Consider the following 57,671-nt stretch of genomic DNA (forward strand, 5'->3'; position numbering starts at 1 on the left):
ATGCACAGTTTGAAACTGGTACAGATGTCAGAAACCTTATTACCTATGCCGTTTCTATCGCGTTATTGATTGTTGCAGGTTTTGGAGTGTACAACATTTTAAGTATGCTTATTTACGAGAAAATGAATGACATTGCCATTTTAAAAGCGGTCGGTTTTTCGGGTAATGATGTGCAGTATATTTTTATGAGTCAAGCCCTAATTATTGGAGTGGTTGGTGGACTTTTAGGACTGTTAATTGGTTTAATTTTTACTAATATAATTAGCACCATTCCGTTTAAAACGGACGCATTAGCAAAAGTAGAGACGTATCCCATAGATTTTAGTATTTGGTATTATGTTATAGGTTTTTCGTTTGCAATTATCTCAACTTTTTTTGCGGGCTATTTGCCTGCTCTTAAAGCCAAAAAAATAGACCCAGTAAGAATAATAAGAGGACAATAATGGAGACCGTTTTAGAAGCAAAAAATATAAACAAATATTTTAAAAAGCCAGTGCCTTTTCATGTGCTGAAGGATATTAGTTTTAAAATTAATAAAGGTGAGTTTGTCTCCATAATGGGCAAATCTGGTTGTGGGAAATCTACACTATTGTACATTTTGTCTACAATGGACACAGAATATGAGGGTGAGTTGTATTTGAATAACGATTTAATCAGTGGGGATAGCAGACAAAAGCTAACCGTTATTAGAAATAAACATATTGGTTTTGTATTTCAGTTTCATTATTTGCTTTCTGAATTTACCGTATTGGAAAATGTCATGCTGCCGGCTAAAAAGTTAGGCGAAAAAAGCGTTAAAGTTATTGAAAAAGAGGCGCTTGAAAAATTAAGAATATTAAATATTGAACATTTAGCACACAAGCGCGCATCTCAAGTTTCGGGAGGCGAAAAACAACGTGTCGCTATTGCTAGAGCACTTATAAATAATCCTTCAATAATTATGGGGGACGAGCCTACAGGGAATTTAGATAGTCATAATGCAGACAATGTGTTTAATATCTTTAAAAAGTTAAGTGTAGAAGAAAATCTATCGTTGTTAATCGTCACTCATGATGAAGATTTTGCAAAACGTACCGACCGGATTATTACCATGGAAGATGGTAAAATAATTAACGAATAAATAAACGTTTTAAACTGATATTAATCAGTTAAACCTATTGAATTTATGAGTAAATTTAGTGTTACTAATAAAACCAGGTATGAAAACAAAGCAAGAGTTACTTACAGAGATTACACAATTAACAACCAATATAGAAACCAATTACCCAGAACTATATACCTTTTTGTTAGAAGAACCCGTAACCATTCCTTCAGAGGAGCATCCACATATTGATCTTGCAGCTTTGCAAGATTATTTGGAGACTTTAAAACAAGAATTAAAACACCACATAGAAAATAAAAAATTAAAATAAATGGCAGTTGTAGATTATTATAAAACGTTGGGTATCTCCAAAACAGCGTCAGAAAAAGATATAAAAAAAGCCTACAGAAAATTGGCGCGTAAGCATCATCCGGATTTAAACCCTAATGATAAAGAAGCAGAAAAGAAGTTTAAGGAGATTAATGAGGCGAATGAAGTATTGAGTAATCCTGAAAATCGTAAAAAATACGATCAGTATGGAGAGCATTGGCAAAACTCTGAAGCTTATGAGCAATCAAAACGTCAACAGCAGCAGCAACAACGCGCGTATCAAGGTCAATCTGGTCAAGCAGGTGGCTATAGTCAACATGATTTTGAAGATATCTTCGGTAACATGTTTGGCGGTCAGGCGTCTGGAGGGCAACGTACCTCAAGATTTAGAGGTCAAGATTTTAATGCCGAGCTTCAGTTGGATTTAAAAGAGGTGTACGAAGATCATAAACGTACACTAACTGTAAATAATAAAAACATCAGAATTACCATTCCTGCAGGAGTAGAAAATGGACAAACCATTAAGATTAAAGGGTATGGTGGCAAAGGAACAAATAATGGTCCTAATGGTGATTTATTAATTCAGTTTTCAATTACTAATAACACAAAATTCAAAAGAGATAAAGACAACCTGTATGCGACTGTAGATTTAGATTTATACACAGCACTATTGGGAGGCGATTTAATGGTGGATACTTTTACAGGAAAGGTGAAATTAACGATTAAACCAGAAACTCAAAACGGAACGAAAGTTAAGTTGAAAGGCAAAGGGTTTCCTAAGTATAAAAAAGCAGGGCAATTTGGAGATTTGTATATCACTTACCAGATAAAAACGCCGACAAAACTGACGGATAAAGAGAAAGAATTATTTACAGAACTTCAAAAACTAAGATAATTATGGAAGTAACAGATTTAATTTCTATAACCACTTTTTGCACGCATTATAATGTGCCCACTACGTTTATTAACGATTTACAAGATTATGAACTAATAGAAGTTGTCATTTCTGAGCAAGAGGAATATATCAAAATAACGCAAATTAATGAAGTTGAAAAAATGATGCGTTTGCATTATGATTTAAACATCAATTTAGAAGGTTTAGACGCTGTCTATAATTTATTAAAGCGAGTCGAAAACTTACAAAGCGAAATAACATCACTTAATAATAAATTAAGGCTTTACGAAGATTTATAGGTCATATAATATTAAATAATGGACACCATACAACAATTCTTTCAAGACTATCCGCTTGTAAAAAGTATTTTAAAATATAGTGTAATAGTGTTGTGTGTATTGTTATGTGTGCAATTTATTAGACGTTTTTTAAAACGAAACATCGCCAATACTTCGGTAAGATATAAGTCACAAAAAGGAGTAGAATTACTAGGCTATTTTGTACTTGGCGTTATCACTATTTTATACTTTACAGGCAGTATAAAAGACTTTACGGTAACTTTGGGTTTGCTGTCTGCAGGTTTAGCATTTACATTACAAGAGTTAATTTTAAGTATTGCAGGTTCTGTGTATATTTTTATCGTAAAAGTGTATGAGCCTGGCGATCGTATAGAGATTAACGGTATTAAAGGCGATGTTATTGATGTGGATAGTATTTACACGACTATGATGGAAATTGGACAATGGGTGGAAAGCGATAATTATACAGGCCGGATTGTAAAACTAAGTAACGCCTTTGTGTTTAAAGGACCGGTATATAACTACTCTAAAGATTTTCCTTTTATTTGGGACGAGTTTAATTTGCCAATCCGTTATGGTTCTGATATCGAATTGGCTAAAAGCATCATTATTGGCGCGGCAACAGCAACACTTGCCGAATACACAAAAGCGTCAAAAGAAAAATGGACAGAAGTCGTGTCTAAATATTATGTGGAAGATGCTATGGTAGAACCGACGTTAGCAACAACGTTAACAGACAATTGGATTCAATTTAATTTGCGGTATATCGTTGATTATAAAAAAAGGAGAGTGACCAAACATCTTTTAAACGATATGATTAGAAAAGCTATTGAAGCGACCAATGGTAAAGTTATTTTAGCTTCTGCAACGGTGGAACTTATTAAAATACCTGAAATAGAGATTAAAAAATAACAGTTTAAAACTTTTAAAAGATACAAAAGTCGCATGCGTAGCCATTCCATTTTCAAAATATTACTGTTATGTTTCGCTATTTTAGTTATTGATGCTTTAGCCTTTTATTGGTTACAATCTATAACGATGTTGCTCTCGTCTACAGTTTTACGAACCGTTATAAATGTCGTGTTTTGGCTGTTTACAATTGGTTTAATTGCTGCCATTATACTATTAAAAATAAGATTGGATCATGTTGCTATAAAGAAGAAGCAACGCCTTATTTCTTCGTTATATGGGCTTACAGTCTCATCTTTTATTCCTAAAATAATTTTTGTGATTGTTATTTCTATACTGTATTATTCAAACTATATCATCTCAGAAAAACAATCGCTTATTATCATTCCTTTAATAGGTTTGATTGCTGGATTTTTGCCTTTTTTTGTTATTGCTTATGCTATTTTTAAATCGGCATATCATTTTAAAGTACATCATGTTACCGTAACGTCAAAACACTTACCCAAAGCATTTAACGGTACTAAAATTATACAGATTTCCGATTTACACATCGGTAGCTTTAATTACCGGTACCATCTTTTAGATAAGGCAGTCAAAAAAATAAACCATGAGACACCTGATTTTATATGCTTTACAGGCGATTTGGTTAATAATTATGCTTGGGAACTAGAGGGTTGGGAAAATACCTTAGGACAACTAAAAGCAACACAAGGTAAATATGCTATTTTAGGAAATCATGATTATGGAGATTACAGCATGTGGCCTACCAAACAGGAAAAAGCAGCTAATTTTGACACTATAAAACAGTTTTTTAAGACCATTAATTTTAAGCTTTTATTAAACGAAGCAGATATAATTGAACGTGATAATTCTAAAATGGCCATTATTGGAATAGAAAACTGGGGGAAACCACCATTTAAGCAATACGGCGATTTACAAAAAGCGTTAACCGATGTAGACGCTGTTCCTTTTAAGTTGTTGCTTTCTCATGATCCTACGCATTGGACAGAAGAAGTGATTCTTAAAACAGATATTGCCTTGACGCTAGCTGGGCATACGCATGGGATGCAAGCCGGAATTAAAATCAGAAAAAAAGAATGGAGCCCGATTAAATATAAATACAAACATTGGGCAGGGTTATACCAAATTAACGCACAATACCTTTATGTTAACCGTGGTTTAGGTTGGTTGGGTTTTCCTGGCAGAATTGGGATGCGACCTGAAATTACTGTAATAGAATTAAAAACAACAGTTTAAGTGTTTACTGACCTATGTCATTGATTTCTTCAAATGGTATTAATACTTTTATTAGAATATTAATGCTAAAATTTTTATACAATGAAAAAAGTAATGATTGGTTTATTTGTTTTTGGTTTAACCATCCAAATGTATGGACAAGATCCTACGCCTATTGAATTAGATGAGGTTGTATTAGTAAATAATTATAAATATTTGAGTAGTACAGATGCTGCCGATATGCCTATTGAAGCAGATCAACTTCAAATAAGTGCGGCTAATTTTGATGTTAAAACATTGGATATTTATGCGGACGAGTATGAGTTTTATGATGTGTATTTTATTATACCACAAGGAAAAATATTGGCGACTTATGATAGCGACGGTAAAATTTTAAGAACCGCTGAAAAATATAAAGATGTAGATTTACCTGCGCCTATATTATTTTCTATTATAAAAAGGTTTCCAAAATGGGGAATAGAAAAAGATGTTTATTTAGTTAATTACACGGAAGATAAAATTGCTAAGAAAAAATATAAAATCACTTTAACTAATGGAGATAAGCGCATTAAAGTTAAATTGGATGGAGATGGTAATTTTTTATAAATTTTTGTATTTTTTTCAATGTAATGATTAACTTATGACAAAGTCCAAAATAGTATTATTTTTTGCTTCTGGAATCCTTATAGTATTCTTAGTATTTGTAGTATGGTATAATTATAAGTATGGCATGAGCCAAATTGATGCGTTTGAAATTAATGTACCATGTTATGAGCAAAAAATAGTAATAGCGACACAGGGGAGTCCTTTTAAAAACGCTATTACTAAAAAAATAGTGAATCATTATAGGTCGGATTCTATTTATATGAAAATAATTAATGTCGAGGACTTGCAAACAATAGATCCAGAAAATTATAATGCAGTAATAATTATACATACTTGGGAAAATTTGAAACCACCCATGACTGTTGTTGATTTTTTTAATAAAATTGGTAAGGAACAAAACAATGTAATTGTGCTTACTACATCTGGTCAAGGCTATTATAAAATGCAAGAAGTGGATGCCATTACGGGTGAGTCCAGATTAGACAACGTAAATGTTTATACGAGACAAATTATAGAAAAAGTTAATTCATTATTAAGTAAATAAATTAAATATGTTTAAAAATTTAGAAGCTAAAGAAATCGATTATATTTTAGAAAACAATTATATAGGTCAGATCGGTTATATTTATAACAGCAGACCGTTTGTTGTGCCTATTACTTATTTTTATGATAAAGAAAATAGCGCTATTATTTGTTATTCTGGAGATGGTCATAAAATGAATGCGATGCGTAAAAACCCAAGTGTCTCTTTATTGGTATCGGATGTAGATTCTGTTACTGATTGGAAATCTGTGTTAGTACATGGTGTTTTCGAGCAGCATTTTGGGAGTGACGCTAAATCGTATTTGCATAAATTCTCATTGGGTATAAAAGACATTATATTAGAGAAGGAGCATAGCAAAGCTAATTTTATCAGCGACTTTTCTAGTAAGATTTATAAAGATAATGTGCCTGCTGTATTTATTATTAAAATTGAAGAATTAACAGGTAAAAAACGTTTGGATTTTAGAGCGTAACTATTAAAAATCAAAATCTAAAGTATAAAACACAAAAAAAAGAGCTAATAATTAGCTCTTTTTTTTTTCCTTATCTTTTATAAATAGTCAGAGTTTTACCCTAAAGCTGGTATTATTAAAAGCGGTATAGACGGGTAGGCGACAATGTTTTTAATAATAGGCTCATTAATTAAGTTCTCAATAAAACTATGTTGATAGTTTATTAAGGTTAGGATATCAATGTTTTGTTCTTTTATAAATTTAGAAATCTCTTCTGTCTTTTTATCATCATTTGGCATCCAATGGAAGCTGTGTGGATAGTCTCCTAGATTAACTTGTAACATAGATAAATTATAGTTTTGTGCATCTGTAAGTGTTTTTTCTTTACAGATATGAACCACTTTGATTTTAGAATCGTATAATTTAGAGATGTCTTTTAATGGTTGTAATTCGTCACCAAAAAAGCGATTATAATCCGTAGCAAATGCAATCTCTTTAGGAGCTACAAAATCAAACGCATCTGGAACAACTAGTATTGGGCAAAGCTTCATTTGTTTAATCAAATTAATGGTATTGCTACCAAAAAGGATCTCTTTAGATTTAGAAGCTCCTTTGGTGCCCATAAAAACCATATCTATCTGGTGTTTTTTGACAGCAGCGTTTACAGCATCTTGAAGTTTATCGGTACTAAAAATAATTTCGAAGGTATGCTTAGATAATTCATCAATAGCATCCGCTTGATCTTTTAGTTCAAATAATTGTTTTTCAGCATCCGCTTTTAAAGTATCAATATAGTTGGAAGTAATATACGTTCTGGTACTTGATTTTACAGACCAAGCATGCAGTAAATAAAAAGTGCAGGATTGATTTTTATATAATTTTAGTGTGTACAATAAGGCACTCCAAGCGTTATCTGAGAAGTCTGTAGGGATTAAAATAGATTGTTTCATAAAGGTTTTTTATTTAAAAGTAGATGGTATGACTAAAAAAGGAATGGTTAAATGGAAGCCTATTTGATTAATATTAGATTTAAAAAATAAGTTTTCAAAAAACGAGTGCTTATTGTTAATCATTACCAATAAATTTATAGGTGTTTTTAATTGGAATGTGGTAATTGCTTCAGGTACATTTTGGTTGTGGACCTCATGAAACAAATGGGCTGTTTTTGTAAAGTAGTGTTCTAGTGTGTCTCGATTTTTCTTTTGCACTTCTGTCAATTCCTCTTGATATCTAACATTCAAAATATTGATTCTAGACTGATACGACGTCGCAATATCTATGATGGGCTGTAATTGTTTGTCCTGAAAATCTATTTGATAATCTGATGGAAACAGTAGCTCACGAGGGGTTTCAAATTCAAAACCGCTAGGTACAGCGATAATTGGGCATTTGGCATGTTTTAATACATGAATAGTATTAGAGCCGAATAAGACTTCTTGTAATCCAGTCGCGCCTTTTGTACCCATAACAATGAGGTCCATAACGTTGGCCTTGTAAAGGGATTTGATTTCGTCTGTTAACGTATTAAATGAGGATATCTGAGCAAACGTATGGATCGGGTTGTTAAACTCTTGTTCTATTTTTTCTACTAGGGTTTCTAATTTATCTTTGGAAGCCTTGGCGGTCGTTTCAATTAACTCCATCTCAAAAACACTATCATTAATGTCTTGGTATTGATAGATAAGCGGTGTATAGGTATTTAGTAAGGTGAAAACACAAGTGTCGTTTTTATATAATTGAAGTGCATATTTTATAGCATTCCAAGAATTATCTGAAAAGTCTGTAGGTAATAATATTTTTGTCATAGTTTAGGTTTAATTATTTAATATCTTAAATTTTACTTAACTAATAATGGGATAACAAGCTTTAAAGTATTCTTGTTTTAGAGTGGATTAAAATAGTGTGTTTTCTAAAAAAGAATATGGTGTATTTATAATAACAAAAATCTAATGTGGACCTGATGAAATTTATTAAATTTATGGGTAAACCAGTCGAAATCATTATTTTGTTATCTTTATAGTGTTTAAATGTATGACGATTCTATATTCTAAACTATGACATATATCAGAATAATAAACAAAAACGAATTTTTTAGTATATGTAAAAAGCCAGATTTTTTCTGGCTTTTTATTGATTAATAGCATGTAATTTAAGATGTTGAATTCCCTAAAATTCATCTAAATTACTTTGTAAATGTACTTAGCTTTAAGAAGGTAAACAATGATTTAGGTCATTATTGTATTTTTTTTTAATACTATTTAATGTGTGTAATAAGTTGTTTTGCAAATGATTATAGTTTTTGATGGTTTAGAATGACATAGAGAGGGCTGTTTTATGATTAGCAAATTTCATAAAGTGATTTTCTAATAACCTAGCTTGTTTTTTATTGCAGGAACTTCCCATTTAATCATCTCTTTTAAAAACTCATCCACTTTTTCTATAATTAGTTTTTCGGTAATTTCTTTTGGACTTAGTATGCCTAAATCGATGGTACTGTTTTCAATCGGCATGTTTTCGACAATAGGAAATAAAATAAAGACAAAAACATCACCATTATACGATTGTGAAAAGACTAGGGCTGCTCCTGGAATAAATTGATAAGCAGGAATTTTATTTGTACTATTAATTAACTCAGTCGGAAACGACTCAAACGTAATATTTACGGCTTCATTATTATTAATCCAACGTAATTGTTGCATGTTCCAACCGATACTGTATTGGTTAACAATGCTTGATAGTGTATTTACAAGTAAATCTTTAGTTGTTGTCTTCCAGAGCATTTTTTTAGCAACAACTATTTCAATAGATTTTTTATAATCTAATACGCGCTCTTCTAAGTGTTCTATTGTCATAATAACTCCTATTTAATTTTCTTTTTCTAATTGTTTTGCTGCTTTTTTCTCTTGGCGTTCTAGCTTATTAAAATAACCTCGGGTTAAAAAATTATGTTTTAAAGCCTCCATATTTTGATTAAACTTGTCCGTCCCTTCATTTATATTTTTAATGGACGCTTTTAGGCTTTCTACCGCTTCCTTATCGTCCGTTATATATTTAAAAGCACCATTGCTATCTTTAAAACTGGTAATTGTTTCGTTTAGATTATCAATAACCGTTTTAATATCGGCGCTAGACTGGTGTAAGTTAGTAATCATGTCTTTTACTTTGTCGCCTTGTTCGGGATCAGTAAGTAAGACACCAGCAGCACTATTTTTAAGATCAACAGCGCCAATAATGCTATTAATTTTAGTCATGGTTTTATTAGCCTCTAGACTGGTTAATTTTAGATATTGGATGGTTTGTTTAAGATTGTTAGCGGTTATTGTGTCATTAATTAGCATGCCTAAAGTGCCTTTACCTTTGGTAATCGCATCCGTAATGTTTAATAGTTTAGAGGTTAATAATGCGGCATTTTCATTGGTGGTATTTAAGGTGTTAAGCATCTCATCAGTACCAATTTTTGAATACGATTTAATATGATCACCAGAAGTTATAACTGCAGCGTTACCGGCACCAGGAATAATATTTACAATCATATTCCCTACCAAACCATCAGAGCCAATGGTGGCAATGGCATCTTGTTTTAAATGCGTGATCATTTTTTGATCAATAGCCATGGAGACTTGTATGGTGGAGTCATTAAACATTTCGATTGCCTTTACAGTACCGACATTAATTCCGGAATAGCGCACGTTATTACCTAGCATTAGTCCATTTACATTTTTAAAATCTGAGTGTATGGTAAATGTCGTTTCGAATAAGTTTTTACGTTCCCCTATAAAATAGATCGCGACGATAAAAATGAGAGCGCCTAATATAACAAAGACTCCTAATCTTAATTTTTGATTATTTGTATGTTTCATATCTTATATGTGTTGTCAGTTAGCGGTAACTTTTGGGGTGACTTATAATTATGCTCTGGTTGGTGTTGTAACCTATTATCCCATTCAGTATCTGTTAACCGGTATTACGTTACTTAAAAAAAGCTTTGACTTGCTGGTCTGTGGCTGCCGATAAGTCTTTAAACGTCCCTTCGGCATAATTAACACCATCAACAAGTAAAATAATCCGTTCTGAGACGACGCGGGCACAGTCCACATCATGTGTGATTATTAAAGATGACGTTTGGTATTCCTGTTGTACGTGTCGCATAAGCTCGATAATTTCTTTGGAGGTTATGGGATCTAAACCACTAGTGGGCTCGTCGTACAAAATTATTTTTGGTTTTAATATTAAGGTTCTTGCTAAGGCGATACGTCTTTGCATCCCACCAGAAAGTTCCGAAGGCATAAGGTCTATAGCTTTTAATAAGCCCACACTTTCCAAGGCTGCTTTTACTAATTGGTCAATAGTTGCTGAGGTTTCCAATTTGGATTTATGACGACGTAAAGGGAATTCTAAATTCTCTCTAACGGTCATGGAATCGTATAAGGCGCTCCCTTGAAATAGAAACCCAATTTGGGTATGTAGCGTATCTAAATCGTTTTGGTCTAACGTGTTAATTTCTTGTCCTCTAATTTTTATGGTACCAGAATCGGCTTGTAATAAGCCAACTAAACATTTAATCATGACCGATTTCCCGGAACCCGATTTTCCCATAATCACCAGGTTTTCGCCTTCATAGAGTTTTAAATTAAAACCGTTTAAAACGTGGTTATCACCAAAGCTTTTTCTTAAATCGGTAATTTCTAGCACTACAGGTCTTTCGGTTGTGCTGGTTGAGGGAGGTGTTATGTTATGTGGTGTGTCCATAGTTTTAAAGATGAAAAAATAGATCAGTAATAAAAACGGCAATAAAATCAATAATAAATAATAACATGGACGAAAATACGACTGCCGAATTAGCTGCTGCACCAACACCCACAGTGCCCTTTTTACAATTATAGCCTTTAAAACACCCTACTAACGCAATCGCAAAACCAAAGAAAAACGTTTTAACCGTCGCTGGAATCAAATCACTAAATGCTAAGGCATTAAAGACTTTATTAAAATAGAGTAGTAAGGACACTTCGCCTTTAAGGTTTTCAATAATAAAAGACCCAAAAAGCGCTATAGCATCACCTAAAAGCACTAAAAGAGGTAACATTAGCGTGGCGGCCAAAATTCTAGTGACCACTAAAAACTTAAACGGATTAGTGCCCGACACTTCCATAGCATCAATCTGTTCGGTAACGCGCATAGATCCTAATTCTGCACCAATACCAGACGCAATTCTACCAGCAAACGTTAGCGCAATAATAACAGGTCCAATTTCTCTAATAATAGCCAAACTGACCATGGAAGGCATCCAGGATTCGGCACCAAACTCCTCTAAAGTCGGTCTGGTTTGTATGGTTATGACTAGCCCAATAATAAAACCAGTAACGGCTACTAGTAAAATGGAGCGGTTACCAATACTGTAACATTGTTTAAGTAATTCCTTACCTTCAAAAGGTCTTGTAAACACCGCTTTAAAAAAGCGTTTAGTAAACAAGGTCAACTCGCCAATATCAATAAAAAAAGAAGAGACGCCTTTTGGAAGATTCATTATACAAAAATTTTGTATCGAAGGTAAATTAAAAGGTGTCGTCTAAAAATGATATAAGTCATATTGGACCATAAACTATTCATAAAAAAAAGGACTTATTATCATCCTTATATAGGGCCTTTTTTCACCTTAAAACAGCAGAAAATCAATCAAAAACAACACAACAAAACTAGGTTTTAGATGTGTTTTATGCTCTGTTTATCAAGTATAGCTTAAAAAAGGCAACAATACACCTATACAAAAACCATACAGGGCCTATTTTTAATAAATGGCACAACTTTTTAATAGTATATTGATGTATTAACTAAAAATTAAATTACATGAAAAAAGGCATTTTTTTACTTTTAATAGCTGCAGTTTCGGCATTAGGAGGGTTACTATTTGGATATGACACAGGGGTTATAAACGGAGCACAATTTTACTTAACAGAGCATTTTAATTTAAGTTCAGCCTTAAAAGGTTGGGTAGTTGGAAGTGCCCTTTTAGGTTGTTTTGTTGGTGCTGTTGTTGCAGGACCTTTAAGTATTAAAATAGGAAGAAAATGGTCTTTAATAATATCAGCGATACTATTTACATTATCCGCTTACGGTTCGGGTTTACCAGAGTTGTTTCCGCAGTCGGTAAGCATGTTGGTCTTTTTCAGAATTTTAGGAGGATTAGGTATCGGAGTCGCGTCCATGAACGCCCCCATGTATATTGCCGAAATCGCACCTTCAAACATCCGTGGGCGTATGGTAACCTATTACCAATTAGCCATAGTTATCGGGTTTTTTATCGTGTTTTTAGCCACCTATTATATTGGTAATAACCTAACACAAACGGAGAATATCGCTTTTGGATGGCGTCGTATGTTCTGGTCAGAATTAATACCAAGTGGTTTGTTTTTAGTCCTATTATTTTTTGTACCAAAAAGCCCACGTTGGTTGGCCTTAAAAGGAAAAGACGACGAAGCCTTAGTGGTACTAGAAAAAATTAACGAAGCCGATATCGCCTCAAAAGAGTTACTACAAATCAAAAAATCGTTAAATCAAGAGGATGCAGGCGTAAAAGTCAGTTATTTCTCAAAAGCCATATTAGTAATCATCGCCATAGGTACCGTATTATCTATGCTACAACAATTTACAGGGATCAATGCTGTGATGTATTATGGCGCCGATATATTCGAGAAAGCCTTAGGATTTGGTAAAGAAGACGTCCTGGCGCAACAAATACTATTAGCCTTTGTTAATTTAGTATTTACGTTTGTAGCCATGTTTACAGTCGATAAATTTGGACGTAAACCATTATTATACATTGGGTCAATCGGGATGATTGTTGGGTTTTTATTACTAGGGGTAACACTGCAACAAGAAAGCGTTGGGATGCTATCGTTAATAGGCGTGCTAATCTTTATCGCCTCGTTTGCACTATCTATGGGACCAGTCGTTTGGGTCTTATTATCAGAGATGTTTCCAAACAAAATCCGTAGTGTAGCCATGTCCGTAGCAGTTGCAGCACAATGGGCCGCAAACTATGTGGTCTCACAATCCTTTCCAATGGTTATGGGCAGCGAGACTAATAATAGCGCCCCATGGAACGGGTCATTGCCCTACTTTATATTCATCGCCTTTATACTAATAATCGTCTACGTGACTTATAAATTTATACCAGAAACAAAAGGAAAAACACTAGAAGAAATCGAACAATTTTGGGATTAATTCTATTTTGGGCGTTACCCACGTTTGCTTTTGGTAGCAAACGTGCGTCAGGCTGTCCATTATATCTTTTTTACTAGTTGGTTTGGCGTTGCTCATGCTTCACAACACCACCAACTTACGTAAAAAAGGATGCCATTTCCATCCTTAACGCGGGGCAAACACTAGTCTTAGCAGTTAGGTTTGGTTTAAAAAGCAACTATGGGTACAGGTAATCTTAAAAAACAAGTACTTTTTAAAACAAGAAAAGCCACTAAAACCATAAATAAAATAACACAATCTACAAGCCTTACGGGAAACCGTAAGGTTTTCTTTTTTTAACACGGTATGTTTGACACTTAAAGTCGGAATAAGCCGAAAACAGACTTAAAACAGGAGTACGTTATTAAACTAATTATTTACAAATGAAAAGATCGCTTTTAATTGTATTACTACTTATCATGGTATTACCAAAACAAACTTACGGACAAAATAAAGGAGAAGCAATTGCAGGTGTTGCCGGTGGACTTCTAGCCATTGGAGCAGGTATCGCTGCAGTCGAGCAAATGAAAGAAAAAGCAGAATTGACAGCTACGCAATGGGTTTTAACAAATAGACCAGAACTAACAAGTTTTTCGCTACAAACGTTGGATTTTAATGGTAAAAAATTAAAAGATATGTCAGCTGTATCTGTAATATCGTTTAAAATTCAAGAATTTACACCAGCAGATAAGCCAGAATTAGATGGTAAAAAACAAGTGCTTTTTGGATTTACTAGTAGTGGTTGGATAAGTGAATATGGTATTGATTTTGAAAAAGTTACTTGGTATTTAATTGATGATGCAGAATGGTTAAGCATGATGGTGGCTTACGTCAAAGTATCTTCTGGAGAAAATAATATTGATAACTTGGAAACGACTTTAAAAGCAGGTAAAGTCGTTAATAAAGGCGTGAAAGTTAAAAGTAAATTGGTAATACCATTTTTTAAACTAACTGGAGACATGTATGTGGTAACGGATTACTCTTCAGAAATGAAATTATTATATAACGAACGCTCTTTAGGAATATTTTTAAAAGCAACTGGTGATCTCGTACAAATAGGAAGAGGAGATATTATAAAAATACACGACTTCTTTTTTGACGAAGATTAGTATAAAAAAGTATTGATTTTACACATAATCTATAAGCCTTACGGAAAACCGTAAGGTTTTCTTTTTTTAAGGGGTTAAGTTTACAATTACTAATATTAATAACTAACACATTTAACCATGAAAAAGCTCTTATTCGCCCTAATATTTACGTTAAGCAACTTAATTGCTAGCGCGCAATCCTGCGAAGACATGATGGATTTAGTAACCAAAGATAATTATGGAAGCACTTATAGCAGTCCAACAAGCGATGCAATATCTAAAGTCACATTTTATAGTAAACAAATAGACTATCAAACCTACTATTTTGCAGTAGTCTGTTTTAAAAAGGAGTATGCTTATGGCTGTACAGAATATCTTTATCAAGTAGGTTCAAGCACAAAGCTTAATTATTCGTTACACTATTTAGACAGTGCGGGTAAAGCCTTTTGGAAATACATCAAACCGTACAACAAAAATTTGCAATGTGCACCGGATTAGTGTAATCTGTTTTAAATCAAATAGTTGTTATTTATGTAAAAAAAACAGGTTGTGTTTATTGCAAAGGTCTTATATTTAAGCTCTCCCTCTAAGTATTGATTGATTACAAAGTTTTTTTAAAATTATTGTGCTTAAAAAACACCATTTTAAACACACAACATATTATATAATAGATACATGGCTAAAACCAAAAACACCTTTGAGCAAGATTTGTTTAAAGCAGCAGATAAATTGCGTAAAAATATTGACGCAGCAGAGTACAAGCACGTCGTACTTGGGCTTATCTTTTTAAAATACATTTCAGAATCTTTTGATGAGTTGTACCAAAAACTACTAAAAGACGACTATTCTGACGAAGAAGACAGAGACGAGTACATTGCAGAAAACACCTTTTTTGTCCCTAAACTAGCACGTTGGTCGCACATCCAAGCAGAAGCTAAATTGCCAATTATTGGGCAAACTATTGACGAAGCAATGGAAGCGGTAGAAAAAGAAAACAAAGAACTAAAAAACGTATTACCTCAAGTTTATGGTAAAGCCAATTTAGATAAAACTGCTTTAGGTGAGCTTATAGATTTAATATCTAATACCGAGTTACAAGCCGAAAACGAAAACTCTAAAGACTTATTTGGTCGTGTGTACGAGTACTTTTTAGGCGAGTTTGCCAATGCGGAAGGTAAAAAAGGAGGGCAATTCTACACACCAAAAGCCATTGTAAAATTAATGGTCGAAATGATAGAACCTTACAAAGGACGTATTTACGATCCTGCTTCGGGTTCTGGTGGTATGTTTATCATGTCAGAAAAATTTGTAACAGCACATTCTGGTAACATTAAAGACATTACGGTGTACGGTCAAGAAAGCAACCAAACCACATGGAAACTGTCCAGGATGAACCTTGCCATACGTAACATAAACTCCAAATTTGTGTCTTGGAACACAGAAGGCTCTTTTTTAAAAGACGCACACCCAGATTTAAAAGCCGATTTTGTAATAGCCAATCCGCCTTTTAACCAAAAAGAATGGGGAATAGACATTTTACAAGACGATGCACGTTGGCAATATGGACCGCCTCCAAATGGAAATGCCAATTTTGGTTGGATGCAACACATGCTTTACCATTTATCACCACGTGGCGTAATGGCAACCGTTTTAGCCAATGGCTCTTTAAGTTCTAATACCTCTGGCGAAGGCGACATACGTAAAGCTTTAGTAGAAGCTGGCTTGGTAGAATGTATTGTAGCCTTACCAAAACAACTGTTTTTTAATACAGGTATACCTGCATGTATTTGGTATTTACGCAGAGGACGAACAAAAACAAACGAAGTTTTATTTATTGATGCCTCAGAAATGGGCTATCTAAAAGACCGCGTACATCGTGATTTTTCAGATAGTGATGACGACACCAAAAAAGGAAACTACCACGAAGACGGTTTAGGAGATATTCAAAAAATAACAAAAACCTATCACGATTGGCGTAAACAAACCCAAAGTGAAACTGTCATTGCTAGCGAAACGTCATTGCGAGGCACGAAGCAATCTGCCTATAATAATATAAAAGGCTACTGCAAATCCGCAACCCTAGACGATATACGTAAACACAAGCACGTACTTACACCAGGACGTTACGTGGGCATACCAGACGAAGAAGACGATGGTATCCCATTCTCAGACAAAATGGAAGCCTTAACCACAACCTTAAAAGCGCAAATGCAAGAAGAGGAAACGTTAAACCAAGAGATTAAAACACAACTAGCTAATATTGGGTTTAAGTTATGAGTAGTGTAGATGATAAATTACCTGATGGTTGGAATATAACTACTTTAGGTGAAGTATGTGATAATGTGTCTAGAAGGTTTGATTTTGAAAAAAAATCGAATGTGGTATTTGTAAATACAGGAGATGTTTTAGATGGTAAGTTTTTACATTCAGATTATGTGTCTAAATCAGGTCTTCCTGGTCAAGCAAAAAAAGCTATTAAAAAAGGGGATATACTATTTAGTGAAATTAGACCTAAAAACAAAAGATTTGCAAGAGTGGATTTTGATGCTGAAGACTATGTCGTTTCTACAAAATTCATGGTTATTGAACATAATGAGCTAATTGATTTAAATTTTTTATTTACTTTATTAACAAGTGATAAACAAGTAAATGAGTTTAATCAAATAGCAGAATCTAGATCAGGAACATTTCCTCAAATTACTTTTGATGCAATTTCTTATTTAACGATAACATTACCTCCAATTATAGAACAAAAAGTTATTACTAAAGTAGTAAATACATTTAATGATAAAATAGAAAACCTATGTGCACAAAACAGCACCTTAGAGCAAACCGCACAAACTATTTTTAAAGAATGGTTTGGTAAATACCAAATTGATGATGTGATGCCTGATGGGTGGCGTGTTGGGAAGTTGGGAGAGGAATTTGATATTTCTATAGGAAGAACACCACCTAGAAAAGAATCAGAATGGTTTTCAAATACACCAACTGGTAAAAAGTGGATTTCTATTAAAGATATTGGGAATTGTGGTATTTATATTGATAATACATCTGAATATTTAACTGATAAAGCTATTGATAAATTCAATATTCCTGTCATTCCAGAAAATACTACTATTTTGAGTTTTAAAATGACTGTTGGTAAACTAACAATAACCACAGAAGAAATGCTTTCAAATGAAGCAATAGCGCATTTAAAGTTAAAAGAAGGATCTTACTTAACCTCAGAATATATATATCTGTATTTGCAAAATTTAGATTTCAATGCATTAGGTAGTACTTCCTCAATTGTAACTGCTATTAATTCAACGATGATAAAAAATCTTGACTTTGTTATCCCAAGTGAAGAAGTTTTAATAGAATTTCAATTATTAATTGATTCATTTTTTAAGAAAATAAAGAATAACACACAACAAATCCAATCCCTAACCAAAACCAGAGATGTATTATTACCAAAGTTAATGCGTGGTGAAATTCGAGTTAATGGGTTTAAAAAGTAAAATAAGCAACATATAAATTATTAATTATGAAAGATGGATTAAAAGCAATAGGAGCTATAATAATAGTAGTTGTAATCATAGGTGTTGTAGGAGGTGTTGTTACAGGTGTTTTAGATGGTTTAATACGTTTTTTAGATAGCATTCCTTGGTGGCTTTGGCTTATTGGAGTCATTCTGTTTTTTTATATACTATCAAAACAAAAATAATTAGTATGAAAGAAAAAGTAGTTTTTGATACTAACATAATAAGAAACACAGAAATAAATAATTTTTTTGGTGGACGTAACGAATTAATGCGATTTGCAGAAGTTGCAGATATTGTAATTCCAGAAACTGTAATACAAGAAATAAAAAGGCAAAAACGTAAAAGCTTGAAAAGTAACAAAGATAAATTTGTTGCAAATCCATTTCATAATCTTTTAGGTGTTGATACAAATAACACTAATGCTTTTAGTATTGACGATTATATAGAAAAATTAGTAACAGACGAAGAATTTTCATTTGAAGTTATTGATATAAAAGATAATAATGTATTACTGAAAATAAAAGAGTTAGCCTTTAATAAACTGCCTCCTTTTGAAGGTAGCGACAATACAGACAAAGGGTTTAAAGATGCCTTAATTTATTTTTCAGTTTTAGAGTATTTAAACGAAATACCAAACAAATACATTTTTGTATGCGCTAAAGATGGACGTTTAAAAGAAGCATTTGATAGTGAACCTAATATTATTGTAGTTAAGTCTTATGAAGAGTTTAAACAAAAAAGTATTTCTCAATTTTTTGGTGATTATTTTATTGAAAAGTTAAATGAATTTTTAGGTTTTACAGTTGTTAAGGAAAATATCATTAGATTTTGGATAAATATTAATGATAATCAAGTTATAATTATTAATGTGGATGATGATATTTATGCTATTGAAGTTGATTCAGGCGAAATAATAGGTTCAGCATTAATTGATGAATATGTGCCTATAATCAATAAGCTTATTAGTTCTCCAAATTTTGGAATTACGCATGATTCCATTGCATATTTAAACGATTATATCTCCTTTTTTGAAGAAGACCAAATCAATGCAATTTTAGACGCTTCTTATAATAATGACCAAATTCGTTGGATAATTGATGATGATGGCACAAAACAGTTTATTGGTTTCTTGTATGAGAATACTGAAGTGATTACTAATGATGAAACTTTAGCGTTTCTTAAAAGCAATTTTGATTAATAATAGTAGATGCAAAACCAACCAAACATATTTAGTTTCGCAACAAGTGAGTTAAGTCAAGATGCATTTATAGCGTGGCTTTTAACTTGGGCAGATGTTAAATACAAAGAAGTAAACAACCAATTACATCAATTAGGCTTAGATTTTTTGCAGTCTCTTTTAGTAAAGCACCCGATAGGTTCAACAGAGATTTCTAATTTAGAAATTAAAACACAGTTTCATAAAATAGATGTGTTTGTTAGTTTTATTATGGATGGTAAAACCTATGGTGTAATTATAGAAGATAAAGTACACACTATAGATCACTCTAACCAATTAGAGCGTTATAAAGCTAAAATAAAAGAATTAAATAATCATGATGTTTTAGTCCCTATTTACTTTAAAACAGGATATCAAGTTAATCTTACACGAATAGAAGATAATGGCTATTACCATTATACGGTAAAAGACTTGTTGCAAGTTTTAACGCAAACTAAAATTACACAAATAAATAATGATGTCTTAACGCAATACCATAGTTATGTTTTAGGTAAAGAAGAGGAGTTTGACAATGCAGAAACTGATGCTAATTTATATTTAACAGAACCATTAAGTAAATGGAAATGGTGGACATGTGTGCGTTTCTTTCATGAGTATAAAGAACACTTTACGGCTGGTTGGCATTCCGTACCTAATAACAGAGAACCTTTGCTTGCTTTTTGGTACGGAGGAGGCAAGTTCACAATGAATGATGTAGAAAGTGATAAAAAAATGACTCTAGAAGTTTATTCTGACATCCAATTTTCTAGAGGTAGAATTATAATAAGTTATCGTGTAAGTCTTCATGGTAATCCTCAAAAAAACAATAAAAACAGAAACAAGATTTACAATGCTTTTAAACAGTATTTAGATGAAGCAAATATTTCACATAAAAAAGCACATTTTAAATCAGCAAAAGATACTATGAAGCTGGTAGAACTTACAAACATAAGTGATACCCTTAATTACGAAGGTTTGGTGTCTTTAATGGAGAATAATGACTTATTAAGTAAAAAATTCGCAAAAAACTTTACAAATGCTTAACGAAGACAAAATAGAACAAGCTTTTATAGACCAATTAGTAGGTCAAGGTTATACCTATCATTATGGTCCAGACATTGCACCTAATAGTGATAATCCACAACGTGAAGGTTTTGAGTCTGTGTTGTTAGAGCAACAATTAAAAAACGCACTACGCCATTTAAATCCAGACGTACCAGAATCTGCTAGAGTGGAAGCCTATCAAAAAATTCTAAACTTAGGCACGCAAGATCTAATGGAAAACAATGAGCGTTTCCATACCTTGTTAACCAATGGTGTAACCGTTGAGTACAACAAAGAAGGCAGAACAAAAGGGATTAATGTACAATTATTAGATGTTGTCAATCCCGAAAACAACCAGTTTTGGGTAGTAAATCAATTAGTAGTAAAAGAAAATAATAACGAGAAACGTTTTGATGTTGTTATTTATATTAACGGTTTGCCTTTAGTTTTTATTGAACTTAAAAATGCTATAGATGAGAAAGCAACCCTGCTCAAAGCGCACAGGCAAATAAAAAACTATAAAACAGCTGTTCCTAGTATCTTTTATTACAATAGTATTTGTGTAATAAGCGATGGGATAGAAGCAGGCACATCAAGTGTTTCGGCACCATTTTCTAGATTCCTATCTTGGAAAGCGCCTAAACATGATAAAGTATTAAGTATTTTAAAAGAAAGCAATGAACTAGCAATTGCTGCAGAGCCAGTTACTTCTTATGGCAAAACACCGTTGCAGGATCTTACTTCTTGGATGTTGAACAAAAAAACGGTAGTAGAGTTAATTCGCTACTGTACCGTTTTTGAGCAAGAAGAAAAAAAGGATGATAAAACAGGATTAATTTTTCAAGTAAAAATTAAAAAAGTAGCAGCTTACCATCAATATTACGCAGTACAAAAAGCAGTAACACAAACTATAAGAGCAACAGACGCTAAAGAAGGCGACCGTAAAGTTGGTGTGGTTTGGCATACGCAAGGTTCTGGTAAGTCATTATCAATGGTGTTTTACTCTGGTCAAATTGTAACGCATCCACAAATGAAAAATCCAACCATTGTGGTATTGACAGATAGAAACGATTTGGACGACCAATTGTTTGCGACGTTTGGTAATTGTAAAGAATTATTACGCCAAACACCGGTACAAGCACAAAACAGAAACCATATAAAAGAATTATTAAATGTGTCTGGAGGTGGTGTTATTTTTACAACCATTCAAAAATTTTCTCCCGAAGAAGGTAATGTATTTGATACGTTATCGGAAAGAACCAATATTGTTGTAGTTGCGGACGAAGCACACCGAAGCCAATATGGTTTTAAAGCACGTATAGTGGATGTTGAGGAAGGTTCGGAAATTAGATATGGAAATGCTAAGTATTTACGCGATGCGTTGCCAAAAGCCTCTTATATAGGTTTTACAGGAACACCCATTGAAAAAGAAGATAAATCTACACCAGCCGTTTTTGGTGAGTACATTGATGTATACGATATAAAACAAGCAGTAGACGATGGCGCAACAGTACCTATTAGTTACGAGTCACGTTTAGTAAAAATTAAACTAAACGAAGAAGTTACAAAATCTATAGACAGTCAGATAGATGCTATAGAAGATGCCACCGAAGAGCAAATAGAAAAAGCAAAAACTAAAAGTGCAGCAATAGAGAGAATTGTTGGTAAAGACGACAGACTAAAAGACATTGCAAAAGATTTAGTCTTTCATTTTGAAGCACGTCAACAGGTTTTTGAAGGAAAAGCCATGATTGTAAGTATGAGTCGTAAGATTTGTGCAAAACTCTATAATGAAATTATTGCTTTGCGTCCAGATTGGCATCACGACGATTTAGACAAAGGAGCAATAAAAGTAATCATGACAAGTACAAGTGATGATGAAGCTATTTTACAACCACACCATACTACAAAAACACAACGTAAACTATTAGCTGCACGTATCAAAGATCCTAACGATGCTTTACAAATGGTAATTGTTAGAGATATGTGGTTAACAGGTTTTGATGCACCAAATTTACACACCATGTATATTGATAAGAAAATGCAAGGTGCAAATTTAATGCAAGCAATAGCGCGTGTAAATCGTGTGTACAAAGATAAACCAGGAGGTTTAATTGTAGATTATATCGGTATTGGTCAAGACCTTAGAAATGCGATGGCAACCTATTTACAAAGTGGTGGCGAAGGCACGCCAATTGTAGATATAAAAGAAGCTATAGCGGGCATGTTAGAGAAGTTTGAAGTGGTCGAGCAAATTTTTCATGGCTACGATTACAAGTCTTATTTTAAAGCAGAAACTAATATTAAACTTCAGATTTTACTAGGAGCGCAAAACTTTGTGTTGCAAACAGAAGATTTAAAAAATAGATTTATAAAAGAAGTTACCATATTATCTAAGTTGTTTGCAATGTCTATTCCTAGTCCGCAAGCAGATAACATTAAAGATGAGGTGGCCTTTTTTCAGGCTGTAAAAGCACGTATTAATAAATTTACTGGGAATACTACAAAATCAGACTACGAAGTAGAAACAGCAATTAAGCAAATTGTTGATGATGCCTTATCAAGTGAAGGTGTTATAGATGTGTTTGAAGCAGCAGGAATTAAAGCACCTTCTGTTGGGATTCTATCTGACGAATTTTTGTTGGAAGTAAAAAATATGCAACAGAAAAATGTTGCTTTCGAGTTGCTTAAAAAACTATTAAGTGATGAGGTTCGTGTGCGTAAAACAAAGAACATCGCACAAGCTAAACGGTTTTCAGAGATGTTAGAATCTGTAGTAAAACGCTATCACAATAACCAAATAGATTCGGCGCAAGTTTTAGCAGAATTGTCTGCTATTGCAAAAGACATGCAATTGGAAGACCATAAATCTGAAGAGTTAGGATTAACTACTGAAGAATATGCCTTTTATAGCGTTTTAACACAAAACGATTCCACAAAAATGTTGGATGACGAAAAGATGAAAGAACTAATCCATACCATTGTTGAGGTAGTTAGAAATAACGCAACTGTGGATTGGAGTAAGCGTGACGACGTAAGAGCAAAATTAAGATTAACGGTTAAAAAGATTTTAATGCGCTACGGTTATCCACCAGATGTTGCAAAAATGGAAGCTGATAAGGTGTTGGCTCAAAGTGAATTGTTGGCAGATGTGTTGACTCGGGAGTAAGAAAAAAGAATAACTAATCTCTAAAAGAAGTAAATATAAAGTATATATTTGCTAAAAATAGTTAAAAAATAAACCTACAGGTTGATTATATGGAAATATTTAGTACATTTGACGAACAGTATCAAGGCATTTACTTGGCACGCTTTGTTAATTGTGCTTTTTATAATACACCATCAGACTATGAAACAGAACTCGATAAAATACAGGATCAACTTCAAGATCCCTTATATGTGCGCAATTTCATTAAATCTACCGATTCTGGCTGGAAAAAAGGTGATTTTATAAACGAACCTCTTACATTTTTGGCTTCCGAAGTTTTAGATGAAGCTGGAGATTTATTTGACCAATTTGATGAACTCACAGAAAACTCGCAAAGTGGAGATTGTTTTGAACTTTTATTTGATGAGTTTGTTGAACTTTCAAAAGGAGAACGATTACATGATCCTGGAAGACGCAAAATGTATACTTATGAATATAAATCAAAATTAAGGTTGTATGGTGTCCGAGTAGGGAACAATGCTATCGTTATTACAGGAATTGGCATAAAATTGGTAGGTAAGATGCAAGATAGTAATGCATTACAACTAGAATTAGATAAAATGGATTACCTTAAAAATTGGTTACAACAAGAAAATATTACAGACTGTACAGAATTTTAATATGAGCAACAACTTAAATACAAAAGTTACTAAAACAGCTACGAGTTGGAAAACACGTGCTAAATTAGATAGAGGCAATAGACGCAATATTAAAAGAGCGCAATTATTTGCACTCGAATTGTTAGATTATATGGAAACCCATAAAATTAAACAAAAAGATCTTGCAGAACGTATGGACGTGAGTCCACAACAAGTAAATAAGATTTTAAGAGCAAAATCTAATTTGACTTTTGAGACCTTAGATAAAATAGAAGTAGCACTTGGTATTACTATAACTGCACCTAAAATTAAAGTGAACAGAACTATTCTTTCACAAGATATGGGAAGAGTGATGCAAATTGTACACAAACGCAAGCAAAAAGTTATGGAAACAGATCTTAGCTCGATACCAGTTACTAAAAGAAACCCTTTATTAGTAACAACTATGGAAAGCGTAGGTGAATATAAATATACTGCAGATCAAATTTAATTATCATGACATATAATAAACTCGGTTTTGCGTTATCTGGTCTACGCACTGTATCTTTTGCTACAATAGATACAGCATATAAAAAAAATGGAACGGTTAATTTAGTTTCAAATTTAGGTTTTGGAATAGATACTGATAAGCATGTGATTTCTTGTAATGTTAAGTTTACTTTTGAGAAAAAAGCAGACCAACCTTTTTTAATATTAGAAGTTAAAGCGCTTTTTGAAATTGAAAAAAATGACTTTATAAATAAAGTCAAGCAAGAAGATGGGACTTATTTGGTAGCAAAAGGTCTTGCTGTTCATTTTGCTGTATTATCAATTGGTGCTGCTCGAGGTGTTCTTCATGCTAAAACTGAAGGAACAGTTTATAATGAATATTTACTTCCAACTATTGATGTTCAGCAAATGGTTGAGGAAGATATTGTTTTTAGTTTTTAATTGATTTTTCATATTTAAAACTTGTACAAAGTAAATAATGTTTTCGTTTTTAAAATAGGATTACATTTTAATTCACCATCTGCAATTATTTTAGAGCGTATTACTAATGGTTGGATGTCTTGGAAAGATTAAAACGGTAATACGCTAGATGTTTTGAAGCGGAAGTAAATCGCCATCAAAAAACACGAATAATACTGTCACTGCGAGGCACGCGGCAGTCTCATGATGCTAACCGAAACAACAAACAGATTGCTTCGAGCAAAGGTCTTGCAATGATAGTAGAGAAGGAGCAATGACATATACACTATGAAACCAGGTTATATTTACATCCTCACTAATAAAAACAATACCACATTATATGTTGGTGTTACTGCGTATTTAAAAAAACGGATACTGCAACATAAAGAAAAATACGATTTAAAATCATTTACAGCCAGATACAATTTAGATAAACTGGTATATCATGAAGCACACCAAATGATTGGAAAGGCAATAGCAAGAGAAAAGCAATTAAAAGGAGGAAGCAGAGCTCAGAAAATAGCTTTAATAGAAAGTGTAAATCCAGAATGGTTGGATTTATTTGATGAGGTGTAACGTCATTGCGAGGCTTGTTGCGAGGAGGAACGACGCGGCAAACTAGGACGATGCAGTCTCATGATGCTAACCGAAACAACAAACAGATTGCTTCGTTCCTCGCAATGACATAACAAATAAAAATGTAATTCACCAAGTGGAGCAGCAGCAATAATATTAGCAAGAGCAGCAAATGGTTGGACAGAGTGGAAGGATAAAGATGGTAAAACGTTAGATGCTTTGAAGCGGAAGTAATAATCTATAATTTTAGTTTTGCTTTCCATTTAGCTAGAAAACCTGTTTTTTCTTTATCAGTGATTTCAAATTTTGTGTTGGTGTTATATAAATTAACAGTAGTATTATTTCTTTCTTTTATATGAACCATATTCACAATTGTGCTTTTGCTAATTTTTTCAAAATTATAATGCACCAATTCTTTATTTAAATCTATAATCTTCATTCTTACATTTTCAAATAGTATTTCATCATTTTTCCCATAGATATGTAAGTTGTTTTTATGAGGTTTATCTGCTTTAATTTTTTCGTTTTTTTGAGTTTTCTTACTAGTTTTCCATCCATTGCTAATTAATGCAGTACTAATATAATAGACTTGTTCGGGTCTAAATCGTACTTCTTTATTACTTCCAACAGGTAAAGTGATGAAATTGGTGTGGTCTTTATTAATAGACGTTCTTACTTTGCCAATCACCTTATTTTTTAAAATAGCTTCAAATTCTTCAATATCAAAAGGTTTACTTAAGTATCCTGAAATATCCAAACTATTAATAACTTGTTTTTCTTTTTCAGTTTCTCCTGTTAAAAAAATGATTTTTTTATTATCACCAATTTTTTGCGCTAACTCAATACCATTATAAACAGGCATGTCAAAATCGACTATAAGTAAATCAAAGTCATCTTTATTTATATTTTCATAAGCTTTTTTAGAACTGTCATAACTTTCTACATGTTTAAGTTCGTAGTCTTTAGGTAGAGTATCTATTTTAGCCTTAACGTATTTTAAAGTTTTAGGTTGATCGTCTACAAGTATATAACGTATCATTTAATTTAAGCTTAAGGTTAGTTCTGACAAATATTGATTGTTTGGCAATGATTTGTGTTCTAATTTACTATTGGGGTAATAGGCAGTAAGTAATTGTTGTAAAGCATTTAATCCAAAATTTGAGGACTCAGCAACCTGGGTGTTGAAATCTAAACGTTGTTCCGCACTATTTACTAAACAATAGCTGAGTTGTTTGTTCTTGTTTTCTTTTAAAACAATACTAATAAACGAGTCTGTATTGTTTAAACTGCCATGTTTTAAAGCATTTTCAACAAATGGAAAAAACAAAGTAGGCTTAATTTTAATGTTTTCTTTTTGATCTTGTTTTAAACTATTATCAAACTGGATGTTTGTATTAGGTTTAAGATACTTGATAAGGTCTAAAAACATAGTAATATGTTCTAACTCTTCTTCTAAAGAAGTGTTTTCTTTATTTAAAGCAGATACGTTATAGTCTAATAATTTAAAGATGTTTTTTAAGGCTTTTATTGGAGGGACTTTACTTTTGTTATTTCCCATTTTATAATTAATCCCTAAAAACGATTTGTAGCTATTATCAGTTTCTTCCATGTCAACATAAATCTGACTGATTACATTTTTAATAAAATGTGCACCAAGTCTAGTGTTGTTAGCTTCTACATTTTTATAGTTTACAAATTGGTCATACGCTCTTTTTTGATGATTTATAGCTTCTTGATGTTCTGCTATCTCTTTGTCTTTTTGATTTAAAGACGAATGGAATTTTTTCATGTAATCTTCTATCTGTTGCTCTAACTGAAAGATTTCATTATTTTTTTTGGTTAGTTTTCTTTCTAACGATTGTGCTTTTCTAAGTTGTTCGTCAAATTTAGAGACGCCCAGTTGTTGCGCTTCTAATTGTGCTGTCAACTGTTTATTCCTTTTTCTAAAGACATGCTTTCTATACAGGTTATACCAATTTCTAATAATTATCAGGATTAATATAAAAAGTAGGACTTCAACAGGTTTGAATTGTTGGAGAAAGTCTGAAAATGATTCCATAAAACTAGTGTAGGTATTTGTTGGTTGATTAAAAGCGTGGTTTTTATAGCACTCATTTTTTTTATATCCCAAAAAAAGAGGTCGATATCCCAAATATAGTCGGTCTGACACAAATTAGGAAATTTAATCGTAATCATCTGCATCTTTACTGTAATAACAAAGGGTTTAGCATAGTGCTGCGCTTTTATAAATCTAATTAAAACCTAAAAAAATGAGTAATTCAAAACAAAACAATCACAAGTCAAATCAAACAAATTCAAACAAAGGAACATCTGGAACTAATGCTGCAAATAGTAAAGTACATGGTAATAGAGGTCAGCAGTTGAATCCAAATCAGAATTCTAAAAAGTAATTATTAATAATACCTCGTCTTTTTTAGAAAGGCGGGGATTAACTAACCATTAAACTTAAACCAATGAAAAACAAAATAACATTAAGCGGATTTGCAGGAACAGGAAAATCTACAGTAGGAAAACTAATTGAAGACCAATTAAATTTTGAATTTATATCTGTTGGAAATTATACTAGAACATTTGCAATGCAAACGTATGGAATGACTATTAACCAATTTCAAAAACATTGCATTAACCATCCAGAATTAGACTATTTAATTGACGATAAATTTAAAGCAGAATGCAATAGTAAAGACAATATAGTTATTGATTATAGACTGGGATTTCATTTTGTTAAAAATGCTTTTAATGTGTTATTAAAAGTGTCTGATAAAAATGCATCTGAAAGAATACGTTTAGGCAATAGAGTAGATGAGATAGTAAGTCCAAAGGCTATTAATCTACGCAATGACGCTATGAGAACACGTTTTTTAGAGCGCTACAATGTTGATTTTACCGATGACAATAATTATGATTTAATTATTAATACAGATGGTTTTACACCTAAAGAAGTGTCTCAACAAATAATTAAACATTATCAAGAGTGTAATGCTGTAGTTGCAATTCCAAGTATCAATTATCATTTATGGGAACCGTGTAATATGCGTTGTAAATTTTGCTTTGCAACTTTTCAAGATGTTAAACAGACTATTTTACCAAAAGGGCATTTACCAGAAGCAGAGGCTTTAAAAGTAGTAGAAAATATTGCGGCAGCAGGTTTTGAAAAAATAACATTTGCAGGAGGAGAGCCCTTATTATGTAAGTGGTTACCAAGTTTAATTAAAAAGGCAAAGCAATTGGGCATGACTACTATGATTGTAACTAATGGAAGTAAATTAACAGATGCATTTTTAAAAGAGAACACCGCCCATTTAGATTGGATTGCAGTAAGTGTAGATAGTTTAGAGGACGAAAATAATATTAAAATAGGAAGAGCAATTTCAGGAAAAATACCATTAAGTAAAGCGTTTTACTATGATTTAGTTGATACAATAAAAAAGTATGGCTATGGCTTAAAGATTAACACTGTGGTTAATAAAGTAAACTATAAAGACAACTTAACGGCGTTTATTGAGTATGCTAAACCACAACGTTGGAAAGTCTTACAAGTATTACCTATTGAGGGACAAAATGATATTAAAATTGATAAGTTTAAAATAACAACAGCAGAGTATAATTATTTTTTAACTACACATGAAGATGTAAAAACTATTGTACCAGAATCCAACGACGAAATAAAAGGAAGTTATGTGATGGTTGATCCTGCAGGACGCTTTTTTGATAATGCAGAAGGCACACATAATTACAGTAAAACAATTTTAGAAGTAGGTGTGCAGGAAGCTTTAAAAACTATGAATTATGATTTGGAAAAGTTTTTAGATAGAGGGGGAGTTTATGATTGGAGTAATGATAAGAACCAAGATTTAAGAAAGGAGGAGCTGACTTATGGGCAATAATATAGCAGGTTTTTGTAAAACAGAACATTTTACCTACCGACAATGGGATAGAACAATAAAGGATAGTGTATTGATATCTATCTTAAAAAATGTGGAGACAAATAAAACGAATACACTCCTTATAGTGAGTAGAAAAGTTTTAAAAAAGGTAAATATTAAAGTAAATAAAGAGCTATTCATTAAAATAGATAATAACACGCTAATCACTTGTTTTTATTGTGAACTACAAGAGTATTATACAAGAAATAGAGAGCAAAATTATTTAATAATCAGTAAAATATAAAAGTATGAAAAAGATAATATTAATAGACATGGACGGTGTTTTAGTGCAACTAGGAGACGGACCTTTTAGCGAAAATAGAAATAAGGAAGGTTTTTTCTTGAATAATAAACCTTTGGAAGGTGCTGTAAATGCTTTTAAAGCTTTGAGCGCTAAGTATGAGTGTTACATTGTATCAACACCAGTTTGGAGTAACCCGCATTGTTGGATGGAAAAACGCTTATGGGTTGAAAAGCATTTGGGTTTGGAGGCTAATAAAAGATTGATATTAACTCATAATAAAAACTTGGTAAAAGGAGATTTTATTATTGATGATACTAAAAATCATGGCGTAGATAAATTTGAAGGAAAACATATTCATTTTGGTACTGATGCATTTTTAAAATGGAATAATGTTTTAGATTTTCTACTGGATTAAAAGGTACGTTTTTATATCCCAAAAACACGAGGCAATAACCCAAATATAGCTGGTTTATCACATATTAGAAAATGTAATTAGTAGTAAAGTTACATTTGAATAATAGAACAAGTAAACTATACGATGGCCATCTATTTTAAACTTGAAATATTATTTTTTTTAAACAAATAATTATGAGTAAAAAGACGCCTATAAAGGAACAAGATGTAAAAAGAATCAAAAAAGCAATAGACAAAAAAACTAAAAAAGATAAAGGGGATGATTTGTTTATTGAGAGAGTTGAGCATGCGGTAAAAAAGAAAATTCAACCTAAAAAAAATAATAAAACTATTTAATTATTAATTTAAAAATTCAATTATTATGAGAGATCACAGAAACGAAGACCAAATTCAGTCAGACAATGACAACCATGCAAATCAATTAAATTCGAATAATGATGAATATCATCATTCTAGAGAAGAATAATAAGTATTTGTTTTATTTAATTATCAAAACGTCAAGCAAATTTTGTTTGACGTTTTTTATAGTTTATATTTTAGATAACAATTAAAGGTGTAAAGGCGTGTGGAAATTTATAAGAGTTTGTTATTGATTTTTTGAGACTAATACAAGGTTATATTTTTTATTTTTGAATTATATAAAACCCTAAAAAGTAATTTACCCAACAACGAGGAAAACACCACACCACAGGAAGCAGAAACCTATAAAGACACATTAGAGTTAACCTTAAACCAAAACAACAGAATAAACGCTAAATAGGTCATAAATGATAACCAAGTGCAGGAGCAGCTGTGGTTTTAGGGCGTTCTGTAAATGATTGGACGTCTTGGAAAGCTAAAAACGGTAAAACGCTAGAGGCGTTGAAGCGGAAGTAAATCGCCATCAAAAAACACGAATAATACGGTCACTGCGAGGCACGCGGCAGTCTCATGATACTAACGGAAACAATCAAGAGATTGCTTCGACGAAAGGTCTCGCAATGACAGTACAAAAAAGTAACAATGCTATATACAGTATGAAACCAGGTTATATTTACATCCTTACTAATAAAAACAATACCACTTTATATGTTGGTGTTACTACGTATTTAAAAAAACGGATACTGCAACATAAAGAAAAATACAATCCAAAATCGTTTTCAGCCAGATACAATTTAGACAAACTGGTATATCACGAAGCACACCAAATGATTGGAGATGTAATAGCAAGAGAAAAGCAATTAAAAGTAGGAAGCAGAGCTCAGAAAATAGGATTAATAGAAAGTATAAATCCAGAATGGTTGGATTTGTTTGATGAGGTGTAACGTCATTGCGAGGCACGTTGCGAGGAGGAACGACGCGGTAAACTAGGACGAAGTAATCTTATGATGCTAACCGAAACAACAAACAGATTGCTTCGTTCCTCGCAATGACAGTAGTGTATTACTTCGTGCCTCGCAATGACATAACATATAAAAATGTAACTCACCTAACTACCAGGAACATGCAACATAACAGGAAGTAGCCAAGACTAGGAAGCACAAACCTATAAAGGCACATTAGAGTTAACCTTAAACCAAAACAACAGAATAAACGCTAAATGGGTCATAAATGATAGCCAAATGCAGGAGGAGCTTTAGTTTTAGGGCGTTCAGCTAATGATTGGACATCTTGGAAAGCTAAAAACGGTAAAACGCTAGAGGCGTTGAAACGGAAGTAAATCGTCATTTACAAAACACGAATAATACGGTCACTGCGAGGCACGCGGCAGTCTCATGATGCTAACCGAAACAATCAAGAGACTGCTTCTGCCAAAGGTCTCGCAATGACGTAACAAGAAACAAAGTGCTTCGTCCTACGTATTTGCAATGACGCTAACGATAAACCTATTTTTCCTTAAAAATTAAAAATAAAACCTATTTTTCCTTTTTAAAACCTATTTTTCCGGTATATTTGAGAGTAACCATTTTTTACTTAAACTTATGATTTTTAATCGTTTTTCACAAAAAATAAGTGTTTTCCATGGTATGCAAGCTCCAGAAGAAGCAACACTAGTGGGTTATGGTGCCATTATAGATGGTTTGCAATTGGGTATGCCTTTACCAGCACAATTGGCAATTATAAGTGATAAAAGACGTCGTTATAGTACAGAGAAGTGGAAGGTGTTTTCATCTAAAAACATATTTGAAGATAGCTTATACAAACATTTAGTTTTTGCTTTAAAATACGAAGGGATTAATTTATTATTCTTTAAAAAACTATTCGAAACACTATCAGAAAAAGATAGTGTGACCTTATTGCAACTAGAACCAACAGGGCAATACAGTCGTAAAATATGGTTTTTGTACGAATGGCTTTTACAAAAACAACTTCCAATAGACGATTTGGCAATTAAAAACTTTGTGCCTTTAATAGACACTAAAATGCAATACGCCATTACAGGTACGCGGTCTGTAAGGCATCGTATTATAAACAACCTACCAGGTACACCAGAGTTTTGTCCATTACTATTTAAAACAGATAAACTAGAGGCTTATATTAATGCTAATGTTTTTGATAAAAAAAACACCTTTTTAAATAACATTCATAACGATGTGCTAAAACGCGCCTCCTCTTTTTTACTGTTAAAAGACTCTAAAGCATCGTTTGCTATAGAAGGCGAAAATCCTGCAAATAATAGAGCTATACGTTGGGGAAAAGCCATTGGACAAGCAGGTGATAAAACATTAAGTATTTATGAGTTAGAGCGCTTACAGCAAATAGTTATAGAGAATAGTAGGTTTGTAAAAATGGGATTGCGTAACCAGGGTGGTTTTGTAGGTGAGCATGATAGAAGTACGGGAGCGCCAATTCCAGATCATATTTCTGCTAAGCAAGACGATCTAGATGTATTATTAAAGGGATTAATAGAAACCAATACACTATTACAAGATAAAAGTTACGATGCTGTTTTGGCAGCTGCAACTATAGCATTTGGTTTTGTGTTTATACATCCTTTTGTGGATGGTAATGGGCGTCTACATCGTTATATTATCCATCATGTTTTAGCAAAAAAACAAATGACGCAACAAGGTGTTATTTTTCCTATTTCGGCTTCTATTTTAGATAAAATAGTAGATTACAAAAATGTTTTAGAAAGCTATTCTCATCCATTATTAGATCATATGACATGGACAGAAACGACAGGGCATAATGTTGAGGTAACTAACCATACAATAGATTTTTATCGTTATTTTGATGCCACAAAAGAAGCAGAATTTTTATACGACTGTGTAGCCGATACTTTAGAAAGAGTGATACCAGAAGAGGTCAACTATTTACTAAAGTATGATGCCTTTAAAAGGTACATGGATAATCATTTTGAAATGCCAGATACGTTAGTGGCATTATTGGTTCGGTTTTTAGAACAGAATGATGGCAAATTTTCAAAACGAGCCTTAGAGAAAGAGTTTTCGGAATTAAAAAAAGAAGAAGTTATAGCTATAGAAGCACATTATAATACCATTTTTATAGAAGATTAAATGACTAAACGATATGAATTACAACTAGAAATTTGGTGAATCGTTACTGCGAGGTATGAACAATACGGGCACTGCGAGGTACGCGGCAGTCTCATGATGCTAACGGAAACAATCAAGAGATTGCTTTGACCAAAGGTCTCGCAATGACATAACAAATAAATATGCAATTAACCCAACTACCAGGAACATACAACATCATAGGAAGCAACCAAGACCAGGAAGCGGTAACCTATAAAGGCACACTAGAATTATCGTTAAACGAAAACAATAGAATCATCGCCAAATGGGTCATAAACGATAATCAAGTACAATTAGGAACAGGCTTCTTTAAAGACAATATTTTGGTTATTAATTTTAATTACATCGGTGATGACGACGCTATTTATAAAGGCGTTGTGGTATATAAATGCATTACTCAAGACCTTTTAGATGGGTTTTGGTCCGAAAAACATGGTAATCCATTATATCTAGGAGAGGAGCGTTGTTTTAGAATAGGTACCCAAAAGGAGATTATTAATTAGGACGGTCACTGACTAAAAAATGAAACCAGGTTACATCTACATACTAACTAACGTTTGCTTCGCTATAATTTTACTACGATTGCAATGCTGTTCTCAATATTTTCTGTACATCTAAATTATCTTTTTGTGGAATCAAAAACGGTTCTAAATTGTCTGGATTGTTAATGTGTTCTGAGTTATCAATAAACCTTAGATTTTTTTCAACTAATATAATAACTAGTAATCTTTATTAAGATAATCTGATTAGAAAATGATATATATAATATCAAATTTCATTTGTTTCTTAGTAAATATCGCAAATCGCGATACACGATATTTAAGTTTAAAGTATTGATTATTAATATATTTTAACGTACTATTGCATATCGCGATATGCAATATTTTAAAATAGAGGTAATGAGAACGCAACAAAATGTAATGAAACCACAAGACATTGTCTTGCTACTAAAAATAATAAGTATGCAAAATAATGCTTGGAATCAACAACAAACAGCTGCAGCTTTAGGCATGAGCCAGTCAGAAGTTAGCGAATCTGTAGCAAGGTCAAAATATTCAGGGTTATTAGATGCTAAAGGTAAAAAAGTTATGCGTCTTGCATTATTAGAGTTTTTACAGTTTGGTATTGCTTATGTGTTTCCTCAAAAACCAGGAGCTATTGTACGTGGTATTGCAACAGCACATTCTGCAGCGCCATTAAACAATACTATAGTAAGTGAAGAGCATTATGTTTGGCCATCCGGTAAAGGGAATTTAAGAGGCCAGGCTATAATACCATTATATCCATCTGTAATTGATGCAGTACAAAAAGATGAAGTATTACATGAGATTTTAGCTCTAGTAGATGCAATAAGGGTAGGTAGAGCTAGAGAAAAAGAAATAGCTATTAAAGAATTAAAAATTAGAATACTAGAAAATGATTCAGATTTAGACAGAAGATTATTACTCTTGAATAATAAATAAAGTGAGCTATGGAAAATAGAGTGATTAATATTGCTACAGTTGCAGAAGTGGCATTAGCACTTCAAGAACTAAAAGACCAAATGGTGTTTATTGGTGGGGCTGTTGTAAGTGTTTATACTGACGATCCATCAGCAGACGAGATAAGACCAACAGCAGATGTAGATTTAACTATTAATTTATTGAACTATGCTGATTGGGTCCAAATGCAAGAACGATTAGCAGCACTTGGTTTTAGTCCAGATCCAGTAGGACATGCTATTTGTAGTTATTTGTATAAAGGTATTTCTATTGATATAATGCCGGCAGAAGACGGTCCTATTGGACCAGCTAACCGATGGTATAAAGTGGGTTTTCAAAATTTATGGACCACAAAAGTTAAAGAAGAGGATATTAGTATTTTGTCTGCACCTTGCTTTCTGGCTACAAAGTTTGAGGCCTTTAAAGATCGCGGTACGGACTATAGAACAAGTCATGATTTTGAAGATATTATTTACGTATTAGATAATAGAACAACTATTGTTGCAGAAATTAATGAAGATCATCCCGATATTAAACAATTTATAAAAGAAGAATTAATTAAAATATACAAGAGTAATACGTTTACAGAAATCGTGTCGTGTCACATACATCCACTTATAGTAGCAGATAGATTGCCAATGTTAATAGAGAAAATTGAAAATATAATTACCAGTTAATTATTCGCTTCAATAAATTAAAAGTGTAGCTAACGCTCTTAGAATGTAGCTTACAATTGTTGTTTTAGAATAGGTGCCCATAAGGAGATTATTAATTAGGACAATCACTGCGAAGAACGAAGCAGTCTTATAAAAGGAACGAGAGCCAGATTGCTTCGTGCCTCGCAATGACCCGTACGACACAATGACTGAAAAATAAAGCCAGGTTACATCTACATACTAACTAACGTTTGCTTCGCTATAATTTTACTACGTTCGTAATGCGGTTCTCAATATTTTCTGTACATCTAAATTATCTTTTTGCGGAATCAAAAACGGTTCTAAATCGTCTGGGCTGTTAATTTGTTCTGAGTTATCAATAAACCCATAACCTAAATACGTGCTGTCTTTAATTAGCACAAAAGCGGTTTCAGCGTTATGTCTGCCTTGCTTTTGTAAAACCAGGTCTTTTTTGTTTTCCATGGTTTGTGTTATGGCTGAGGTAACTCGTAGATTATAAGCGGTTACGGTTTCTTCATTAGCGCAAATCCCTTTACAAGTCGTTATTTTATAATGAGAACATTGTGTAACGCCATGTTGTAAATGACAAAATTTTGGACATAATTCAAACTGAGCACATATTTTTTCTAAATACTGTCGGCATTCGGTAATACTTGAAAAGATTTGGATACTATTGGGTGTCGCTTTTAAGGTATTATACGCTAGATGTTTTATGCCTTGTCTATCTTCGTAACTAAATATAGCATACGCTTTTGGTGCGCGTTTAGAAATAACATTGTATTCAGGATAATGTTGCTTAATTGCTGCGTCTTCCATAAGCAAGGCAATGAGCTCGCTTCCGGATTGCTCAAAATCGATATCAGCAGTATTGCGACAAAGGTCTAGAGATTTTTGTGCTTTGCTATAAAAATGACTCAAAACACGTTTTTTAATGGCTTTTGCTTTTCCAATATATATAATGTCGCCTTTTTTGTTTTTAAAATAATAGATTCCTGCGGTATCAGGTAAATTATTAAAAACAGCAGTCGGTAAATGAGAGGGTAAAGTGGCTTCTTTAGACGATTTTTTTAAGAAATCAGTAAAAACGGTTTCTGCAGCTTCCTGATTAAGTAGTATTTCAAATAAAATAACAGTAGCTTCCGCGTCACCTCTAGCTCTGTGTCTGTCTACAATAGTAATATCTAACGCCTTGCAAAGTTTTCCTAAGCTATACGATTTATGACCAGGTAGCAACTGTCGTGATAATCTAACGGTACATAGTTTTTTTCGATTGAACTCAATACCCAAAGCCTTAAATTCATTTCTAATAACATTATAGTCAAAGTTAAGATTATGCGCAACAAAGGTTGTGCCTTCAGTTATCGCTAAAATAGCATCTGCGACTTCGGCAAAAGTAGGGGCATCCGCAACTGTAGCATTATCAATGCCTGTTAAAGACGTAATAAAATCTGGGATGTATACTTCTGGATTAACAAGCGAGGTAAACTCGTCAATAACCTGTGTGCCGTCATATTTAAAAATTGAAATTTCAGTGATCTTATTTTTAGCGCCACTGGTTTCAACATCAATAATAGTATATATCATCGTAGCGATTTCTCTAAAGCTTTCAACTCGACACCCAACTCATTAAACATGCCTAGAATACTGCTTATTTTTAATTCTTCTTGGGTATATTCTTGAGTGTTAATACTGCAAGTAAATTCCCAGATCTCTAAAACTTCAGAAATAGGAACACTATAATCATTGTATACTTTATTGTCCGATACTAGCAATAAAGAGTCGTTTAAAGCAATGTTATTATACACACGCTTGTAAACCATACCATCATTTAAAGTGACTAATACGTAGGTGCGACCACTTTTAATTTCGCTTCTATCTTCTACAAAACGTCCAATAACAAACGCGCCATCTTTCATGGGGAGCATCGAGTCTCCTTTAATAGGAAACGCCCGGTGTTTTCCGGTGGGTAAAAAAGGTAGTTTTATTTTCTGTAATTGCTCGATATATTCCGGATCGTCATACCCTGCTAAATATCCAGCAGAGGTTTTTACAGGAACGACTTCGATTAAATTTTCGTTATCATCATCAACCGTTATTGGAAACAGCACCCGTTGGTTGTTCAGCTCGATAAAAGAGAAGTCTTTGGCTTTAGTCAAGTCGTTACGCAATAAAATATCTATTGGTATTTTAAAGTAATCGGAAAACGCAATTAAAAAGTCGATAGTAGGCGCAGAGCGGTTCTCTTCGTAAGAGCCAATACGTGACCTAGTTACCTGCAACTCTTCAGCAATACCCTCTTGAGATAGCTTTTTGAGACTTCTTAAGTGTTTTATGTTTTTAGATATATAATTCATAATACTACAAATGTAAGCAATAATTACTTAAATATGTAGCTAATTTTGTAGCATGCAAAATAATATTTTACATCTAGATTTAGACACGTTTTTTGTCTCTTGCGAGCGACTAATAGATAGTCGGTTGCAAAACAGACCATTACTAGTTGGCGGGACAGGAGATAGAGGTGTGGTAGCTGCGTGTAGTTATGAGACTAGAGGCTTTGGTGTACATTCTGGTATGTCCATGAAGGTGGCAAGACGTTTATGTCCGGAAGCCACAGTAATTAGAGGAGATGCGTCCATTTACACCAAATATTCGCATTTAGTAACAGAAATTATTAAAGAAAAATCACCTGTTTTTGAAAAAGCGAGTGTGGACGAGTTTTATGTTGATTTATCAGGCATGGATAAGTTTTATGGGTGTTATAAATACGCATCAGAGTTACGTCAAAGCATTATTAAAAATACGGGGTTACCAATTTCGTTTGGATTATCAACCAACAAAATAGTATCTAAAGTCGCTACGGGAGAAGCAAAACCGAATAACCAATTACAGATAGATTCAGGCTTTGAAAAAGATTTTTTAGCCCCATTATCCATTCGTAAAATACCATCGGTTGGCGAGAAAACATATCAGGTGTTAAGAGGTTTGGGGGTTGATAAAATTAGCGTCATCCAACAAATGCCATTAGAAATGATGATAAGTGCGCTTGGCGCGAATGGACGTACCATTTGGAAGCGTGCCCACGGTATTGATAATCCACCATTGGTCCCGTTTTATGAACGAAAATCCTTGTCTACAGAACGCACGTTTGGAAAAGATACCATCGATATGGTTAAGCTTAGAACCACCATTTTTGCTATGGCAGAAAATTTAGCCTTTCAATTAAGAAAAGGTAATAAACTAGCCGGCACATTAAGTGTCAAAATCAGGTATTCGGATTTTAATACGTACACCAAACAGGTTAAAATCACCTATTCTAGTGCAGACCATGTGATTATCCCAAAAGTATTAGAGCTGTTTGAAAAACTATACCAACGCCGATTATTAATCCGTTTGGTAGGTGTTAAAATTAGCGATATAGTGACGGGGAATTATCAAATTAACCTTTTTGATGATACCGAAGAGATGCTAAATCTGTACAATGCAATGGACGCGATAAGAAACCGGTATGGCGATTTAAGTATTATGAGAGCCTCTGCAATGGGCGCTAAAACCATTGGTAGATTTAATAACCCGTTTAATGGCGAACCTCCTGTTTTATTAGCACACCGTAATCAATAATGTATTTAAACTGTCACACCTATTACTCTTTGCGTTTTGGAACATTTTCTGAAACCGATCTATTAGATTTAGCAGAAGCTAATGCTATGCAGGTTGTGGCGTTGACGGATATTAACAATACCTCGGCGTGTTTAAGCTTTGTCCGTCATGCTAAAAAACGCAATATTAAACCTGTAATTGGTATTGATTTTAGGACTGGCGCACAACAGCATTTTGTAGGTCTGGCCAAAAATAATCAAGGGTTTAAAGCTTTAAACGCCTTTTTGTCGCAACATTCTGAGCAAAAATTACAATTACCAGATGTGGCACCGCCACTTGCCAATACATTTATTATTTATCCTTTTGAAAACGTCTTACAACTAAATAAAAAAACGTTTGCTGATAACGAGTTTATTGGGGTGTCTATTGCCGATTTACGGAAGCTTAGATTTTCGACCTTAAAGCAACAGCAGCATAAAATTGTCTTATTGCAGCCTGTAACGGTAAGAGATAAAAAGGATTTTAATGCCCACCGGTTATTAAGAGCTATAGATAATAACACGCTATTAAGTAAACTGGAAAAAACGGAAGAATGTAATCCTTTGGATAAAATGTGGTCTTTAGAGCAATTAAATATAGCTGTAGCTGAATTTCCTTTTATTCTAAACAATACAAAAGCGTTGCTAGACCAATGTGAAATTGAGTTTGGTTTTGACGATAAAAGAGACTCCCAGAACCAGAAATTATACACAGACTCGTTTGAAAATGATTGTATCGTATTAGAACAGTTGTGTCAGGACGGTTTACCAAAACGGTATGCTAATCCAACACCAAAAGTTTATGCGCGTTTAAAAACGGAATTGGATACCATTAAATCCATGGATTTTGTATCCTTTTTTCTTATCAATCATGACATTGTATCCTATGCCAAAAGCAAAGGGTATTTTCATGTAGGACGTGGTAGTGGAGCCAATAGTATTGTGGCGTATATTATTGGAATTACAGATGTAGATCCCATTGAGTTAGATTTATATTTTGAGCGGTTTATCAACCCTTTTAGGGCGTCTCCACCAGATTTTGATATCGATTTTTCTTGGAAGGATAGGGACGATGTAACTGCCTATATTTTCAGAAGATTTAAGCATACCGCATTATTAGCAACCTATAACACGTTTAAATATCGTGCGGTTGTTAGAGAGTTAGGTAAGGTGTTCGGTTTACCGAAAGAAGACATTGACAAACTAAGTAAAAACAGTTACACCGCTTCTAGTTTAGACGATATTTCAAAATTGGTTTTAAAATATGGGAAGTTAATTGAAGGCTTTCCAAACCATTTAAGCGTGCATTCCGCCGGAATCTTAATTTTAGAGCATCCCGTACATTGTTATTCGGCAACAGATTTACCACCAAAAGGCTATCCAACAGTGCAGTTTGATATGACTATTGCCGAAGATGTTGGCGTGTTTAAATTTGATATTTTAGGACAACGTGGTTTAGCAAAAATTAAAGAAGCGCTAGAAATTATTGCAGAAAACAGACCCGAATTACCACCAATTGATATTACAAATGTAGCTGCTTTTAAAACAGATCCAAAAATTAATAATCTATTAAAATCAGGAGGTGCTATTGGCGCGTATTATGTAGAGTCTCCTGCAATGCGCGGGCTAATGCAACAATTACAAACGCAAGACTATTTAGGTTTAGTAGCAGCAAGTTCTATAATCAGACCAGGTGTATCGGGGTCGGGGATGAAAGACGAGTTTATTAAACGCCATCGGACGCCAGAAAAACGAAAAGAGGCACATCCCGTACTGTACAATATTATGCCGGAAACCTATGGCGTGATGGTTTATCAAGAGGATGTGTTGAAGGTGGCTAATCAGTTTGCAGATTTAACTTTAGGCGAAGCAGATGTGCTTAGACGTGGTATGAGCGGTAAGTATAGATCCTTAAAAGAGTTTGAAGCTGTCGAAGAAAAATTTATTGCTAATTGTAGAAAAAAAGGATATGCTGACGACTTGATTTTTGAAGTCTGGAACCAAATTAAAAGCTTTGCTGGTTACGCTTTCGCGAAAGGACATTCAGCGTCTTATGCTGTAGAAAGTTATCAGAGTTTGTATTTAAAATGCTATTTTCCATTAGAGTTTATGACTGCTGTACTTAATAATGGTGGTGGTTTTTATAGTGCAGAACATTATTTTCATGAAGCTAGGCAACAGGGCGCAACCATTTGCTTGCCTTGTGTAAATATTAGTGATCATCCCAACAGGTTGATTGATACCTCCATTTATTTAGGATTGGGGTATTTGAAAAGCTTGGAGGCTTACACCATTAAACGCCTATTAACAGAACGGCAGTTACATGGACCGTTTAAATCTTTAGACGATTTTATTGATAGAATTGTTATTAGTATCGAACAACTCACTATTTTAATTAGAAGTAATGCCTTTAGATTTACCAATATCCCTAAAGTAGAATTACTTTGGAAAGCTATTTTTAAATTGAATGCCAAAGGAAAAGACACCATACAATCTAAACTGTTTAAAACGGAGCATAAACAATTCACCTTACCAAAACTAGATAATAATTGGATTGAAAATGCTTATGACGAAATGGAATTGATTGGATTCCCGTTATGCGATTATTTTGATTTAGTAAGCGAACCCATGCAAGGTGATGTATTGGCCTCGCAAATGCATCTGTTTGTTAATAAAACAATACTTATTTACGGAAACCTAGTGACCACACGTTTTAATAAAACGTCACAAGGCAAATTGATGCGGCTAAGTACATTTGTCGATAAAAACGGAGCCTATTTTGATGCAGTACACTTTACAAATGTGGTCCATCAATTCCCCATTAATGGGCTAGGGGTTTATGCGTGTTATGGTAAAATAACGGATAGATTCGGTTTTTATAGTATGAGTGTGGTTTGGAGTCGGAAACTTTCAGTAGTACAAGATCCTAGAAACAGTTAATGTGTTGATAAAGAGAGTGTATTGTTACTTTGTTATCATGATAGCTATAGGCCAATGTTTCAAATCAAATTAGAAAAGTGTTAGTTTTAGACTTTACTGCGTCTAAACAAGAGACAAAACATTTAAAAAGTGTCGTGCAAAGTAACTTCTACAGAAAAAAGACTATTTCTGAACGCGTTTTTGAAGTATTTTTAACACTTACTTAATAAAAGTATAGGCTTTGAGCTATGAGTGGATTAACAAAATATTGGTTTTTAGAAGGCTTTAATCTTTTTAAAAAACTGGGGATGACTGCAATGATGGAGATGTGTGAGACTCTAGAGATGGAAAATATAGATAAAGGGGCTCCGATTTCTTCCAGTAATAGAACGTCAAAAAGTATTTTCTTTTTAAAAAAAGGAACTGTAAAAATTGTAAATACAGCTAACGATACAGTCAAGGATGTTGTTAAACGAGGCAATATTTTTGGAGAGTTAGTACTATACGATCAAGAAGCAGCAAAACAAGAAGTGGCTTATGCTTTAGAAGATTGTATTATTTGTTATATCGAATCGGAACGTATGGAAGTCCTAATCGAAAAACATAAATCCTTGAAAAATGGCGTGCTTAAAATTTATGGATTAAGAATTAAAAAATTAGAAAGACGATTACACGATTTACTATATAAAGATAGTTCTGCAAGAATAAAAGATTTTATTATCGATTATTTAAATGAATTTGGTGAGAAAGATGACACCGGAAAGCGAGTCGCAAAAAACATATTAACGCATAAAGATATTGCTAACCTTACAAACACATCAAGACAAACCGTAAGTAATGTAATGAGTATAATGCGGAAAGAAGGGATGATTTTTTATGATGCCAATACCATTTCAAAATAAATTAATCCTATCTTAAAAACGTAAAACTAAAACAAAGCTATTTTTAGCTTTTTTATATATAATTAAAGACTAATCATTTAAAAAATGATGACGTCAGACAACCAAATAACTAACACATGAACAAAAGATTATTTAATTCGTTATTGTCCCTTTTTATCGTAGGTTTTACCTATGCGCAAGACGAAAAATCGCTACCCACGACACCAATATCCCACTCGTTTTATGCTACAGGTAATTTAGCGACTTCTAATACTAACCAAAGTAATCCTATTGTTACCGCACTTGCTAAAGCATTAGAAAAAGATACAAATGCGACCTTATTACTATTGGGGAATAATGTCTCTAATAAAGGGTTTTTAGATCAAAATACTAGTAAAGATAATTTAAAGCGCTATGCAAAGGTATTACAACCATTTTCAAAGCGCATGCATTTTATTCCGGGTTTTTCAGATTGGAAATCGGGCTTAAAAGGGCTTAAAGCACAAGAAGAGTATTTGGAAGACCTTTTTGATAATAAAAATATTTTTCAACCAGAAAAAGGATGTCCTCTAGAAAAAATTGAAATTAATGACAATGTAGATTTGTTAATTTTAGATTCGCAATGGGCTTTGGAAGACTGGGATAACATTCCGAATATTAATGACCATTGTGATATCAAAAATAAAACAGAATTTTATGTTGAAGTCGAACATGAAATTATAAAAAGTCAAGGTAAAACAGTCTTGATAGCTGTTTATCATCCTATTGCGACTTATGGAACATATGGACATTCTTACGCGTTTGGTATTGATCCTCAAAATTTAAATAATAAATATTATAAGGAGTATAGTCAACGCTTATTAACTATTGCACAACAATCTACAAATGTCGTTTTTCTTTCTGGTCACGAACAAAATATGCAGTTTATTGTAGATAAAAAAGTGCCAATAATTATTAGTGGTGCAGGTGGAGAAATTAAGGAGGCTAAAAAAGGTAAAAAAAGTTTAGGAGCCTTTAATGAAGCTGGATTTACAAAAATAATAACATACAAAAATGGCGCGATGTGGATGGCGTTTTATGGTGAATCTAATGCGTTTTTATCGCCTTTATTTGTGTCCGAAATCATAAAACCAATTGATGAGGTCGTACTACCAGAATTTAACGAAACAGAAACACCACAATATGTTGATGCTTCTATATATAAACCAGAAGAGTTAGATCGTTCTGATTTTTATAAAAAGCTTTGGGGAGAGCACTTTAGAGAAGATTACGCAACAGATATACATATAAAAACAACACTTTTAGATACGTTATATGGTGGCTTGTCTATTATTAGAAAAGGAGGAGGGCATCAAACCAATTCACTACGTTTGGAAACAAAAGATGGACGCGAATTTGCTATGCGTTCAGCCAAAAAAAGTGCGTTGCGCTTTATTCAATATTTTCTGTTTAAAACAGAATACTTAGAGCCAGATGTTGAGGATACTTACTTTATTCAATTATTACAAGATTACTGGACTACCGCAAACCCTTATGGAAGTTTAACTATTGGTGATTTATCTGATGCCATAGACATTTACCACGCTAATACTAAAATGTATTACATCCCAAAACAAAAAGCTTTAGAAAATTATAATGAAGCTTTTGGAGATAAAATTTATTTTATTGAAGAGCGTATTACTGATGGCCATAAAGCAGTCGCTAGTCTAGGAAGTACTAATACCATAGAAAGTACGACCGACTTATTGGATAAGCTACGTAGAAAAGATAAAATAGCGATAAACGAGAGTTTATATATCAGAACCCGTTTATTCGATAATATTATTGGTGATTTTGACAGGCATGCAGACCAATGGCGTTGGGCAGTTCAAGAACAAGAAGATGGTACGGATTTGTATGAGCCTATTCCTAGAGATCGTGATCAAGCGTATGCTGATTTTGATGGTTTTATGCTGGGGGCTTTAACGGCTTTAAGTCCGCCAATGCGTTTTATGCAACGTTATAACGGAACCTATAATTCGACACGCTGGTTTAATGATGCGGGAGATGATGTTGACTTTGCTGTATTGACTAAACATACACAAGAAGACTGGTTACGTGAAGCACGTTTTATAAAAGAAAACTTAACGACTGAAGTTATTGATAACGCTTTTAGTAATTTTCCTAAAGAAATAGATCAAACCAAAGTTGCAAGAACAAAAAAGGCCTTATTAGAACGGTTAGCAAAAGTTGAAGAGAATGCTGTTAGTCTATATGAATACCTCCGCTCTGGTGTTATTATAACAGGAACTGATAAAGATGACCATTTTGTAATCACACGTAAGCCAAACGGCATCACAAATGTTAGTATCTACCGCATTAAAAAAGGGGAGAAAACGGATAAGTATTTAGATGTCGATTATGATAAATCTATAACTAAGGAATTATGGATTTATGGATTAGATGACAAAGATATTTTTGAAGTGAATGGAGAGAGTAATAAGTACATTAAAATCAAATTGATTGGGGGACAAAATAATGATACGTACCGCATCAATAACAAACGGAACCTTCGTGTATTTGATCAGAAATCAAAACAAAACACGTTTGAAACTCCAGTTTCTAAAACGCTTTCTGATGACTATGATTTAAACACGTACTATTTTAAGAAAAACCGTAGAGATGTTAGAAACATCCTGCCTATTATCGCCTCTAATACCGACGATGGACTAAGATTTGGTGCGACTTTAAACTACACAAAAAATTCATTACATCGGAATCCTTTTACAGCTAAACATAGTTTAAGTGTGGCTTATGTTACTAATACCTCAGGTATTGATGTGGATTATTCAGGAGAATTTGCTAATATCTTTGATAAAATTAATCTTGGGATTGAAGGCGGCTATTCATCTTCAAATTATACGAATAATTTTTTCGGATTTGGAAATGAAACACCAAATTTTGACGATGACTTAGATTTAAATTTTAATAGAGTACGATTACAAACCTTAGCATTAGCACCATCATTAATTTATAGAGGCTATTATGGAAGTGTTGTAAAATTAGGAGTGAGTTATGAGGGGATTGAAGCAGAAAAAACACCAGAAAGATTTATAGCCGTGAGTGGTGTTAATCCTAACGTGTTTGAAGGTCAAGATTTTTTTGGAATAGAATCCTCTTACGAGTATAAGAATTTTGATAACCCTGCAATGCCTAAACTAGGCATAGGATTTAAAGTAACTGCAGGGTATAAAGCTAATTTTGATGAAGACAGAGGTTTTTCATACATCATACCAGAACTTAGATTGACAAAAAAAATTGACCAACGTGGAATTTTAGTATACGCGACAAAATTGAAGGCACATTTTAATTTAAGTGACCAGTTCGAGTTTCACCAAGCAGCGTCTATTGGAGATGGTGATGGGTTAAGAGGGTTTAGACAGGAACGTTTTAGTGGTAAAAGCGCCTTTTACCATAATTCGGATATAAGACTATCTTTAGGTAAAATACGTAATGCTTTTATACCAGTTTCTTATGGGCTTTATGGTGGGTTTGACTATGGACGTGTCTGGGTAGAAAATGATAACTCTAATGAATGGCATACGTCACCAGGTGGTGGTGTGTTTTTTAACATCGCAGGATTTACAACCGCTAACTTCGGCTATTTTAGTTCGGACGAAGGTGGACGATTAAATATATTACTAAGTCTAGCATTTTAATTTAAAACTAACACTATGAAAAAACCAATCCAAGTATTTAAAGTCAGTGAATTAAAAAATAAGGAACCAGAACATGCCTTAGTTAATGGGTTAGATTTGGTAATCGTTAAATTTGATGATGCTATTTCAGTCCTTTATGGACGTTGTTTACACCGTGGGGCATTAATGTCTGATGGACATATTGATGGTCATAACCTAATTTGTGGGGTTCACGGATGGGATTATCGCGTAGATTCTGGAGTTTCGGAATATAATAATAAAGAAGTGTTGCATAAATTCTCAACCAAAATAGATGGCGATGACTTATATGTCGATGCCTTCGAAATAGACGCCTATTTAGTTAATAACCCACAACCTTTTAATCGTGATGCTTATTTGGGTGCTTATGCGGATACACATCCAGAAGAGACTGAGCCATACACCGGTTATATTAAAGAATTGGCACAAAATGGCTTAAAAAACATCGGGCATCATGGATTTTCGGCATCCATGGGTGTGGATAGAAATACTTTGCCAAAATGGAATGATATTCAGTTTTTGCCAGCGCAATTAGCCACAAGACCATTGTTAGATGAGGACACAGTAGCGACTAAGGTTACTATTGGTCCAAAAGCCAAAAAACCTTTGCATTTAGAGATTCCTTTATTTGTAAGTGATATGAGTTTTGGAGCGTTATCACGAGAAGCTAAGATAGCATTATCAAAAGGCGCAGAGTTAGCAGGAACCGGAATTTGTTCTGGAGAAGGTGGTATGTTGCCACAAGAACAAGCTAATAATAGTAAATATTTTTACGAGTTGGCTTCAGCTCAATTTGGGTTTTCATGGGATAAATTAGATCATGTACAAGCCTTTCATTTTAAAGGAGGTCAAGGAGCTAAAACAGGAACAGGAGGGCATTTACCAGGAAGTAAGGTTAGTAAAGAAATTGCTGAGGTTAGAGGCGTAAAAGAAGGAGAGACTGCCATTTCACCTGCTGCAAATCCTAATTTTCATAGTGTTCAGGATTTTAAAACGTTTGCAGATAAAGTACGTCAACGTACAGGAGGGATTCCTATAGGGTTTAAAATTGCTGCGAGTCATATTGAAAAAGACATCCAGTTTGCATTAGATGTGGGTGTGGATTATATTATTCTTGACGGTCGTGGTGGTGGTACGGGTTCTGCACCAACCATATTAAGAGATCATATAAATGTACCAACCATACCCGCAATAGCTAGAGCTAGAAAATATTTAGATCGTGTAGGCGCTACGGAGGTTACTTTGGTGGCTACAGGAGGCTTGCGTGTGGCAGAAGATTTTGCAAAAGCAATGATGCTGGGTGCCGATGCAATTGCGGTCTCTAATTCGGCATTACAAGCTATTGGTTGTTTAGGGATGCGTGCTTGTGGTACAAATAATTGTCCCGTAGGTATCGCAACTCAAAAAGAATCGTTGCGTAGTCGCTTGATTATGGAGTCTTCGGCTAAACAATTATATAACTATTTTGATGCGACCAATGATTTAATTAAAGTCATCGCAAGAGCTTGTGGTTATGATGACGTGACTAAATTTAATCAAGAAGATCTATCAACCTTTGATTATGACATGCACAAACTAACAGGAATTAATTACGCAGGAATACAATAACATATTATGGAAAAACAAATGCATTTAGCAGCACAATATTTAGCTGCAGCAGGAATTAGTTTTCTTGAAAAGAAAGACGACGATAGTCACACAAATTTAGGATTTAGTATAACAGACCACTGTTTATATACGCACGCACTTTCTGAAAACGAAGACGTATTGGGTTTAGATTACAAAAATTTTGCTCTAGTATGGACCTCTAAAGCAGGGACGACAAGTTTTAATTTGGATGGCGCGACGCACAGTACAATTTTACAATGGCTTTCAAACACTGCAAAAAGTAATCTTAATAAATTGTATAGCTATAAGTTTCACTATGACTTACCTTATACTATAGACGCGACTTACACTTTTAAGTTATCTGATGTTGATAGACTTAAAACTTTGACAGCACAACGTGTATTGGCGGAGGAAGTCATTGAAAAAATAAAAGAGACATACCACTTAAATACGCCATGTAGAGTTTGGCCGCATCATTTTGATACAGGTATTTATACAGCGTTTCCAGATAGTGATATCACCATTGGATTGGGCTTAGCGATTCCTGACAGTGTCTCAAAGACATTCTATTTTTATATTTCTGGGTATAAAAATGGGAAAGCAATAGCTACTTCTGATTTACCAAAATTAGAGATAGGCGAGTGGAAATCGGACGGGTTTACTGGTGCTATTTTAGAATTAGCAGAAACAACAGAAGCTGAAGGTGTTTCTTTTTTCAAGGAAGCTATTAGCCAATTACAAAAAAAATAAACAAATAAGATGAATAATAAATTTTTAAAAAGTATTGTAGCCGGAATTATAGCAACGATTGCCATGACAGTACTAATGGTGATCTCTGGAACATTAGGAATGCCAAAAATGGAACCGCCACATATGCTAGCGACAACTTTAGGAGCTCCCGTAATTGTTGGATGGATGATGCATTTTATGATAGGGATTTCGTTTGCCTTAATTTATACGTATGTTGTTAGTGGTTGGTTTGTAAAGATTAATTCTGTTATACTAAAAGGTGTTGTTTTTGGTGTCATAGCAGCTGTTATGGCAAAAGTAAGTATGACAATTATGGGTAAGATGTTTGATGCAATGCCTACGCCTTCGGGTAATATGGCTTTAGTATTAATGGGCTTAGTTATGGGACATATTTTATTTGGTATTGTTGCCGTGTGGTTTATACACCGTAAATAGTAGTGTAAATAACCTTATTTAATTACTATTCTATAAAGTGAATAGTGTAATGATGTGTCATCAGGATAAGAGGTATAGTATTGTAAATTGTATTTGTAAAGGAATAATATGAGCAGTAAAAAAGCAGAAAAAGCAGAAGACAACTATTTAATGGACGAGTTAAAGATCGATAAGGATACCCTTAAATCTTTAAAGAAAAAACTAGCAAAAATAGAACCAAGGTCGGAGCGTGGTGTCGAAACGTTGTTTCGTTTATTATCCAAAAATCAGTATACTTTAAATACGATGATAGATAGAAAATCTAACATTCTTATTTCAATCAATGCATTAATATTGTCATTAATCATTGGGACCGTTATGAGTCAGTTAGAAGCAGATCCACACCTTATTTTTCCTGTGGTAATGATTTTGATGACCAATTTGATCTCTATAACATACGCAATATTTGCAACACGTCCAGAACTAGTACATGGCGATAAAGGTGCACGGAATCTTATGTTTTATGGTAATTTTCAAGATATGGAGGAAACAGAATATGTGGATAGTATTACGGAGTTAATGAATCAAGGGGATGAATTGTATAAAACCATTGCAAAAGACACCTTTTATCTAGGGAAAACGATTGACAGAAAATTTAAACTCTTGCGTAAATCCTTTAATGTGTTTTTAGTGGGGATTATTTTATCTGTTATGGGCTTTATAGGCTGTCACGTCTTTTTTGGTGGGCTGATGTAATGTCCCATTGGATAGTACAACAGTGTGATAATAATAGTTGGTATTATAAATAAAAAAGCCTTGCATGAACATGTAAGGCTTTTTGCTTAGCGTAAAGGATTTGAATTCCTGTGGTTAATTTTAAATTAGCGTAGGCACTAATTATCATTTGTATATGGCTACTCATATACACGTAAGCATGTACACTTAAACTTTTATGTTCTATAAAGTAATCCTAAATTCAAATGATAAACGCAACGTTTGGTTAATAATGATTTGTTAAATGTTACGTTTATTAGTTTAGTATAAAGTTAGTTTATAACTAACAATTTTTAAATTAAATACAATTAAAACCATATATTGTTAAATAACTATATTTGTTAAAAATATACGCTTCAATGTTTAAAACTGTACACTTAACTTATTTAGGTTTTATATTATTTATATTTCCTTTGAGTTTATCTGATGATAATATTCAAAAAAGAATTATTCGAGATGGTAATTATAATATTGAGTGTTTTGTTTCTTTCGACAATACCATTTCTCCAAAAGCTAATAAAACTTATTTTTGGTTTAAATCAGGAGAAATACATAAAACGCAATCTGATGTTGGGGGACTTGTTTTACATAAATCATATAAAAAATTATTCAAACGAAATCAACTTATAGAAAAAGGAGATTTTAATATGGGTTTGAAAGATAATTTTTGGAAAAAATGGTATTTAAATGGGAGTTTAAAAGAAGTTATTCAATGGAATAAAGGAGATAAGCAAGGTCGATATATAGCTTATGATTCTTTAGGAAATATTGAAGTCCAGGGTAATTATAAAAATAACATGAAATCTGGTGTGTGGATTAGTAAAGAGAAGGATACTATTTTATATAAGAAAGGGGAAGTGTATGTTAAGTCTTTAAGTAAGAGGCTTTTAAAAAAAGAAGGTAATAAAAATGTAAGAGAAAAGAGGAGTGATAAAAACGATACTTGGTTAAAAAAACTCTTTAGAAAAAAAGATAAAAAAAGATAAAAAAAGATAAAAAAAATATTGTTAATAAATCTCTTAATATTATAATGAAAATAGCATTTAAGCATAAAGCTTCTTCTTTAACAAACGCGATATTTATTTGTTTAATTATATCTATTTTTTGTGGATGCTTAGTTCTTATTCATCATTATAATAATTTGCTAAATTCTAAATTAGAGATGCAAAACCAACTTGTGCATAGAAACAATTCAGCTTTTACTTTTTTTCTCAATAATACTTCTAAAATAGAAGAGGATAAGGGTTTTGATATTTTTGACGATGGCATTGAATCTTATGCAGAAATTAAAAATTGGGGATTTTATAAAGTATTAACTTGTAAAAGTGTTTTTAAAACTGATACGGTAAGTAAAACGGCTCTAATTGGAAAAAGAAGTAAAAAAAAAGAAGCATTAGCTCTCTATGTTACTAATTATGATAAGCCCGTTAAAGTTTCAGGAAGAATAAATATTTCAGGAATGATAAAGATTCCAAATGGTGAAATTGAACAAATTTATATAAGTAATCAAAATAGTAATGAAATTAAATTAACGGGGGCTCAATTGAAGTCTGATGATGTTCTGCCTAAAATAAAAAGTATAGAATTCAATTACTATGGAGAATCACATATTCCTAGTGAAGTTTTTAATTTTGAGGAAACAATAATTAATGATTTTGAAAATACCACATTAATAATCAATTATAATGAATTAAAAGAATTGGAGGGTATTTCGTTAAAAGGAAATATAATACTAAAATCTGAAACCATTATAACATTAACAAGAAAAAGTAGTCTAGAAGATGTACTTATAGTTGCTCCAAAAGTTATTGTAGAAAAGGGGTTTAGAGGTAGCGTACAAATAATAGCAGAGAAAGAGGTTGTTATAGGGGAAGATGTTTTTTTAAGTTATCCATCTAGTATTTATTTGAAAAATGATACAGATTCTGTGAAAGTTAATGTCAATAAAAATTCAAAAATTGCAGGAGGAATTGTTATTACTGGAGAGACCTATAACGGTTCCTTGAAGAGATCCTTGATTATTGAAGAAGGAGCAAAGATAATTGGAGTTGTTTTTTGTAATGGAAAAACACAATTTAATGGAGAAATTATAGGAGCATTATATACTGATAAATTATTTTTGAAAACGAAGTCATCAAGTTACGAGAATGTAATTCTCAATGGGATAATAAATAGAGAAGATTTACCAGAAGATTTTTTAGGATTACCATTGTTTGATAATGAAACAAATTATGAAATTATTAAAACGTTTTAAAGGGCTCCAAGCCTCATCGATATTAGAATCAGTAATTGCAATTAGTATTATATCTATTTGTGTTCTAGTTTCTTTAATCATTTATGTAAACATTATAAAACAAAGTAAATCCGTGAATTATTATAATGCGTTGCATGCTGTTAAAGAATTGAAGTGCCAAGTTATAGAGGACAAAGATTATGAGAACGATAGTTTTGTTTTTGCAGGTTTTACTATAGAAAAAGAGGTGGTTGTTATAAAGGAAGAAAATATTGTTATGTTAAACTGGAAGATAAAAATAAATAACAGAGTACAGGCTTTAAGCGATATAATTGTTTATTATGAGAATTAGTTCTAGGCTGAAAGCTTATACTTTAATGGAAGCATTAATTACAATAATATTATCAAGTATTATAGTTGTAATTAGTTATTCTTTGTTTGCTACCATATCTAATCAATTAAATTCATTAGTAAAAGAAAACGGAAAAGAGCTCCAATATAACTTAATGAATATGTCTTTATTGAGAGATGTAAATAAAGCTATAGATTTTATATATAATGAACCAAATTTGATATTGTATAATTATGATGATACAATTATAGAATATCATTTTTTAACGAAAGGAATTGTAAGAAATACAAATGTTAGTATAGATACATTTAAGATAGGCGTTGAAAAGCAAAGTTTACAAATTCAAAAAAAAAGAATAAGCTTGCTAAGTTTAAAGATAATTTTTTTAAAAAGTAATATTAACGCGAATTATGTTTTAGAGAGCTCTCTCTCAAAAACATTAAATAGAAAATTTTTTTATGAAAATTGACCCTAGTGTGTATAGAAAGGATGCTAAAAAAACTGATAAGAAGACAAGGGGGGGGGTATCAGATATTTCATTTAATCGATTTTCAGACAAACAAAAGGAAGATTTCTATAGAGAATTTTCGACCTTAATTAAAGCTGGAGTAGATTTTAATCAAGCACTTGTAATATTAACAAGTCAACAAAGGTCAAAATTTTTAAAGACATTATTTAGTAATGTTAATCAGTCTGTAGTTAAAGGTAAATCCTTATTTGAAACAATAAAAGATATTCCTCATTTTTCACCTTATGAGTATTACAGTATAAAAATAGGAGAAGAGACCAGAAGATTGCCAGAAGTGTTAGATGAGTTGCAGAAATTTTTCTCTCGAAAAAAGAAAATGAAACGACAAGTTGTATCTGTAATGGCTTACCCCGCTTTGGTGTTATTCTTTACTTTCGGAGTATTGTATTTTATGTTAAAATATGTTGTCCCAATGTTTTCAACGGTTTTTCTTCAGTTTGGTAAGGAGTTGCCTAAAATCACACAATATGTAATTAAATTATCAGATAATTTTAATTATTTTTTATACGGTTTTTTACTGTTATTATTACTGTTAGTAATTTTACATTTTGCTTGGAAAGATAAAAATAAATATAAACATGCTTCAGCTAAAATATTATTAAGTATTCCTTTTTTTGGAGATTTAATAAGAAAGATTTATTTGGCTAGATTTTGTCAGTCTTTAAGCTTGTTGTTGGCTGCAAAAACACCATTAACAGAATCTTTAGAGCTTACGGCAAAAATGATTTCTTTATACCCTCTAAAAAAAGCAATTTTAAGATCTAAAGCAGATATCCTAAAAGGAGAAACATTTGCAAGTAGTCTTAAAAAACATTCTTTTTTTAATGCAAAAATCGTTTCTTTAACTACAATTGGAGAAGGTATTAACGAGTTAGATAAAATGTATGATGGGTTATCTAATCAATATAATGAAGATATAGAACATTCTACAAAACTTATAGGTACTATTTTAGAACCTGTAATGATAGTGGTAATTGGAGCTATAGTAGGGTTCATTATGGTTGCTTTATATTCTCCTATATTTGAGTTAAGTAAAGTTATTCAGAATTAAGAACTTTTTACATCATTAGTTATATATTTGTTATAATCACAATCATTCTAAAATCATATAAATGCAAGTTTCAAATAATAATAAGAATTATTTAAAAGCTTATACTTTACAGGAGATATTAGTAGTTCTTTGTATAATAGGAATTATTATATATTTAGCTGTTCCAAATCAAACTTCTGTTGTTACAAGCGCTAAATCAATAGAGGCTCAAAATATGTTGAGTATGGTCCATGCCTTAGAAAAAAATCATTTTTATAGATATTCAAAGTATTCTTCAAGTTTTGATGATATTGGATTTGAGCCTGTATTAACAATCGATAAAGGAGGTCAAGCAGTTTATAAAATTGAAATAATAGAAGCCTCAATAAATACTTTCAAAGCTACAGCTACTGCTCTTCAGGATTTCGATAGTGATGGGGATTATAATACTTGGCATATAGATCAAAATAGAAAGTTAACTGAAATTGTTAAAGACTAATTTTGAACTTTATCATAATATTATCCATAATAATTTTACTCATTTTAGTAGTTTTTCAAGACTTTAAAATGAGACAAATTCATGTGTTACTTCCCATTCTTTTGTTGTTCCTTAGTGTAATGATTAATTACATATTTGAAGAGCTTTCATTTAAAGATACGATTTATAATATAGGTTTTATAGCTGTAAATATTATAGGTTTGAGTTTGTATTTTTCAATAAAGAACAAGAAATTTATAAATCCTATTGACGAATCTATAGGATTAGGAGATATATTGTTTTTTTTAGCCATAACACCATTATTTACACTAAAGCCATTTATTGTTTTTTTTGTTGTAAGTTTATTGCTGACCTTATTATTTTATAGTATTGTTAATGCAATAAAAAAAACCAGTACAATACCATTAGCAGGGTATTTGTCTATTTTTTTAATGGCTTTTTTAATTATTCGGGATGTTTTTAAAATAATCCAAACTTACTAATGAACACAATTAGAAACCAACATATAAAATTAACTATACAATTACAGCAGATTATTACTAGTGATGTAGCGCATCATTTTTGTATCGTCCCAAAGTCTGTAAGTAATGAGACTATTGTATTCTATATTAATGAATCTAAGAAAAATGAGTTTGAATCCATAAAAAGGGAAATCAAGTTTATTTTTAATAAAAATATTATTTTAGAGCCAGTACATACTGATACGATAAATAAAGCTTTATCTATATATTATCGAAAACAAGATGATAAACCTAAAGTAACCACATACGGGAATGATTTTTTGGAAGTTCTGATTTTAGAAGCTAAATCAATTCAAGCGAGTGATATTCATATTGAAATATATGAGGAAGATGTTCGTGTAAGGTTGAGAATAGACGGACAGTTGATAGAGAAAAATCACATTAAAAAAGAGAATTATTTAGAGTTAATAAATCAAATTAAGATTAAATCAAATCTTGATATAACAGAAAAACGTTTACCACAAGATGGTAGAATAGAGTACGATAGTTTTGATGTTAGGGTATCTATTTTGCCAACGCATCATGGAGAGAAAGTAGTTATGAGAATATTAAGTCGAGATGCATCTCATCTAGATATTAACCAATTAGGCTTAGAAGTAGATGAAGTAGAATTGTATTTAGATGCTGTAAAAAAAACAAATGGCATTATTTTAATTAGTGGTCCAACAGGATCAGGGAAAACGACTACGCTTTATGGAACGCTTAAGTTTTTAAATGATATAAAAAGGAATATAGTAACTGTAGAAGACCCAATAGAATATACTCTTAAAGGAATAAACCAGGTGCAACTTAAAGAAAATATTGGACTTACTTTTGCTTCGGCACTACGTTCCTTTTTAAGACAAGATCCAGATATTATTATGCTTGGAGAAATTAGAGATGGAGAAACAGCGCAAATGGCAATTAGAGCATCGTTAACTGGTCATCTAGTTCTATCTACAATACACACAAATTCGGCAATTGGTACTATTTCAAGATTAATAGATATGGGAGTTCCATCATTTTTAATTGCAGAAACTATAAATATTTCTGTAGCTCAACGATTGGTAAGAACATTATGTGAAAATTGTAAAAATCAGGTTGTTTTTAAATCTGAAGATTTACCACAATCATATAGAGCTCCTATTGAAATAAAAAAACATTATCTTCCAGTGGGTTGTGATCAATGTTATCATACAGGATATAAAGGCAGAAGAGCTATTTATGAAATTCTACCAATAACAAAAGCTGTCTCAGAAGCAATAAAAAGTAATACATTAGAATCTTCAAATTTTATTGAAAATAAAACATTATCAGACAAAGCATTTGCTTTGTTAATTAAAGGAGAAACTTCTTTAGATGAAATTTACCCAATGCTGATTAACACATAATAAATGTATAAAAAACAGAAAATAGTAATATTATTATTACTTGTAGTAACTTTAGGGTATTCTCAGGTTCCTTTTGAAGTTCGTCTCGATTCTCTATCCTTAAAAAGCAAGGGTTTGAATGATGTTGTTCGAATAGATTTGTCAGGCTTGACGCTTTACGATTTTCTTACTACTATTGCGGAAGAGCATAAGTTAAATGTAAGTGCCGATGGAGAACTTAACCAGCTTGTGACAAGTAATTTTTTTGATGTGAACGTTAAAGATGTTTTTCTGTTTTTAATTAAAAAATATGACTTGCAGGCAGATATAATTAATAATATAATTGTTTTTGCGGCAAAAGAAGAAGTGAAAAAAATAGCACCT

General features: G+C 32.7%; 60 protein-coding genes and 1 pseudogene (2 of these 61 cut by a window edge). 51 read left to right on the top strand and 10 right to left on the bottom strand.

What is annotated here, in order from left to right; translation table 11 throughout:
* From H0I26_RS10475 to H0I26_RS10520, 10 genes are all read left to right on the top strand, one after another.
* Positions 1-443, top strand: partial view of an ABC transporter permease gene (locus H0I26_RS10475; RefSeq protein ID WP_218698208.1) — the end only. Its footprint begins 820 nt before the window's first position; 443 of the gene's 1,263 nt are visible here — the last part of the coding sequence; its start codon lies beyond the left edge, outside the window; the stop codon is at positions 441-443.
* Entirely contained in the window at positions 443-1,120 is a 678-nt protein-coding gene (locus H0I26_RS10480; RefSeq protein ID WP_218698210.1) for an ABC transporter ATP-binding protein, read from the top strand. Before H0I26_RS10475 ends, H0I26_RS10480 begins: the two co-directional genes overlap by 1 nt.
* Positions 1,121-1,199: 79 nt before the next feature.
* Positions 1,200-1,412, top strand: coding sequence for a hypothetical protein (locus tag H0I26_RS10485; RefSeq protein WP_101018227.1), 213 nt, complete (start codon positions 1,200-1,202; stop codon positions 1,410-1,412).
* Positions 1,413-2,306, top strand: a complete 894-nt coding sequence (locus H0I26_RS10490; protein WP_218698220.1) for a DnaJ C-terminal domain-containing protein — start codon at positions 1,413-1,415, stop codon at positions 2,304-2,306.
* A gap of 2 nt (positions 2,307-2,308) precedes the next feature.
* A complete protein-coding gene (locus H0I26_RS10495) occupies positions 2,309-2,605 on the top strand; it encodes a chaperone modulator CbpM (RefSeq protein WP_218698229.1) in 297 nt (98 codons plus the stop codon).
* Positions 2,606-2,623: 18 nt separating this feature from the next.
* Positions 2,624-3,517: a mechanosensitive ion channel family protein gene (locus tag H0I26_RS10500; protein WP_218698231.1), complete on the top strand. Its 894-nt coding sequence runs from the start codon at positions 2,624-2,626 to the stop codon at positions 3,515-3,517.
* A gap of 33 nt (positions 3,518-3,550) precedes the next feature.
* Positions 3,551-4,771, top strand: a complete 1,221-nt coding sequence (locus tag H0I26_RS10505; protein ID WP_218698233.1) for a metallophosphoesterase — start codon at positions 3,551-3,553, stop codon at positions 4,769-4,771.
* A gap of 81 nt (positions 4,772-4,852) precedes the next feature.
* Entirely contained in the window at positions 4,853-5,356 is a 504-nt protein-coding gene (locus H0I26_RS10510; protein ID WP_218698241.1) for a nicotinate-nucleotide adenylyltransferase, read from the top strand.
* Between the two features lie 34 nt (positions 5,357-5,390).
* Entirely contained in the window at positions 5,391-5,900 is a 510-nt protein-coding gene (locus H0I26_RS10515) for a hypothetical protein (protein WP_218698243.1), read from the top strand.
* Between the two features lie 7 nt (positions 5,901-5,907).
* Positions 5,908-6,372, top strand: coding sequence for a pyridoxamine 5'-phosphate oxidase family protein (locus H0I26_RS10520; RefSeq protein ID WP_218698245.1), 465 nt, complete (start codon positions 5,908-5,910; stop codon positions 6,370-6,372).
* Positions 6,373-6,467: 95 nt separating this feature from the next.
* Here the strand turns inward: H0I26_RS10520 and H0I26_RS10525 are convergent, their stop codons facing one another.
* From H0I26_RS10525 to H0I26_RS10550, 6 genes are all read right to left on the bottom strand, one after another.
* The gene (locus tag H0I26_RS10525) at positions 6,468-7,301 is read right to left on the bottom strand and encodes a universal stress protein (RefSeq protein ID WP_218698247.1); all 834 of its coding nucleotides are present in this window, start codon (positions 7,299-7,301) and stop codon (positions 6,468-6,470) included.
* Between the two features lie 9 nt (positions 7,302-7,310).
* Positions 7,311-8,156, bottom strand: a complete 846-nt coding sequence (locus tag H0I26_RS10530) for a universal stress protein (protein WP_218698259.1) — start codon at positions 8,154-8,156, stop codon at positions 7,311-7,313.
* Positions 8,157-8,714: 558 nt separating this feature from the next.
* Entirely contained in the window at positions 8,715-9,203 is a 489-nt protein-coding gene (locus tag H0I26_RS10535) for a hypothetical protein (RefSeq protein ID WP_218698260.1), read from the bottom strand.
* Positions 9,204-9,215: 12 nt separating this feature from the next.
* On the bottom strand, positions 9,216-10,211 hold the full coding sequence (locus H0I26_RS10540) for an MlaD family protein (protein ID WP_218698280.1): 996 nt from the start codon (positions 10,209-10,211) through the stop codon (positions 9,216-9,218).
* A 109-nt stretch (positions 10,212-10,320) separates the two neighbouring features.
* Positions 10,321-11,100 carry an ABC transporter ATP-binding protein gene (locus H0I26_RS10545; protein ID WP_218698297.1) on the bottom strand — a complete coding sequence of 260 codons (780 nt, stop codon included), beginning with the start codon at positions 11,098-11,100 and terminating at the stop codon, positions 10,321-10,323.
* Between the two features lie 4 nt (positions 11,101-11,104).
* On the bottom strand, positions 11,105-11,875 hold the full coding sequence (locus H0I26_RS10550) for an MlaE family ABC transporter permease (RefSeq protein ID WP_218698299.1): 771 nt from the start codon (positions 11,873-11,875) through the stop codon (positions 11,105-11,107).
* A gap of 320 nt (positions 11,876-12,195) precedes the next feature.
* Here H0I26_RS10550 and H0I26_RS10555 point away from each other — a divergent pair, with 320 nt between their 5' ends.
* From H0I26_RS10555 to H0I26_RS10625, 15 genes and pseudogenes are all read left to right on the top strand, one after another.
* On the top strand, positions 12,196-13,572 hold the full coding sequence (locus H0I26_RS10555) for a sugar porter family MFS transporter (RefSeq protein ID WP_218698309.1): 1,377 nt from the start codon (positions 12,196-12,198) through the stop codon (positions 13,570-13,572).
* A 401-nt stretch (positions 13,573-13,973) separates the two neighbouring features.
* Positions 13,974-14,699 carry a hypothetical protein gene (locus tag H0I26_RS10560; RefSeq protein ID WP_218698311.1) on the top strand — a complete coding sequence of 242 codons (726 nt, stop codon included), beginning with the start codon at positions 13,974-13,976 and terminating at the stop codon, positions 14,697-14,699.
* 117 nt (positions 14,700-14,816) lie between these two features.
* Positions 14,817-15,176 (top strand): hypothetical protein, encoded by a 360-nt coding sequence (locus tag H0I26_RS10565; RefSeq protein WP_218698312.1) that lies wholly within the window; start codon positions 14,817-14,819, stop codon positions 15,174-15,176.
* A 177-nt stretch (positions 15,177-15,353) separates the two neighbouring features.
* Positions 15,354-16,955: a type I restriction-modification system subunit M gene (locus H0I26_RS10570; protein WP_218698322.1), complete on the top strand. Its 1,602-nt coding sequence runs from the start codon at positions 15,354-15,356 to the stop codon at positions 16,953-16,955.
* A complete protein-coding gene (locus H0I26_RS10575; protein ID WP_218698324.1) occupies positions 16,952-18,178 on the top strand; it encodes a restriction endonuclease subunit S in 1,227 nt (408 codons plus the stop codon). The genes H0I26_RS10570 and H0I26_RS10575 overlap by 4 nt, the downstream gene beginning before the upstream one ends.
* Positions 18,179-18,204: 26 nt before the next feature.
* Positions 18,205-18,384, top strand: a complete 180-nt coding sequence (locus tag H0I26_RS10580) for a hypothetical protein (RefSeq protein WP_218698325.1) — start codon at positions 18,205-18,207, stop codon at positions 18,382-18,384.
* Positions 18,385-18,389: 5 nt separating this feature from the next.
* Entirely contained in the window at positions 18,390-19,400 is a 1,011-nt protein-coding gene (locus H0I26_RS10585) for a PIN domain-containing protein (protein ID WP_218698327.1), read from the top strand.
* A 9-nt stretch (positions 19,401-19,409) separates the two neighbouring features.
* Complete coding sequence (locus tag H0I26_RS10590) at positions 19,410-20,462, top strand: PD-(D/E)XK nuclease family protein (RefSeq protein ID WP_218698329.1); 1,053 nt, start codon at positions 19,410-19,412, stop codon at positions 20,460-20,462.
* Complete coding sequence (locus tag H0I26_RS10595) at positions 20,455-23,631, top strand: type I restriction endonuclease subunit R (RefSeq protein ID WP_218698338.1); 3,177 nt, start codon at positions 20,455-20,457, stop codon at positions 23,629-23,631. Before H0I26_RS10590 ends, H0I26_RS10595 begins: the two co-directional genes overlap by 8 nt.
* Positions 23,632-23,765: 134 nt before the next feature.
* Complete coding sequence (locus tag H0I26_RS10600; protein WP_218698340.1) at positions 23,766-24,290, top strand: hypothetical protein; 525 nt, start codon at positions 23,766-23,768, stop codon at positions 24,288-24,290.
* A 1-nt stretch (position 24,291) separates the two neighbouring features.
* On the top strand, positions 24,292-24,759 hold the full coding sequence (locus H0I26_RS10605; RefSeq protein ID WP_218698342.1) for a transcriptional regulator: 468 nt from the start codon (positions 24,292-24,294) through the stop codon (positions 24,757-24,759).
* 5 nt (positions 24,760-24,764) lie between these two features.
* A complete protein-coding gene (locus tag H0I26_RS10610) occupies positions 24,765-25,199 on the top strand; it encodes a hypothetical protein (protein WP_218698353.1) in 435 nt (144 codons plus the stop codon).
* 21 nt (positions 25,200-25,220) lie between these two features.
* On the top strand, positions 25,221-25,331 hold the full coding sequence (locus H0I26_RS10615) for a DUF4357 domain-containing protein (RefSeq protein WP_218698355.1): 111 nt from the start codon (positions 25,221-25,223) through the stop codon (positions 25,329-25,331).
* A 174-nt stretch (positions 25,332-25,505) separates the two neighbouring features.
* Complete coding sequence (locus H0I26_RS10620; RefSeq protein ID WP_218698356.1) at positions 25,506-25,793, top strand: GIY-YIG nuclease family protein; 288 nt, start codon at positions 25,506-25,508, stop codon at positions 25,791-25,793.
* A 135-nt stretch (positions 25,794-25,928) separates the two neighbouring features.
* Positions 25,929-26,027: pseudogene (locus H0I26_RS10625) on the top strand (DUF4357 domain-containing protein); the annotation flags it as partial.
* Between the two features lie 4 nt (positions 26,028-26,031).
* On the opposite strand, the gene H0I26_RS10630 reads toward H0I26_RS10625, so the two are convergent.
* Both H0I26_RS10630 and H0I26_RS10635 read right to left on the bottom strand, forming a co-directional pair.
* On the bottom strand, positions 26,032-26,832 hold the full coding sequence (locus H0I26_RS10630) for a LytR/AlgR family response regulator transcription factor (protein ID WP_218698358.1): 801 nt from the start codon (positions 26,830-26,832) through the stop codon (positions 26,032-26,034).
* Positions 26,833-27,852: a hypothetical protein gene (locus tag H0I26_RS10635; protein ID WP_218698360.1), complete on the bottom strand. Its 1,020-nt coding sequence runs from the start codon at positions 27,850-27,852 to the stop codon at positions 26,833-26,835.
* Between the two features lie 211 nt (positions 27,853-28,063).
* Between H0I26_RS10635 and H0I26_RS10640 the strand changes: the two genes are divergently transcribed.
* From H0I26_RS10640 to H0I26_RS10685, 9 genes are all read left to right on the top strand, one after another.
* Positions 28,064-28,204: a hypothetical protein gene (locus tag H0I26_RS10640; protein ID WP_218698361.1), complete on the top strand. Its 141-nt coding sequence runs from the start codon at positions 28,064-28,066 to the stop codon at positions 28,202-28,204.
* 63 nt (positions 28,205-28,267) lie between these two features.
* Positions 28,268-29,701: a viperin family antiviral radical SAM protein gene (locus tag H0I26_RS10645; RefSeq protein WP_218698363.1), complete on the top strand. Its 1,434-nt coding sequence runs from the start codon at positions 28,268-28,270 to the stop codon at positions 29,699-29,701.
* Positions 29,702-29,988: 287 nt separating this feature from the next.
* Complete coding sequence (locus tag H0I26_RS10650) at positions 29,989-30,399, top strand: 5' nucleotidase, NT5C type (RefSeq protein ID WP_218698374.1); 411 nt, start codon at positions 29,989-29,991, stop codon at positions 30,397-30,399.
* A 173-nt stretch (positions 30,400-30,572) separates the two neighbouring features.
* On the top strand, positions 30,573-30,734 hold the full coding sequence (locus H0I26_RS10655) for a hypothetical protein (protein WP_218698386.1): 162 nt from the start codon (positions 30,573-30,575) through the stop codon (positions 30,732-30,734).
* A gap of 680 nt (positions 30,735-31,414) precedes the next feature.
* A complete protein-coding gene (locus H0I26_RS10665) occupies positions 31,415-31,702 on the top strand; it encodes a GIY-YIG nuclease family protein (RefSeq protein WP_218702076.1) in 288 nt (95 codons plus the stop codon).
* A 657-nt stretch (positions 31,703-32,359) separates the two neighbouring features.
* The gene (locus H0I26_RS10670) at positions 32,360-33,898 is read left to right on the top strand and encodes a Fic family protein (protein ID WP_218698388.1); all 1,539 of its coding nucleotides are present in this window, start codon (positions 32,360-32,362) and stop codon (positions 33,896-33,898) included.
* Between the two features lie 161 nt (positions 33,899-34,059).
* Complete coding sequence (locus H0I26_RS10675; protein WP_218698390.1) at positions 34,060-34,419, top strand: hypothetical protein; 360 nt, start codon at positions 34,060-34,062, stop codon at positions 34,417-34,419.
* A 396-nt stretch (positions 34,420-34,815) separates the two neighbouring features.
* Positions 34,816-35,379 carry a hypothetical protein gene (locus tag H0I26_RS10680; RefSeq protein ID WP_218698392.1) on the top strand — a complete coding sequence of 188 codons (564 nt, stop codon included), beginning with the start codon at positions 34,816-34,818 and terminating at the stop codon, positions 35,377-35,379.
* 8 nt (positions 35,380-35,387) lie between these two features.
* The gene (locus tag H0I26_RS10685) at positions 35,388-36,074 is read left to right on the top strand and encodes a nucleotidyl transferase AbiEii/AbiGii toxin family protein (protein WP_218698394.1); all 687 of its coding nucleotides are present in this window, start codon (positions 35,388-35,390) and stop codon (positions 36,072-36,074) included.
* Between the two features lie 249 nt (positions 36,075-36,323).
* Here the strand turns inward: H0I26_RS10685 and H0I26_RS10690 are convergent, their stop codons facing one another.
* On the bottom strand, positions 36,324-37,658 hold the full coding sequence (locus H0I26_RS10690) for an exonuclease domain-containing protein (RefSeq protein WP_218698396.1): 1,335 nt from the start codon (positions 37,656-37,658) through the stop codon (positions 36,324-36,326).
* Positions 37,655-38,428 carry an XRE family transcriptional regulator gene (locus tag H0I26_RS10695; protein ID WP_218698398.1) on the bottom strand — a complete coding sequence of 258 codons (774 nt, stop codon included), beginning with the start codon at positions 38,426-38,428 and terminating at the stop codon, positions 37,655-37,657. The genes H0I26_RS10690 and H0I26_RS10695 overlap by 4 nt, the downstream gene beginning before the upstream one ends.
* Positions 38,429-38,480: 52 nt before the next feature.
* Here H0I26_RS10695 and H0I26_RS10700 point away from each other — a divergent pair, with 52 nt between their 5' ends.
* The 17 genes from H0I26_RS10700 to H0I26_RS10780 all read left to right on the top strand — a co-directional run.
* A complete protein-coding gene (locus H0I26_RS10700) occupies positions 38,481-39,695 on the top strand; it encodes a DNA polymerase IV (RefSeq protein ID WP_218698400.1) in 1,215 nt (404 codons plus the stop codon).
* Positions 39,695-42,652 (top strand): DNA polymerase III subunit alpha, encoded by a 2,958-nt coding sequence (locus H0I26_RS10705; RefSeq protein WP_218698402.1) that lies wholly within the window; start codon positions 39,695-39,697, stop codon positions 42,650-42,652. Before H0I26_RS10700 ends, H0I26_RS10705 begins: the two co-directional genes overlap by 1 nt.
* Before the next feature lie 227 nt (positions 42,653-42,879).
* Positions 42,880-43,533: a Crp/Fnr family transcriptional regulator gene (locus H0I26_RS10710; RefSeq protein WP_101018263.1), complete on the top strand. Its 654-nt coding sequence runs from the start codon at positions 42,880-42,882 to the stop codon at positions 43,531-43,533.
* A gap of 116 nt (positions 43,534-43,649) precedes the next feature.
* On the top strand, positions 43,650-47,210 hold the full coding sequence (locus H0I26_RS10715; protein ID WP_218698404.1) for a ShlB/FhaC/HecB family hemolysin secretion/activation protein: 3,561 nt from the start codon (positions 43,650-43,652) through the stop codon (positions 47,208-47,210).
* A gap of 15 nt (positions 47,211-47,225) precedes the next feature.
* Positions 47,226-48,836, top strand: coding sequence for a glutamate synthase-related protein (locus tag H0I26_RS10720; RefSeq protein ID WP_218698406.1), 1,611 nt, complete (start codon positions 47,226-47,228; stop codon positions 48,834-48,836).
* 6 nt (positions 48,837-48,842) lie between these two features.
* The gene (locus tag H0I26_RS10725; RefSeq protein WP_218698408.1) at positions 48,843-49,586 is read left to right on the top strand and encodes a hypothetical protein; all 744 of its coding nucleotides are present in this window, start codon (positions 48,843-48,845) and stop codon (positions 49,584-49,586) included.
* A 9-nt stretch (positions 49,587-49,595) separates the two neighbouring features.
* Positions 49,596-50,021 carry a DUF6789 family protein gene (locus tag H0I26_RS10730; protein ID WP_218698409.1) on the top strand — a complete coding sequence of 142 codons (426 nt, stop codon included), beginning with the start codon at positions 49,596-49,598 and terminating at the stop codon, positions 50,019-50,021.
* Positions 50,022-50,129: 108 nt separating this feature from the next.
* Positions 50,130-50,756, top strand: a complete 627-nt coding sequence (locus H0I26_RS10735; protein WP_218698410.1) for a Pycsar system effector family protein — start codon at positions 50,130-50,132, stop codon at positions 50,754-50,756.
* A 377-nt stretch (positions 50,757-51,133) separates the two neighbouring features.
* Positions 51,134-51,760, top strand: a complete 627-nt coding sequence (locus tag H0I26_RS10740; protein ID WP_218698421.1) for a toxin-antitoxin system YwqK family antitoxin — start codon at positions 51,134-51,136, stop codon at positions 51,758-51,760.
* Between the two features lie 44 nt (positions 51,761-51,804).
* Positions 51,805-53,028 (top strand): hypothetical protein, encoded by a 1,224-nt coding sequence (locus H0I26_RS10745; protein WP_218698423.1) that lies wholly within the window; start codon positions 51,805-51,807, stop codon positions 53,026-53,028.
* Positions 53,029-53,140: 112 nt separating this feature from the next.
* Complete coding sequence (locus tag H0I26_RS10750; RefSeq protein ID WP_218698425.1) at positions 53,141-53,359, top strand: hypothetical protein; 219 nt, start codon at positions 53,141-53,143, stop codon at positions 53,357-53,359.
* A 25-nt stretch (positions 53,360-53,384) separates the two neighbouring features.
* Positions 53,385-53,828, top strand: a complete 444-nt coding sequence (locus H0I26_RS10755) for a hypothetical protein (protein WP_218698427.1) — start codon at positions 53,385-53,387, stop codon at positions 53,826-53,828.
* Complete coding sequence (locus H0I26_RS10760) at positions 53,818-54,939, top strand: type II secretion system F family protein (protein ID WP_218698429.1); 1,122 nt, start codon at positions 53,818-53,820, stop codon at positions 54,937-54,939. Before H0I26_RS10755 ends, H0I26_RS10760 begins: the two co-directional genes overlap by 11 nt.
* Before the next feature lie 61 nt (positions 54,940-55,000).
* Positions 55,001-55,417, top strand: coding sequence for a type IV pilin protein (locus H0I26_RS10765; protein ID WP_218698431.1), 417 nt, complete (start codon positions 55,001-55,003; stop codon positions 55,415-55,417).
* Between the two features lie 2 nt (positions 55,418-55,419).
* Positions 55,420-55,899, top strand: a complete 480-nt coding sequence (locus tag H0I26_RS10770; RefSeq protein ID WP_218698432.1) for a prepilin peptidase — start codon at positions 55,420-55,422, stop codon at positions 55,897-55,899.
* A complete protein-coding gene (locus H0I26_RS10775; RefSeq protein ID WP_218698434.1) occupies positions 55,899-57,308 on the top strand; it encodes a GspE/PulE family protein in 1,410 nt (469 codons plus the stop codon). The genes H0I26_RS10770 and H0I26_RS10775 overlap by 1 nt, the downstream gene beginning before the upstream one ends.
* Before the next feature lie 3 nt (positions 57,309-57,311).
* Positions 57,312-57,671, top strand: the 5' end (the start) of a protein-coding gene (locus H0I26_RS10780; protein ID WP_218698436.1) for a type II secretion system protein GspD. It continues 1,560 nt past the right edge of the window; only the first 360 of its 1,920 coding nucleotides appear in the window; its start codon is at positions 57,312-57,314; its stop codon lies beyond the right edge, outside the window.

The sequence above is a fragment of the Olleya sp. HaHaR_3_96 genome (genome assembly GCF_019278545.1).
In the GTDB taxonomy this organism is placed as follows: Bacteria; Bacteroidota; Bacteroidia; order Flavobacteriales; family Flavobacteriaceae; genus Olleya.

What these genes read in the sequence shown, in the direction of transcription:
- H0I26_RS10675 (WP_218698390.1), top strand. Translation starts at nt 34,060, where the DNA reads ATGCAATTAACCCAACTACCAGGAACATACAACATCATAGGAAGCAAC.
- H0I26_RS10505 (WP_218698233.1), top strand. Translation starts at nt 3,551, where the DNA reads ATGCGTAGCCATTCCATTTTCAAAATATTACTGTTATGTTTCGCTATT.
- H0I26_RS10565 (WP_218698312.1), top strand. Translation starts at nt 14,817, where the DNA reads ATGAAAAAGCTCTTATTCGCCCTAATATTTACGTTAAGCAACTTAATT.
- H0I26_RS10725 (WP_218698408.1), top strand. Translation starts at nt 48,843, where the DNA reads ATGGAAAAACAAATGCATTTAGCAGCACAATATTTAGCTGCAGCAGGA.
- H0I26_RS10515 (WP_218698243.1), top strand. Translation starts at nt 5,391, where the DNA reads ATGACAAAGTCCAAAATAGTATTATTTTTTGCTTCTGGAATCCTTATA.
- H0I26_RS10715 (WP_218698404.1), top strand. Translation starts at nt 43,650, where the DNA reads ATGAACAAAAGATTATTTAATTCGTTATTGTCCCTTTTTATCGTAGGT.
- H0I26_RS10640 (WP_218698361.1), top strand. Translation starts at nt 28,064, where the DNA reads ATGAGTAATTCAAAACAAAACAATCACAAGTCAAATCAAACAAATTCA.
- H0I26_RS10655 (WP_218698386.1), top strand. Translation starts at nt 30,573, where the DNA reads ATGAGTAAAAAGACGCCTATAAAGGAACAAGATGTAAAAAGAATCAAA.
- H0I26_RS10680 (WP_218698392.1), top strand. Translation starts at nt 34,816, where the DNA reads ATGAGAACGCAACAAAATGTAATGAAACCACAAGACATTGTCTTGCTA.
- H0I26_RS10760 (WP_218698429.1), top strand. Translation starts at nt 53,818, where the DNA reads ATGAAAATTGACCCTAGTGTGTATAGAAAGGATGCTAAAAAAACTGAT.
- H0I26_RS10550 (WP_218698299.1), bottom strand. Translation starts at nt 11,875, where the DNA reads ATGAATCTTCCAAAAGGCGTCTCTTCTTTTTTTATTGATATTGGCGAG.
- H0I26_RS10495 (WP_218698229.1), top strand. Translation starts at nt 2,309, where the DNA reads ATGGAAGTAACAGATTTAATTTCTATAACCACTTTTTGCACGCATTAT.
- H0I26_RS10570 (WP_218698322.1), top strand. Translation starts at nt 15,354, where the DNA reads ATGGCTAAAACCAAAAACACCTTTGAGCAAGATTTGTTTAAAGCAGCA.
- H0I26_RS10755 (WP_218698427.1), top strand. Translation starts at nt 53,385, where the DNA reads ATGGAAGCATTAATTACAATAATATTATCAAGTATTATAGTTGTAATT.
- H0I26_RS10690 (WP_218698396.1), bottom strand. Translation starts at nt 37,658, where the DNA reads ATGATATATACTATTATTGATGTTGAAACCAGTGGCGCTAAAAATAAG.
- H0I26_RS10685 (WP_218698394.1), top strand. Translation starts at nt 35,388, where the DNA reads ATGGAAAATAGAGTGATTAATATTGCTACAGTTGCAGAAGTGGCATTA.
- H0I26_RS10590 (WP_218698329.1), top strand. Translation starts at nt 19,410, where the DNA reads ATGCAAAACCAACCAAACATATTTAGTTTCGCAACAAGTGAGTTAAGT.
- H0I26_RS10635 (WP_218698360.1), bottom strand. Translation starts at nt 27,852, where the DNA reads ATGGAATCATTTTCAGACTTTCTCCAACAATTCAAACCTGTTGAAGTC.
- H0I26_RS10710 (WP_101018263.1), top strand. Translation starts at nt 42,880, where the DNA reads ATGAGTGGATTAACAAAATATTGGTTTTTAGAAGGCTTTAATCTTTTT.
- H0I26_RS10720 (WP_218698406.1), top strand. Translation starts at nt 47,226, where the DNA reads ATGAAAAAACCAATCCAAGTATTTAAAGTCAGTGAATTAAAAAATAAG.
- H0I26_RS10520 (WP_218698245.1), top strand. Translation starts at nt 5,908, where the DNA reads ATGTTTAAAAATTTAGAAGCTAAAGAAATCGATTATATTTTAGAAAAC.
- H0I26_RS10665 (WP_218702076.1), top strand. Translation starts at nt 31,415, where the DNA reads ATGAAACCAGGTTATATTTACATCCTTACTAATAAAAACAATACCACT.
- H0I26_RS10585 (WP_218698327.1), top strand. Translation starts at nt 18,390, where the DNA reads ATGAAAGAAAAAGTAGTTTTTGATACTAACATAATAAGAAACACAGAA.
- H0I26_RS10735 (WP_218698410.1), top strand. Translation starts at nt 50,130, where the DNA reads ATGAGCAGTAAAAAAGCAGAAAAAGCAGAAGACAACTATTTAATGGAC.
- H0I26_RS10530 (WP_218698259.1), bottom strand. Translation starts at nt 8,156, where the DNA reads ATGACAAAAATATTATTACCTACAGACTTTTCAGATAATTCTTGGAAT.
- H0I26_RS10575 (WP_218698324.1), top strand. Translation starts at nt 16,952, where the DNA reads ATGAGTAGTGTAGATGATAAATTACCTGATGGTTGGAATATAACTACT.
- H0I26_RS10730 (WP_218698409.1), top strand. Translation starts at nt 49,596, where the DNA reads ATGAATAATAAATTTTTAAAAAGTATTGTAGCCGGAATTATAGCAACG.
- H0I26_RS10580 (WP_218698325.1), top strand. Translation starts at nt 18,205, where the DNA reads ATGAAAGATGGATTAAAAGCAATAGGAGCTATAATAATAGTAGTTGTA.
- H0I26_RS10670 (WP_218698388.1), top strand. Translation starts at nt 32,360, where the DNA reads ATGATTTTTAATCGTTTTTCACAAAAAATAAGTGTTTTCCATGGTATG.
- H0I26_RS10740 (WP_218698421.1), top strand. Translation starts at nt 51,134, where the DNA reads ATGTTTAAAACTGTACACTTAACTTATTTAGGTTTTATATTATTTATA.
- H0I26_RS10620 (WP_218698356.1), top strand. Translation starts at nt 25,506, where the DNA reads ATGAAACCAGGTTATATTTACATCCTCACTAATAAAAACAATACCACA.
- H0I26_RS10595 (WP_218698338.1), top strand. Translation starts at nt 20,455, where the DNA reads ATGCTTAACGAAGACAAAATAGAACAAGCTTTTATAGACCAATTAGTA.
- H0I26_RS10745 (WP_218698423.1), top strand. Translation starts at nt 51,805, where the DNA reads ATGAAAATAGCATTTAAGCATAAAGCTTCTTCTTTAACAAACGCGATA.
- H0I26_RS10645 (WP_218698363.1), top strand. Translation starts at nt 28,268, where the DNA reads ATGAAAAACAAAATAACATTAAGCGGATTTGCAGGAACAGGAAAATCT.
- H0I26_RS10560 (WP_218698311.1), top strand. Translation starts at nt 13,974, where the DNA reads ATGAAAAGATCGCTTTTAATTGTATTACTACTTATCATGGTATTACCA.
- H0I26_RS10500 (WP_218698231.1), top strand. Translation starts at nt 2,624, where the DNA reads ATGGACACCATACAACAATTCTTTCAAGACTATCCGCTTGTAAAAAGT.
- H0I26_RS10525 (WP_218698247.1), bottom strand. Translation starts at nt 7,301, where the DNA reads ATGAAACAATCTATTTTAATCCCTACAGACTTCTCAGATAACGCTTGG.
- H0I26_RS10540 (WP_218698280.1), bottom strand. Translation starts at nt 10,211, where the DNA reads ATGAAACATACAAATAATCAAAAATTAAGATTAGGAGTCTTTGTTATA.
- H0I26_RS10650 (WP_218698374.1), top strand. Translation starts at nt 29,989, where the DNA reads ATGAAAAAGATAATATTAATAGACATGGACGGTGTTTTAGTGCAACTA.
- H0I26_RS10705 (WP_218698402.1), top strand. Translation starts at nt 39,695, where the DNA reads ATGTATTTAAACTGTCACACCTATTACTCTTTGCGTTTTGGAACATTT.
- H0I26_RS10490 (WP_218698220.1), top strand. Translation starts at nt 1,413, where the DNA reads ATGGCAGTTGTAGATTATTATAAAACGTTGGGTATCTCCAAAACAGCG.
- H0I26_RS10605 (WP_218698342.1), top strand. Translation starts at nt 24,292, where the DNA reads ATGAGCAACAACTTAAATACAAAAGTTACTAAAACAGCTACGAGTTGG.
- H0I26_RS10765 (WP_218698431.1), top strand. Translation starts at nt 55,001, where the DNA reads ATGCAAGTTTCAAATAATAATAAGAATTATTTAAAAGCTTATACTTTA.
- H0I26_RS10535 (WP_218698260.1), bottom strand. Translation starts at nt 9,203, where the DNA reads ATGACAATAGAACACTTAGAAGAGCGCGTATTAGATTATAAAAAATCT.
- H0I26_RS10695 (WP_218698398.1), bottom strand. Translation starts at nt 38,428, where the DNA reads ATGAATTATATATCTAAAAACATAAAACACTTAAGAAGTCTCAAAAAG.
- H0I26_RS10630 (WP_218698358.1), bottom strand. Translation starts at nt 26,832, where the DNA reads ATGATACGTTATATACTTGTAGACGATCAACCTAAAACTTTAAAATAC.
- H0I26_RS10610 (WP_218698353.1), top strand. Translation starts at nt 24,765, where the DNA reads ATGACATATAATAAACTCGGTTTTGCGTTATCTGGTCTACGCACTGTA.
- H0I26_RS10775 (WP_218698434.1), top strand. Translation starts at nt 55,899, where the DNA reads ATGAACACAATTAGAAACCAACATATAAAATTAACTATACAATTACAG.
- H0I26_RS10545 (WP_218698297.1), bottom strand. Translation starts at nt 11,100, where the DNA reads ATGGACACACCACATAACATAACACCTCCCTCAACCAGCACAACCGAA.
- H0I26_RS10700 (WP_218698400.1), top strand. Translation starts at nt 38,481, where the DNA reads ATGCAAAATAATATTTTACATCTAGATTTAGACACGTTTTTTGTCTCT.
- H0I26_RS10510 (WP_218698241.1), top strand. Translation starts at nt 4,853, where the DNA reads ATGAAAAAAGTAATGATTGGTTTATTTGTTTTTGGTTTAACCATCCAA.
- H0I26_RS10485 (WP_101018227.1), top strand. Translation starts at nt 1,200, where the DNA reads ATGAAAACAAAGCAAGAGTTACTTACAGAGATTACACAATTAACAACC.
- H0I26_RS10480 (WP_218698210.1), top strand. Translation starts at nt 443, where the DNA reads ATGGAGACCGTTTTAGAAGCAAAAAATATAAACAAATATTTTAAAAAG.
- H0I26_RS10555 (WP_218698309.1), top strand. Translation starts at nt 12,196, where the DNA reads ATGAAAAAAGGCATTTTTTTACTTTTAATAGCTGCAGTTTCGGCATTA.